This is a genomic window from Flavobacterium sp. (genome assembly GCF_027490375.1).
GTDB lineage: Bacteria > Bacteroidota > Bacteroidia > Flavobacteriales > Flavobacteriaceae > Flavobacterium.
The window spans coordinates 1-57,671 of record NZ_JAIXYH010000060.1 but is presented as its reverse complement, the minus strand read 5'-3'; the positions used below and the strand labels follow the sequence as shown (position 1 = coordinate 57,671).

48 protein-coding genes and 1 tRNA gene (1 of these 49 running past the window's edge) are annotated in these 57,671 nt (G+C 40.2%); 21 read left to right on the top strand and 28 right to left on the bottom strand.

The genetic code is table 11. The annotated features are described in order from the left end of the window. Window positions 1–652, bottom strand: partial view of a hypothetical protein gene (locus Q0064_RS08050; RefSeq protein WP_298146911.1) — the 5' portion only. Its footprint begins 236 nt before the window's first position; the window shows 652 of its 888 coding nt (coding positions 1–652); it begins with the start codon at window positions 650–652; its stop codon lies off the left edge, out of view. A gap of 72 nt (window positions 653–724) precedes the next feature. Between Q0064_RS08050 and Q0064_RS08045 the strand changes: the two genes are divergently transcribed. Next, window positions 725–1,063: a TM2 domain-containing protein gene (locus Q0064_RS08045; protein WP_298146908.1), complete on the top strand. Its 339-nt coding sequence runs from the start codon at window positions 725–727 to the stop codon at window positions 1,061–1,063. Between the two features lie 9 nt (window positions 1,064–1,072). After that, complete coding sequence (locus tag Q0064_RS08040; RefSeq protein WP_298146904.1) at window positions 1,073–1,411, top strand: DUF2752 domain-containing protein; 339 nt, start codon at window positions 1,073–1,075, stop codon at window positions 1,409–1,411. A 276-nt stretch (window positions 1,412–1,687) separates the two neighbouring features. Here the strand turns inward: Q0064_RS08040 and Q0064_RS08035 are convergent, their stop codons facing one another. From Q0064_RS08035 to Q0064_RS08010, 6 genes are all read right to left on the bottom strand, one after another. Then, window positions 1,688–2,635 (bottom strand): glycoside hydrolase family 5 protein, encoded by a 948-nt coding sequence (locus Q0064_RS08035; protein WP_298146884.1) that lies wholly within the window; start codon window positions 2,633–2,635, stop codon window positions 1,688–1,690. 3 nt (window positions 2,636–2,638) lie between these two features. Then, window positions 2,639–3,844, bottom strand: coding sequence for a glycoside hydrolase family 27 protein (locus Q0064_RS08030; protein WP_298146882.1), 1,206 nt, complete (start codon window positions 3,842–3,844; stop codon window positions 2,639–2,641). Window positions 3,845–3,930: 86 nt separating this feature from the next. Further along, the gene (locus Q0064_RS08025; RefSeq protein ID WP_298146880.1) at window positions 3,931–4,980 is read right to left on the bottom strand and encodes an IPT/TIG domain-containing protein; all 1,050 of its coding nucleotides are present in this window, start codon (window positions 4,978–4,980) and stop codon (window positions 3,931–3,933) included. Window positions 4,981–4,994: 14 nt separating this feature from the next. Further along, the gene (locus tag Q0064_RS08020) at window positions 4,995–6,584 is read right to left on the bottom strand and encodes a RagB/SusD family nutrient uptake outer membrane protein (protein WP_298146878.1); all 1,590 of its coding nucleotides are present in this window, start codon (window positions 6,582–6,584) and stop codon (window positions 4,995–4,997) included. 12 nt (window positions 6,585–6,596) lie between these two features. Next, entirely contained in the window at window positions 6,597–9,767 is a 3,171-nt protein-coding gene (locus tag Q0064_RS08015) for a TonB-dependent receptor (RefSeq protein ID WP_298146875.1), read from the bottom strand. 225 nt (window positions 9,768–9,992) lie between these two features. Continuing rightward, window positions 9,993–10,862, bottom strand: a complete 870-nt coding sequence (locus tag Q0064_RS08010) for an AraC family transcriptional regulator (RefSeq protein ID WP_094486887.1) — start codon at window positions 10,860–10,862, stop codon at window positions 9,993–9,995. 176 nt (window positions 10,863–11,038) lie between these two features. Between Q0064_RS08010 and Q0064_RS08005 the strand changes: the two genes are divergently transcribed. Genes Q0064_RS08005 through Q0064_RS07980 form a run of 6 tightly spaced genes read left to right on the top strand, consistent with a single transcriptional unit; the run spans window position 11,039 to window position 19,053 of the window. Further along, entirely contained in the window at window positions 11,039–12,199 is a 1,161-nt protein-coding gene (locus Q0064_RS08005; RefSeq protein ID WP_298146870.1) for a glycosyl hydrolase, read from the top strand. A gap of 10 nt (window positions 12,200–12,209) precedes the next feature. Then, on the top strand, window positions 12,210–14,132 hold the full coding sequence (locus tag Q0064_RS08000; protein WP_298146867.1) for a sodium:solute symporter family protein: 1,923 nt from the start codon (window positions 12,210–12,212) through the stop codon (window positions 14,130–14,132). Between the two features lie 11 nt (window positions 14,133–14,143). Next, window positions 14,144–15,331 carry a glycosidase gene (locus Q0064_RS07995; protein ID WP_298146864.1) on the top strand — a complete coding sequence of 396 codons (1,188 nt, stop codon included), beginning with the start codon at window positions 14,144–14,146 and terminating at the stop codon, window positions 15,329–15,331. Window positions 15,332–15,345: 14 nt separating this feature from the next. After that, a complete protein-coding gene (locus Q0064_RS07990; RefSeq protein ID WP_298146861.1) occupies window positions 15,346–16,545 on the top strand; it encodes an AGE family epimerase/isomerase in 1,200 nt (399 codons plus the stop codon). Further along, window positions 16,542–17,768, top strand: coding sequence for a glycosyl hydrolase (locus Q0064_RS07985; RefSeq protein ID WP_298146858.1), 1,227 nt, complete (start codon window positions 16,542–16,544; stop codon window positions 17,766–17,768). Before Q0064_RS07990 ends, Q0064_RS07985 begins: the two co-directional genes overlap by 4 nt. Window positions 17,769–17,772: 4 nt before the next feature. After that, window positions 17,773–19,053 (top strand): cellulase family glycosylhydrolase, encoded by a 1,281-nt coding sequence (locus tag Q0064_RS07980; protein ID WP_298146855.1) that lies wholly within the window; start codon window positions 17,773–17,775, stop codon window positions 19,051–19,053. Between the two features lie 261 nt (window positions 19,054–19,314). Here Q0064_RS07980 and Q0064_RS07975 read toward each other — a convergent pair whose 3' ends face one another. The 11 genes from Q0064_RS07975 to Q0064_RS07925 all read right to left on the bottom strand — a co-directional run bounded on the left by Q0064_RS07975 (window position 19,315) and on the right by Q0064_RS07925 (window position 30,482). Then, window positions 19,315–20,271 (bottom strand): aldo/keto reductase, encoded by a 957-nt coding sequence (locus tag Q0064_RS07975; RefSeq protein ID WP_298146852.1) that lies wholly within the window; start codon window positions 20,269–20,271, stop codon window positions 19,315–19,317. 6 nt (window positions 20,272–20,277) lie between these two features. Continuing rightward, complete coding sequence (gene bglX, locus Q0064_RS07970; protein ID WP_298146850.1) at window positions 20,278–22,557, bottom strand: beta-glucosidase BglX; 2,280 nt, start codon at window positions 22,555–22,557, stop codon at window positions 20,278–20,280. Then, a complete protein-coding gene (locus Q0064_RS07965) occupies window positions 22,554–23,918 on the bottom strand; it encodes a sialate O-acetylesterase (protein ID WP_298146847.1) in 1,365 nt (454 codons plus the stop codon). The genes bglX and Q0064_RS07965 overlap by 4 nt, the downstream gene beginning before the upstream one ends. Continuing rightward, window positions 23,908–24,969, bottom strand: a complete 1,062-nt coding sequence (locus Q0064_RS07960; protein ID WP_298146844.1) for an SGNH/GDSL hydrolase family protein — start codon at window positions 24,967–24,969, stop codon at window positions 23,908–23,910. The genes Q0064_RS07965 and Q0064_RS07960 overlap by 11 nt, the downstream gene beginning before the upstream one ends. Window positions 24,970–25,305: 336 nt before the next feature. Next, a complete protein-coding gene (locus Q0064_RS07955; protein WP_298146841.1) occupies window positions 25,306–25,800 on the bottom strand; it encodes a hypothetical protein in 495 nt (164 codons plus the stop codon). Window positions 25,801–25,937: 137 nt separating this feature from the next. Further along, the gene (locus Q0064_RS07950; protein WP_298146839.1) at window positions 25,938–26,435 is read right to left on the bottom strand and encodes a hypothetical protein; all 498 of its coding nucleotides are present in this window, start codon (window positions 26,433–26,435) and stop codon (window positions 25,938–25,940) included. Between the two features lie 278 nt (window positions 26,436–26,713). Next, entirely contained in the window at window positions 26,714–27,619 is a 906-nt protein-coding gene (locus Q0064_RS07945) for a hypothetical protein (RefSeq protein WP_298146836.1), read from the bottom strand. A 144-nt stretch (window positions 27,620–27,763) separates the two neighbouring features. Beyond that, window positions 27,764–28,000, bottom strand: coding sequence for a DUF559 domain-containing protein (locus tag Q0064_RS07940; protein ID WP_298146833.1), 237 nt, complete (start codon window positions 27,998–28,000; stop codon window positions 27,764–27,766). 3 nt (window positions 28,001–28,003) lie between these two features. Then, window positions 28,004–28,834, bottom strand: coding sequence for a hypothetical protein (locus Q0064_RS07935; protein WP_298146831.1), 831 nt, complete (start codon window positions 28,832–28,834; stop codon window positions 28,004–28,006). A gap of 966 nt (window positions 28,835–29,800) precedes the next feature. Further along, complete coding sequence (locus Q0064_RS07930; RefSeq protein ID WP_298146829.1) at window positions 29,801–30,238, bottom strand: PIN domain-containing protein; 438 nt, start codon at window positions 30,236–30,238, stop codon at window positions 29,801–29,803. Further along, on the bottom strand, window positions 30,228–30,482 hold the full coding sequence (locus Q0064_RS07925; protein WP_298146827.1) for a DUF6364 family protein: 255 nt from the start codon (window positions 30,480–30,482) through the stop codon (window positions 30,228–30,230). The genes Q0064_RS07930 and Q0064_RS07925 overlap by 11 nt, the downstream gene beginning before the upstream one ends. Window positions 30,483–31,082: 600 nt before the next feature. Here Q0064_RS07925 and Q0064_RS07920 point away from each other — a divergent pair. Continuing rightward, complete coding sequence (locus tag Q0064_RS07920) at window positions 31,083–31,556, top strand: hypothetical protein (protein WP_298146825.1); 474 nt, start codon at window positions 31,083–31,085, stop codon at window positions 31,554–31,556. 185 nt (window positions 31,557–31,741) lie between these two features. Here Q0064_RS07920 and Q0064_RS07915 read toward each other — a convergent pair whose 3' ends face one another. The 4 genes from Q0064_RS07915 to Q0064_RS07900 form a co-directional block, all read right to left on the bottom strand. Continuing rightward, entirely contained in the window at window positions 31,742–31,945 is a 204-nt protein-coding gene (locus Q0064_RS07915; RefSeq protein WP_298146823.1) for a type II toxin-antitoxin system death-on-curing family toxin, read from the bottom strand. Beyond that, window positions 31,946–32,128, bottom strand: coding sequence for a Fic family protein (locus tag Q0064_RS07910; RefSeq protein WP_298146821.1), 183 nt, complete (start codon window positions 32,126–32,128; stop codon window positions 31,946–31,948). It abuts the gene before it with no gap. Between the two features lie 374 nt (window positions 32,129–32,502). Continuing rightward, window positions 32,503–33,015: a hypothetical protein gene (locus Q0064_RS07905; protein ID WP_298146820.1), complete on the bottom strand. Its 513-nt coding sequence runs from the start codon at window positions 33,013–33,015 to the stop codon at window positions 32,503–32,505. 486 nt (window positions 33,016–33,501) lie between these two features. Beyond that, window positions 33,502–34,644 carry an acyl-CoA dehydrogenase family protein gene (locus Q0064_RS07900; RefSeq protein ID WP_298146818.1) on the bottom strand — a complete coding sequence of 381 codons (1,143 nt, stop codon included), beginning with the start codon at window positions 34,642–34,644 and terminating at the stop codon, window positions 33,502–33,504. A 96-nt stretch (window positions 34,645–34,740) separates the two neighbouring features. Between Q0064_RS07900 and Q0064_RS07895 the strand changes: the two genes are divergently transcribed. Next, entirely contained in the window at window positions 34,741–35,817 is a 1,077-nt protein-coding gene (locus Q0064_RS07895) for an anhydro-N-acetylmuramic acid kinase (RefSeq protein ID WP_298146816.1), read from the top strand. On the opposite strand, the gene Q0064_RS07890 is transcribed toward Q0064_RS07895, so the two are convergent. Genes Q0064_RS07890 through Q0064_RS07875 form a run of 4 tightly spaced genes read right to left on the bottom strand, consistent with a single transcriptional unit; the run spans window position 35,805 to window position 39,839 of the window. Then, entirely contained in the window at window positions 35,805–36,395 is a 591-nt protein-coding gene (locus Q0064_RS07890) for a YdeI/OmpD-associated family protein (protein ID WP_298146815.1), read from the bottom strand. The two genes, Q0064_RS07895 and Q0064_RS07890, sit on opposite strands and share 13 nt — an antisense overlap. Window positions 36,396–36,402: 7 nt before the next feature. Next, on the bottom strand, window positions 36,403–38,199 hold the full coding sequence (locus Q0064_RS07885) for a serine hydrolase domain-containing protein (protein WP_298146813.1): 1,797 nt from the start codon (window positions 38,197–38,199) through the stop codon (window positions 36,403–36,405). Window positions 38,200–38,251: 52 nt separating this feature from the next. Further along, the gene (locus Q0064_RS07880; RefSeq protein WP_298146810.1) at window positions 38,252–39,412 is read right to left on the bottom strand and encodes a helix-turn-helix domain-containing protein; all 1,161 of its coding nucleotides are present in this window, start codon (window positions 39,410–39,412) and stop codon (window positions 38,252–38,254) included. A gap of 10 nt (window positions 39,413–39,422) precedes the next feature. Further along, the gene (locus Q0064_RS07875; protein WP_298146807.1) at window positions 39,423–39,839 is read right to left on the bottom strand and encodes an OsmC family peroxiredoxin; all 417 of its coding nucleotides are present in this window, start codon (window positions 39,837–39,839) and stop codon (window positions 39,423–39,425) included. A gap of 176 nt (window positions 39,840–40,015) precedes the next feature. Here Q0064_RS07875 and Q0064_RS07870 point away from each other — a divergent pair, with 176 nt between their 5' ends. From Q0064_RS07870 to Q0064_RS07820, 11 genes are all read left to right on the top strand, one after another. Next, complete coding sequence (locus tag Q0064_RS07870) at window positions 40,016–40,228, top strand: winged helix-turn-helix domain-containing protein (RefSeq protein ID WP_298146804.1); 213 nt, start codon at window positions 40,016–40,018, stop codon at window positions 40,226–40,228. A gap of 262 nt (window positions 40,229–40,490) precedes the next feature. Beyond that, the gene (locus Q0064_RS07865; protein ID WP_298146801.1) at window positions 40,491–41,717 is read left to right on the top strand and encodes a Glu/Leu/Phe/Val dehydrogenase dimerization domain-containing protein; all 1,227 of its coding nucleotides are present in this window, start codon (window positions 40,491–40,493) and stop codon (window positions 41,715–41,717) included. 157 nt (window positions 41,718–41,874) lie between these two features. Then, on the top strand, window positions 41,875–42,759 hold the full coding sequence (locus Q0064_RS07860) for an energy transducer TonB (protein WP_298146798.1): 885 nt from the start codon (window positions 41,875–41,877) through the stop codon (window positions 42,757–42,759). Window positions 42,760–42,788: 29 nt separating this feature from the next. Next, window positions 42,789–43,121 carry a hypothetical protein gene (locus tag Q0064_RS07855; RefSeq protein ID WP_298146796.1) on the top strand — a complete coding sequence of 111 codons (333 nt, stop codon included), beginning with the start codon at window positions 42,789–42,791 and terminating at the stop codon, window positions 43,119–43,121. 320 nt (window positions 43,122–43,441) lie between these two features. Next, window positions 43,442–44,611, top strand: a complete 1,170-nt coding sequence (locus Q0064_RS07850) for an energy transducer TonB (protein ID WP_298146793.1) — start codon at window positions 43,442–43,444, stop codon at window positions 44,609–44,611. Beyond that, entirely contained in the window at window positions 44,612–45,832 is a 1,221-nt protein-coding gene (locus Q0064_RS07845; protein ID WP_298146790.1) for a folylpolyglutamate synthase/dihydrofolate synthase family protein, read from the top strand. Between the two features lie 83 nt (window positions 45,833–45,915). Next, window positions 45,916–45,993: transfer RNA gene (locus tag Q0064_RS07840), tRNA-Val, on the top strand. Window positions 45,994–46,116: 123 nt separating this feature from the next. After that, window positions 46,117–47,859, top strand: coding sequence for a helix-turn-helix domain-containing protein (locus Q0064_RS07835; RefSeq protein ID WP_298146787.1), 1,743 nt, complete (start codon window positions 46,117–46,119; stop codon window positions 47,857–47,859). Window positions 47,860–48,129: 270 nt separating this feature from the next. After that, window positions 48,130–51,849: a fibronectin type III domain-containing protein gene (locus tag Q0064_RS07830; RefSeq protein ID WP_298146784.1), complete on the top strand. Its 3,720-nt coding sequence runs from the start codon at window positions 48,130–48,132 to the stop codon at window positions 51,847–51,849. A gap of 193 nt (window positions 51,850–52,042) precedes the next feature. Continuing rightward, entirely contained in the window at window positions 52,043–53,953 is a 1,911-nt protein-coding gene (locus Q0064_RS07825; RefSeq protein ID WP_298146781.1) for a transglutaminase domain-containing protein, read from the top strand. Then, a complete protein-coding gene (locus Q0064_RS07820; protein ID WP_298146778.1) occupies window positions 53,950–56,100 on the top strand; it encodes a DUF3857 domain-containing protein in 2,151 nt (716 codons plus the stop codon). The genes Q0064_RS07825 and Q0064_RS07820 overlap by 4 nt, the downstream gene beginning before the upstream one ends. Before the next feature lie 142 nt (window positions 56,101–56,242). Here Q0064_RS07820 and Q0064_RS07815 read toward each other — a convergent pair whose 3' ends face one another. Continuing rightward, entirely contained in the window at window positions 56,243–57,436 is a 1,194-nt protein-coding gene (locus Q0064_RS07815; RefSeq protein ID WP_298146775.1) for a glycosyltransferase family 4 protein, read from the bottom strand. A 48-nt stretch (window positions 57,437–57,484) separates the two neighbouring features. Further along, a partial coding sequence (locus Q0064_RS07810) for a hypothetical protein (RefSeq protein ID WP_298146773.1) occupies window positions 57,485–57,671 on the bottom strand: 187 nt, incomplete at its 5' end.

Genomic DNA, 57,671 nt, shown 5'->3' with positions numbered 1-57,671 from the left:
ACAAATTAATGGCATCCCCATCTTCTTTTCCTGCGTCGTAAATTTGGATTTTAACGTTTTTTGATTCCCAAAATACGCTTAAGTTCTGATCTTTAGATAGTTTATTGATTTTCAAGCTATCTAAGATTGCGAGTGGATTACTTTTCTCCTTCGTAGCCTGATCGATTCGCTTCGACTTTTGAATCTTTTTATTTACTCTTCCTGCAAGGTTATAAATTTTGGTACTGCCAACGAGTGCAACAGTTCCATCAATACATTTAGTTTTGTTTTTATACAGACCTTTGAAGTTGCCTTCAACTTTACTGACTTTCTCAACGAGTTTTACCTTACCGGTGAAATTTACGAAGCAAAAGGAGCTTTGCGAAAACTTTGATTTGGTGTACAGAATGTCTTTTTCCTGAAACGAAAGCTGCTTGGTTTTTCGGTCGTAGGTGCCTGTAATGGTATTTTTAGTTTCGTGAACTCCGTCTAAGTCGGAGATCGAATAACCTTTAATTATTCCGTTATTTTCCTCAAAAACAATTCGATAGGTGATTATAGTTTTGTCGTTTCCATTTAATTTTATCGCGCCGAAAAATTCGTAGTTTGATTGTGCTTGCGTTAGATTAAAAACTAAAAAAAAAACGACAATCGAATTATTTAAAAATTTCATTTTCTTTAACAGAATTTTTTTATGTTTGTACAAATCTAAACATTTTTAATTATGAAATTTAAATTATTTTTGATGGCGTTGCTAGTAACGCTTGGAGCATTGACGGTATCTTACGCTTCGTTCCCAGTTCAAAGAGCTGCAGACAACAACGTTACTGTAGTTGAGAGCAATGATGACGATTTATCTTCACCAGCAGCAGTTGGAGGCGGAAAAAGTCAAATTATCGCTTTAATTCTTTGTGCTTTAGTAGGTGGTTTAGGAGTTCACCGTTTTTATCTTGGGTACACTTGGCAAGGTATTGTTCAGTTGCTTACTCTTGGTGGATGTGGAGTATGGTCTTTGATCGACCTTATCAGAATCATTACTGGAAGCCTAGAGCCTAAAAACGATTCGTATACAACAACATTCTAATTTAGTTCAATGGAAGTAATTCGTAAAATTATTTTCTACGCAACTCATGTAATAACTATAGCAGTACCCTTTGTACTGTGGGCACTACCGTCTGATTTTTTTGACAACGGTGAAAGTATTTGCTTGTCTGTGCGCCTGGCGGGAATCGAATGTTACGCTTGTGGTCTTACAAGGGCTACTATGCACTTTATTCATTTCGAATTTGCTGAAGCAGCACAGTACAACAAACTTGCTTTTATTGTAGTACCTATGTTGTTTATGATGTGGATTAAATCATTTTACGATATCCAAGGCAAACGAATGCCTGGACCCATTGGAAAATTAATGTATCCAAAAGGAGCTGCTTAAGCTCCTTTTTTTTTGGCTATAACTCAAGTACATCGGCGCTCATTTATAGAGAACGTACTAGCATGGTGCGAGTCCGATTCATCAGCTCGAAGGATTTCATAAACTGAAAATTCACTAGCGGAAACAAAAAAACCAAACTTAAAAGCCTGTGTTAGAATTTAAGCTTGGTAATTTAAATCATGTGAGACAGCTGAACAGTTATCATTCGCAGAGTTTTCCTTCTGTCGCTATTGCTTTCCAGAACGATTGCAAGAATAAATTACATCTATGGCTTAGCTATTTGTTTAAACTGCGTATGTACTGTCGCGCTATTTTACCCGAAGGCTTTAGTTCCGATTCTTTCCACGGTCCACCGTCGGAGACATCGCCTTTTAAGACCGAGCAGGTTTCTTCTTTGTTGGAAACCGACCAGACAATCCAGCTTATTTTTCGGGCTTCCATCCAATCGATGTATTCTTGCCAAGCTTGTTCGTTTAGCGGTCCGTCGCCGGTGGCTTCCATACCTGCCGATTCCGACACAAAAATCGGTAGATTCTTTTCCAACGCTTCGTCGGTTCGATCACGCAGCCATTTCTCGTGTGTGCCGGCATAAAAGTGCATGGTGTACATCAGGTTAGAACTGCTGGTAATCGGATCGGCTGCAGGTAAATGCACGTCTTGATCCCAGCGTGGAGATCCTACCAAAATAATGTTATCGGGATCATTCTTCCGAATTACGGCAATAACTTGCTCGGCGTAGGCTTTTACTTCCGGCCAAGTTTCTTCGTCGGGTTCGTTTACAATTTCGTAAATCAGGTTTGGCGTGTGTCCGTATTTCTTCGACAACCAATCGAAAAACACTAGTGCTTCTTTAAGATTGAGGTTATGGCTGTGCCAATCGGCAATGACGTAAATGTCGTTTTTAATTGCGGCTTTTACCACCGTTTCTAATTTCTCGGTAGCGTACTGCGGATTTTGCGTGTAGGTAAGCTCGTGTCCTTCAATACCCATAGCGGCGCGCACAACATTGCATTTCCAGTCGGTTACCAATGTTTTTACTGCTTTTTGGTTGTAAAAACGCGGCCAGTAATTGTGCCAGCCAAAGCTCATACCACGCAATTGTATGGGCTCGCCTGCCTGATTACACAATTGTGTACCGATAACTTGTAAGGATTTGTGCTTCTTCACGACTTGTGCCTGACACAAATTGCAGAGCATTAGAGCTAGGAAAAGATATTTTTTCATGATTTACTTTTTTTCGCGCAAGCGTATCACACAAAGATCGTGCGCTTCGATTTTAGTTTTGAAATTCCGTTTTGTATTTGCCATTTTATTTTCGAATAGGGATTTGAACTCGTAAACCTGTTGTTTTGCATTGAATTGGTGTCCGAAATCTGGATCGGTTATTTGCCATTTCGAGAAATCGAAGTTTAGTTCTGCGGCCGACTCGCTTCTGTTAAGAAACGCAAAAGCCCATTCGTTACTGGCGAGCGGTTTCGCCCAGTAATCGATTCCATTTTCAGAATGAAACTTAAATCCTTGCAATCCGAGTTCGTCTTGATTAATAGCAATCAGGTCGCGGTTAGTGAGTAAATCTCGTGTTTGTTGGTTCATTTTTGTAATGTCGTTTCCAGCGATAAGCGGAGACGCCATCATACACCAAAGTGCAAAGTGCGATCGGTCTTCGGCTGCTGTCATCCCGTTGCCCACTTCGAGCATATCGAAATCATTGAAATGATCCGGATCGGCGTATTTCCGTATGTCTTTGCGCATTTCCAGTATACGTAATACGCCCCAGGACGACCAAGTTCCGTGATTGTATTCGCAATCAAAACACGGGTAGATATCGCCGGAGATTCGCCACATTTGTCCGACATCTGTTGCCCAAAGCCACGGCTGATTATCGCCCCATTCGCACAAACTAAAAATGATTGGCTTTTTGGTTGCAGCGAGTGCATTTCGCATGGTGGTATAGGCTTCTTTAGCTTGAATGCCCTCGGTATTACACCAATCGTATTTAAGAAAATCGATTCCGAGTTTGGCGTAAAAGCGGGCATCTTGATATTCGTAGCCACGCGTTCCCGGATAACCGGCGCAGGTTTTTGTTCCGGCACAGTTGTATAAACCAAACTTCAGGCCTTTTTTATGCACGTAATCGATGAGCGCTGGCAGTCCGTTTGGAAATTTCACTGGGTCGGGAACTAGGTTTCCGTTTTCGTCGCGTTCTTTGGCCATCCAACCGTCGTCGAGAACCAGGTATTGGTAACCGGCGTCTTTCATTCCTGAAGCTACGAGGGCGTCGGCGGTTTTCTTAACTAGCTCTTCGTTGATGTTGGTTTCGAAGGTGTTCCAAGAATTCCATCCCATCGGAGGTGTTTTAGCTAAGCCAATGGGTTTCTGTGCGAAGATGGATATCGAACAGCAGCAAACAAGTATTTTAAATAGTTTATTCATAATTTCAAGAAAAAAACCCTGCAAAACAGGGTTTTAAAAAACTAACTCAATAAAAAATTTCAACCTAAAATGAAATGAATTTGTTCTTATTGGTAAAAACCAAGATCATCGATGTATAATTTATCGCCACCGCCGTTATTAAACTCTTGGAATACTATTTCGTTGATAGTACCTGGATTCCCTCCTATTTCAGACCATGGAATATTGAAGGTTGTCCAGCCTAAATTATTGAACGATATTTCTTTACCGGCACCGTAATTTCCGTTTACAACAACTTTGAATTTACCGGTTTCTTGAGTGCTTTTGAGCGAAACTCTTAGACCTGCAAAACCTGCGGTACTAGCTGGGGCCGCGAACATCGGGAATTTAAATCCTACGTAACCACCATAATTGGCTTCGATAGAAGATTCGCCTTGGCTTTTTTCAGCAGTACTTGCTGTAAATCCGCTACCATCCCAAGGTCCGAGCCAGTTTTCTACAAATGAAGCTGGAGCATCGTCGTAAATTCCTGTCCCGATAACTTGCGGTGCAGTACCGTCACCAGAAAGTGTTGTTACCGTAACTTGTTTTAATTGTGAATTTGGAGGAAGCGTGAACGTGATTTTATCGAACGCAACTGTTAAAATAGTTGCAGGTGTACCTCCAACGGTAACTTCTGGATTGATAAAGAAAGATCCATAAACGGTAACAGTATCGCCTGTTTGCGCATTTACAGGATTGATGCTTGTTACTTGTGGCGCAGGAGGTGCGATGGTAAAATCATACTCAGCAGACCCATTTACTGTCTCAATTCGGAGCTTATTGCTTTGATCTTGATACGGTGTGGTTAGCGGAACAGTAACAAAGATTGTTGTATCGGTTACTAAAGTTGGATTAAAAGCCGCTTCAAAATCGTTAAAAAACACTTTTTGCAAGCCTGTAAATCCTTTTCCTTGAATCACATAAACGTTGTTGGCGAAACCAACATTAGTAGGTTCAAGATTTGTTGGATTTCCGTCCTCATCTACTGCTGCACTAACTTTTTCGATCACTGGCGCCGCAGAGCTCGACGATTCGTCCGACGAGCAGGATGTATTTTGGAACAACATTCCAAAAACAAGCATCCAACTCAAAAATTTAAAAATTGATTTCTTCATGATAATTAGAAAATTTAATTAAAAGTGTAAGGCACTGGTGGCTCGGCTAGTTTTGGATTTTTAGCCAATTCATTCGTTGGGTAAGGCAAGATAAAATCGCTTTCTTCTGGTGTAAACGATTGTGCGGTAAGACGATCCCCACGGTTTTGTGCCGCCATGATTGCGATAGCTTGTGCACGAGGAATTCGCCCTAGATCGAACCAGTAATCACCTTCGAAAGCAAGTTCTTTTCTACGCTCTGTAAAAATATCGTTGAACGTAATTGAAGTAACAGGCGATAAACCTGCGCGGGTTCTAACGGCGTTGAACGAGCTAAGCGCAGAGGCATCAGAGGTACTTCCACCGCCGGCTAAGATTGCTTCAGCATGAATTAAAAGAAGTTCCGCATAACGCATGATGTACGTATTATTTTCCATCATTGCCCACTGATCAGCGCTTCCCGTCGCAGCACCATTTACGATACCAATACAATACTTTTTGATTGCTGCACCTGCGTTTTGCCCGCCAATTTGATCGGCTGGTGGCACAACAAGCGGACCGAAAGCAGAACCAATTTTTGCTAAAACATTTGGATATGTTGCTCCTGGAAACATGATGGTTTCTCTTCTGCGCAAGTCATCAGTTGTGTATAGTGTAAGGATATCTTGGGACGGTCCGAATACACCGCCGTACGAAGCATTTGATGTACTTACAGTTCCGTTGCTGATTCCGAATTGGGTGTTGCAGTTACTTGCGTTTCCATATACACCAACGTTTTTCCACTGTAAAGCAAAGATAGACTCTTCATTGTTGTTGTTTGGATACGTAAAAAGATCAGCGAAAGATTTGCTTGGCAATTGTGAACCGCCTAACAATTTAAATTCGCCAGAGCTGATTACATCTTCTGCCATGGCTCTCGCATCTGAATATTTTTGCTGATATAAATACACTTTAGCAAGCATCGATTTTGCAGAGCCTTGGGTAACTTTTGCATTATCAGTATAATTTCCGGTACGAACACGGTCATAAAGACGATCGATAGCTTGTTGGTAATCTTGCTCAATCAGCTGATAAATATCTTCAACTCTGTTGGTATTGATTAGCGGCGCACTTGCAAAATTTACGTTGTTTTCGATGATTGGCACCGCTCCCCATAGTCTAACTAAATAGAAATAGGCTGTTGCACGCATAAAATAGGCTTCTCCGATAGTGTTTTGAAGAACATCTTCGCTAACATTCGGCCCGACGCGTTGTTCCAAATAGTTGATAATAGAATTGGCTTGAGCAACATTTGCCCATAAAGATTGCCAACCAGCCAGCAATTCGGCATCACTTCCTGTGATCGAAAAGTTACGCATGGCATTCACATCCGAAGAATACGACATCATGTTACCCGAACCGATCTCGGCTATTGCGAAGAAAAACTTGTTGTGAAATTGAAACCAAGTTCGGTTATACATAGCATTTGTAGCCGTTGAAACCTGTTGATCCGTAGCGTAATACGAATCTAATAGAATCGTATCCTCCGAGGGTCTATTGGTAAAATCATCGCTACACGCTCCTAGAAATAAAGCTACTGCTAGAATCGGCAAGAACTGTTTTTTGATAGAATATAATGGATTCATACAAGTAATAAATTAAAATTCAAGATTAACACCAAGTGAATAAGTTCTTGGCGAAGGATAACGCCCGTTGTCGATATTGCTAAGCAAAACGTTTTGATTAAACGAACCTATTTCTGGATCGTAGCCACTGTATTTTGTGAACGTATAGAGGTTTTGTGCAGAAGCAAACACTCTAAGTCTGGTCAGTTTTACTTTAGAAAGAATACTAGTAGGCAGATTATAGCCTAAGGTAACGTTTTGAATTCTCAAATATGACCCGTCTTCGATGAAGCGATCCGATATTTCTTGGTTTGGATTAGCTAGTGAGTTTATCGGTCGCGGAACGTTTGTATTAGTATTATCTGCTGAATAAAAATTCAATGCATCGGTTAACACGTTCTGATACAATTGGTTGTTAGCAATACCATTTCTGTACGTTAAATTCATGATATCGTTTCCGACAGAACCTTGACAAAAAACCGATAAATCGAAACTTTTATAAGTGAAGTTATTGGTAAATCCGAACGTAAAATCTGGATGCGGATTACCTATAAAAGTCTTGTCGAGGTCGTTTATTTCGCCATCACCGTTAACATCTACATATTTAACATCACCTAGATACGTTTGTCCTGGAGCGCTTCCAAACGTTTGTCCGAATTGTGGCGGAGCACCAACAAATTGATCTTCCGATGTAAATAAACCATCCGTTTTATAACCCCAGAACATTCCGATCGGGTTTCCTACAACGGTGTTTGTTACATCTACTGGTAAGAAACCATTCGTATTTACGCCTTGTGTTAACGGCAAACCATCAGTAATCGCATTTACACGGTTTCTGTAGGTTGATAGGACTAAGTTGGATGTCCAATTGAAGTTGGAAGTCGATTTTAAATCAAAATTTACTGTAAGATCAAAACCTACGTTTTGCACTTCACCTAAATTTGAGAATGGAGCATCAATACCTCCATAAAATGAAGAACCTCCTGTTAAATAATCTGGCAAAGGAACTCGGAATAAGAAGCCATCGGATACCTTTCTATAATAGTCCATTCCAACAGAGAGTTTGCTTTTTAAAGTGGTAAAGTCTAAACCAACATTTGTTTGCTTCATTGATTCCCAAACCAAATTTGGATTTGGGAAATTTGAAGGTAAGAAGCTATCTGACTGGGGTGCCAACTGCGCAGAATAGGCGTTGTTAGGTATTTGCTGATTACCCGTTTCTCCATAACCTAAACGGAATTTAACATTATCTACATAAGGTCTAAGTGATTCCATGAACTTCTCATTCGAAACTTTCCAACCAAACGCGAAGGCAGGGAAATATCCTTTTTGATTATCAGTTGTTGGGTCGAACTTGGAACTTTGATCTTGTCTGATCGATACAGAAATACTGTAGCGGTCTTTAAAGTCGTACATGATCCGTCCAAAATATGAGAAAAGCGATTGGCTGCCTTTGTAACTGGTTACTTGACGTAGATCCGGATCCGATAAATTCAAACCATAAATATCGTTTGTTTGAAAACCTTCTGCATTAGCCAGAATACCTTCCCAGTGCGAATCGTTTGCTTCGTGACCTGCTAAAACAGTAAATCTGTGATCGCGAATTGAAAAGTCGTACGTTAGCGTGTTTGTGATATTCGTTGAATACCAATTCTGTCTGCGCTCGACTAAATCAGCCGTTAAATTAACTTGCGAACCACGATCGTATGAAGGAGTAAATTCTGTATTTTCAGAGAATTCGGTATTGGCATTACCTTCTAATCTGTATCGCAATCCTTTAAAAATGGTAGCTTCTGCGAAAGCGCTACCCAAGAAATTTTTACGAATTAGTTTATTGTCTTTTATAAGAGCTTCGGCAACTGGATTAAAATAGGCCACGTTTTGACCTGCTGGCGGCGCGGCGAAATCTCCTGAAAGAGTTCTAACAGGAATATCTGGAGCCTGAAGTAAGGTGTTTGATATCAAACCAACGTAACTTTGGTTCACCGTAATGCGCTCATTTGAAATACCTGCATTCACATTGGCACCAACTTTTAGCCAATCTTTAACTTTAGAGTCTACATTAACACGTGCTGTGTATCGCTTATACCCTGATCCTAGAATAATACCTTCCTGATTTAAGTAACCACCTGACAAATAGTACGATGTACCATCTTTACCACCGGAGAACGACAGGTTGTGACTGGTAACTTGTGCAGTTTGATACACTTCATCTTGCCAGTTAGTACCATTGCCTAACAGTTCTGGAAAAGCAAACTCTGCACGAGTCGGAACCTGAAATGCTTGTGCCAATGCATTTTGGTGCTGAGCATATTGTCTGAGATTCAAAACATCTAATTTATTTGCAACTGTAGTCACCCAAGAAGAACCTTCGTAAGACATCTTTCCAGTTCCCTTTTTTCCGGATTTAGTTGTTATAATGATGACACCGTTTGCGCCTCTAGACCCGTAGATTGCCGTCGCCGATGCATCTTTTAAAACATCAACTGACTCGATATCACTAGGATTGATAAGCGACAATGGGCTAGCAGCTACCGCTCCAGAACCGCCGCTTGAGCCAAAATCATTTCCAGCGATTGGTCGCCCACTGGAAGCTCTACCTGTTGCATCTCCAGAAATTTGAACTCCATCTATAATATAGAGTGGCTCATTAGTTCCTGAAATGGAAGTAACCCCACGAACACGAACGTTCGCTGCGGCACCAGGCTGACCGCTACCATTAGTAACTGAAACTCCCGCAAGCTTTCCTTGTAGCATTTGATCTACTGAAGTTTGGCGAAGATTTGCGATATCCTTTCCCTTTATGGAAGAAATTGAAGAATTGACATCGTTTCTTTTCACAGAGCCGTACCCGATTAGCACTACTTCTTCCAAGTTCTCAGTAGCCTCCTCCAATTGAACCTTTAGCTCCTTGTTGTTGCCCACCGTAATTTCTTTTGTCTTAAAACCGATGAAAGAAAAAACTAAAACATCTGATGAGTTGGCATTGATTTTAAAATTACCGTCAAGGTCGGTCATTACACCGTTGGTAGTACCTTTAACAGCAACAGATACCGCAGGCATGCCGAGGCCTTTGTTGTCTGTAACAGTTCCCGAAATCTGCGATTGCGAAAACGCTGTAGCAATACATCCGAAAAACATCAAAATCACATACAACTTAAGTTGTTTGTAACCCTGACGAAAAGCATGTCGTGATTCATTCATGATTTTTTGTCTAGATTTAGTTAATGGTTTGATTAATTAGCATTTTTTCAAGTTTTAAATTCTACTTTCTGTAAATAAGCAGAGTTAAAATTGACGATTATAAAATTATCTAGACATCAACCTCAGATGTTAATATTATTTTATCATTTAGTACTATTATTTTCTCTATCGATTTCGTAAAAAATTTGATAGTATTTGACAAAATAATACCACCGAAAAATGCAGCTACAAGAAGCGCTTCATCCCGTAAAACTCGTCGCGGTACTGACTTGGAGTAGTCTTCTTCAAACTTTTAAAAATACGATTGAAGTTCGCGATATTGTTGAATCCGCACTTAAATGCGATCTCTGAAATACTCCAATCGCGTTCGATTAACCAGCGCGCAGCATAGCCAACTCGAATGTCGTTTACGTAGTTCACAAAAGTTTTTCCAGTGCGCTTTTTTATGAATCGATTAAACGAAACTTTGCTCATCGAAACGAAGTCGGAAACCTCATCGAGTGTAATCTTATCTGAAAATTTGCGCTGCACGTAATCGTAAACCAACTTCATTTTATCGGAATCGTCAAAACGATCGGTCTCAACTGTGTATGTCGACAACAACTTCTGATTCCTTGAATTTGCCATGTCGTGCAAAAGCGAAATCGTCTCTAAAAAATAATCCATTCCATCTAATTTAGAGAGATTTAGGATGCGCTCTTTTAAATCGATTGCCGTTTTCTTCGAAAAAAGAATGCCGTGATTTGCCCGATTAAACATCTCTTTTATAGGCAGCATAATCCTTCTGGATAAAAGAGCTTCATCAAATAAATCGCCATGAAACTGAATGGTAATTTCATGAATATTCTTATTCTTGCAATGATACAGTTCCCAGCCGTGCGGCAAATTAGGACCAACCAGAACCAATTCAATTTCGTCGATTTCATCGATGTGATCACCAACAACCCGCTTGACCCCTTTTCCATTGAAAATAAAGTTAATTTCAAACTCCGGATGAAAGTGAATGGGAAAATCGAAGGTGTCTTTAACTCGATCGAAAACAAGAAAACTGTCGTCTTTAGACAAGGGTGTAATCTCTCTGTGAAACGTTTGCATAACTAATTAGTGTCAGAATGACTGCAATTATATGATATAAAAATGATAAAATAATATCATTTTGCCTGAACATCAAAAACTAAATTTGAAAATCTTAAATTTTGACACCCATATTTTAAGTAAAACACAAAGTTTTACCACATAAATTTCAGATATCCGAAAAAATTGAAAAATAAATGAAAAGATACTCCTTATATAATGTAGGAATTAGTTTGGCGCTTCTGCTTCTAGTGAGTAGTTGTCAGGCACAAAAACAAATAATTACGCCTGCAAACAAAAATGCTACTACCGAAACCCGTTTGCTGCTTCAGAACTTAAAAATTCTTGCAAAGAAAGGTGTCATGTTTGGCCACCAAGACGCGCTGGCCTACGGAGTAACTTGGCGTTACGAAGAAGGGCGATCAGATATTAAAGATGTTGTAGGCGATTATCCTGCTGTTTATGGCTGGGATTTGGGCGGTATGGAACACAACGAGGTAAACGACATCGACGGAGTTCCTTTCTCCAAAACAAAAAAATGGATCACCGAAATTTACGACCGGGGCGGAATATCAACATTTAGCTGGCACATGGATAATCCGTTGACTGCCGGCGACTCTTGGGATGTAAAACCTAATTCACTCAGCAGCATTTTACCCGGCGGCAACAAACACGAGCTATATAAAAAATGGCTCGACAACGCCGCTAATTTCTTAGCCGATCTAAAAGGAAGCGACGGAAAAATGGTTCCAATCTTATACCGCCCTTTTCACGAACTTACCGGTACTTGGTTTTGGTGGTGCCAAAATGTAGCAAGTCCCGCAGATTTCAAAGCAATCTGGAAATTCACCTTCGATTACCTTGTGAAAGAAAAGAAACTAAACCATTTACTGTTTGTTTATAATACGGCCGACTTTCAATCAATCGAAGCATTTGAGGAATATTATCCAGGAGATAACTACGTAGATTTAGTGAGCTACGACAAATACGCCAACCAAGGCGGCAAAACCTTAACAGAATGGGTGAACGACTGCCGTAAACAACTGGAAATCATGACACAATTTGCTGACAAACACAATAAAGTTATCGCAATTGCTGAGATTGGTTATGAACAAATTCCAAAACCGACGTTCTGGACACAATCTCTTCAAAAAATAACGAACGGATTTCCCGTATCTTTTGTTTTAGTTTGGCGAAACCACGGCTGGCAAGAACAAGAAAAAAAGATGCACTACTATGCACCATATGCTGGTCATCCTTCAAATCCAGATTTTCAAAAATACTACGACCATACCAATACATTTTTCCAGAAAGATCTAAGCAAGCTCAAGATTTATTCTGAACTTTTAAAGCAATAAATCGGCCGCTATGAACCTAACCACTTTTGATATTTCTATAATTGTCGTTTACTTCTTAATGATGGTTGTCATTGGCATCATCATGAAAAACCAAGCAAAGAAAAGTAAAGACAGCTACTTACTTGGCGGAAAAAAATTGCCTTGGTACATGCTTGGTCTTAGCGACGCAAGCGATATGTTTGATATTTCAGGCACAATGTTACTCGTAAGCATGGCCTTTCTGTACGGATTTAAAAGCGTTTGGATTCCTTGGATGTGGCCCGTTTTCAATCAGGTATTTCTGATGGTTTTTCTCAGCAAATGGCTTCGAAGAAGTAACGCAACTACCGGTGCTGAATGGCTTGGAACCCGATTCGGATTTTCAGACAAAGGCGTTCGCGGAAGTCATGCCATCGTAGTAATTTTTGCACTCATGCTTTGCATTGGCTATATGGCGTACGCTTTTGTTGGCGTTGGCGAATTCCTTGAAATTTTTATACCCTACGAAACCATTAAAGAAGTCGTGCCCTTTCTCGACTTTTCAATCGACACCAATCCAGAAACCAACCCGAACTTCGCTGCCGAATTAGACCATGCAAAAGATTTTACGGCACAATTTTACGGAGTGAGCATATGTTTAGTCGCTACTTTTTACAGCATTATCGGCGGTATGCACGGGATTGTATTGGCCGATTTCATCAAATACATGATAATGATCGTGTGTTCGTTATTCGTTGGCGTTATTGCGATGCAACATTTAGCCGAATCGCAAGTAGTGTTAACCGATCGTATGCCTTTGGGCTGGGATTCGCCCTTCTTTGGTAGTGAATTAGGTTTGAATTGGGAAGACAAACTTGCTGCCGCAGCTTCGAAACTCGAATCCGACGGCTATAAGTTCTTTTCAGCTATCGTAGGAATGATGTTCTTTTCCGGCGTATTGAAAAGCATGGCGGGACCAGCACCAAATTACGATTGCCAGAAAATTCTTAGCACCAAATCGCCCGAGGAAGCTAGTAAAATGAGTGGATTCATCTCCATCATTCTACTGCCCATACGTTATTTCATGGTCATGGGATTGTGCACACTCGGTATTTTATACTTCAACGAACTTCCGCTGTCGAAAACGGGTAGCGACATCAACTTCGAAAGCATCATGCCAGCTGTGATCAATACACACTTACCAACGGGCCTAGTAGGATTGGTATTGGCTGGATTCTTGGGAGCGTTTATGAGTAATTTCTCCGGAACACTCAATGCGGGACAAGCCTATATCGTTAACGATTTATACCTAAAATACATTAATCCAAGCGCAACTCGCTCAAAAACAATCAACGCCAGTTATTTAGCCGGAACGCTCATGGTAATTCTTGGTGTCGGATTAGGCCTACTGATTAAGGACGTAAACATGATTTTCAACATCATAACGGCCGGACTTTACGGAGGTTTTGTCTGCGCAAACGTACTAAAATGGTATTGGTGGCGCTTTAATGCCAGCGGCTACTTCTGGGGCATGCTGGTAGGTATTATTGCCAGCGCTATTCCTCCTGCCCTCTCGGTTTTAAACATCACCGACTACTTTGACGGAACGCGAATGCTGTATTTCTTCCCCATCTTTATCGTGATTCAGCTCATTGGGTGTATCGCCGGAACGTATGCGGCTCCTCCAACCGAGCGCGACGTACTCATAAAATTCTACAAAGACGTACGTCCGTGGGGATTTTGGAAACCTATTCGCGATGAAATTTCTAAAACCGAATCTATTGAACCTAATAAAAACATCAAGTGGAATGCCTTAAATGTTTTGCTTGGCATTACCGGACAGATTTTACTAACGTTACTTCCTATGTACGTTATTTTATCTAACTGGTCGGCAGTGAGCATCATTTTAGCTGGATTCTTAACAATCGCTGTCATTATGCGAAAAACTTGGTGGAACCGATTATCTGACTTTTAATATTACAAGGAATGATTACTGAACAAATCACACGAATTCCGAATTATGCTGAACTTATGAAACAGCATGAACTGTTCTTAGCTACAAAGAACCAAAAATTATTACACGGAAATGGCATCTACTCGCGATATAAAAATCCGGTTGTAACCGAAAATCATGTGCCTATTCATTGGCGCTATGATTTGAATGCCGAAACAAATCCGCACGGAATGGAACGTATCGGTTTCAACGCAACATTCAATGCCGGTGCAATGAAATGGAACGGCAAGTTTTTGGTTTGCGTGCGCGTAGAAGGAAATGATCGGAAATCGTTTTTTGCTATGGCAGAAAGTGAAAATGGTGTGGATAACTTCCGTTTTTGGGACAAACCCTGCGTTATTCCAGAAATCCCAGGAAACCCCGACACCAATGTATACGATATGCGCTTGGTGGCACATGAAGACGGTTGGATTTACGGAATCTTTTGCACCGAGCGCAAAGATCCAAATGCTCCTGCAAACGACACGAGTTCAGCTGTGGCTAACGCCGGAATCGTACGAACCAAAGATTTAATCCACTTCGAACGACTTCCCGACCTCATCTCAAACAGCGGTCAGCAGCGAAATGTTGTCATTCACCCGGAATTCGTCGACGGAAAATACGCCATTTATACGCGTCCGCAAGATGGCTTTATCGACGTGGGAAGCGGCGGTGGCATCGGATTGGGTTTCATTACCGATATGAAAAATCCGGTTGTTGAAAACGAACAAATCATCTTCGGAAAAAGCTATCATACCGTTTACGAACTTAAAAACGGTTTAGGACCTGCGCCTATTAAAACCAGCGAAGGCTGGCTACATTTAGCCCACGGCGTTCGAAATACCGCTGCTGGTTTGCGATATACACTTTACTTGTTTATGACTGATTTGAACGATATCGGTCGGGTGATTTATAAACCAGCCGGACATTTTATGGCACCTCAAAACGACGAACGCATCGGCGATGTTTCTAACGTTTTGTTCTCCAACGGTTGGATTGCTGAGGAAAACGGCGACGTTTACATTTACTATGCATCGTCTGATACGCGTTTGCATGTAGCTACCTCAACAGTAGAAAAACTAGTAGACTATTGCAAAAACTCACCTGTAGATACTTATACCTCGGGCGGATCTGTGCGAACGATACTCGACTTAATCGAACGCAACAAGAACTTCAAATAATAGCAACAGTTTTCATGAATACACCCACGCATCAAAACACAATAGATATAAATCGTTTGCAAAAAATGCTCGATGATATACTCGCGTATTGGATGCGAGAAACCATCGATGAAAAAAACGGCGGTTTTATCGGACAAATTGATGCGCAAGACAATAAAAATTGGCAAGCAGACAAAGGTTCCGTATTGCATGCGCGGATTTTATACACCTTTTCCGAAGCATATCAGCTAACGGGAAACACCAAATATTTGTACGTTGCCGAATGGGCTTATCGCTACATTGAAACCAATTTCTACCATAAAAATGGCATTTATTGGAGCGTTACCGCAACTGGAGTTCCGAGCGAACGTAAAAATCAAATTTATGCACTTGCTTTTACCATTTACGGCTGCGCTTCGTACTACGCTGTAAGTAAAAACGCACAAGCTTTAGCTATGGCAAACGACCTGTTGACGAAAATCGAAAAATACAGCTTCGATAGCGAATACAACGGTTATTTTGAAGCTTTTACAGAAAACTGGAAACCGCTATCCGATTTTCGATTAAGCGATAAAGACGTCAACGAAAAAAAGACTATGAATACGCATTTGCATATCGTTGAAGCCTATGCAAATTTGTATAAAGTTGCACCATCAGCCTATTTAAAAGAACGCATTCAAAATTTGCTCGATGTTATCGAAGAACATTTCATCAACAAAAAGCATTGGCATTTAAATTTGTTCTTTTCCGAAACGTGGACAGAAACCAAAAGCGTTATTTCATTTGGTCACGATATTGAAGCTGCTTGGTTGCTGCTGTGGTGTACCGAACAAGTTAAAGACGAAAATTACATCAACCGATACCGCGAAATTGCCGTTAACTTAGCTCAAGCCTGTTTTAAAGGTGTCGATTCGGACGGTGGACTCTGGTATGAATTTGATCTAAACGAAAACAAGCTGATTCGCGAAAAGCACTGGTGGCCTCAAGCCGAATTTTGGTTGGGCATGCACTGCGCCTACAAACTTACGAACGGCGAAAAGTACTTAAATGCCGTAATCGAAAACCTGGCTTTCACTGAAAAATACATTCTCGATCATGAAAACGGCGAATGGCTTTGGGGAATTTTAGAAGACAAGTCGAAAATGAATCAAGATAAAGTAGGTATCTGGAAATGTCCTTATCACAACGGACGAGCTTGCATTGAATTGCTAAAACTAAATAAAGAAAACAAATGAAAAAGTTGATTTACGTACTGTGGGGAAGTTTACTATGCATCGCTTGTTCTAGCGGCGGCGATGGTTCGGATACGCAAAATGAAGTGCCTGAACCAGACCCAACGCCCAGCGATGCCCTTACCGTGGCTAACGCTAGAACCTACATGGCCGACCCAAACGCTACCGTAGAAACCGTGGCACTATTCTACAACCTAAAAAAACTGTCTAAAACAAAAACGATCATTGGTCATCAAGATGCTTTCAATTTCTTTTACCAAGACAATCGAAACATGTCGGATATCAAAAAAACAACTGGTAGCGACCCCGGATTGTTAGGTTCTGATTTCATGTTCATTACCGACAAAAACAATCCATCAAACAATTGGTTTGTACAACAAGAAAATAAGATTATTGCCGACACCAAAGAAGCGTTCAACAAAGGCATGATAAACATTTTTTGCTGGCATTTACGCGAACCTTATAACGAAGAAAGCTTCTACGCCAGTGACATGACCGATCAACAAAAAGCAACAGCATTTCGTGGCTTACTTCCAAACGGAGCCTTTCACGACTGGTACAAAACAAAACTCGATAAAGTAGCGCAAGTGCTCAACAGCCTAACAGCGCCCGACGGAACTAAAATTCCAGTAATCTTCAGACCGTTTCACGAATTCGACGGAAATTGGTTTTGGTGGGGTCAAAATTACTGCACCGCCGAAGAATACAAAGCTGTGTTCCAATTTACAGTTACCTACTTGCGAGACGTTAAAAATGTACATAATGTACTCTACTCTTTCGCTCCCGACAATACATACAGTAATAGCGCATCGTACTTAAGTCGTTATCCCGGCGACGAATACGTAGATGTTTTGGGAATAGACAACTACGGAGATTTAGGAAACGGACAAGGAACTGCGGGTGCCGACCGAGCAAACGCTAAGCTAAAAATGATCTCCGATTTAGCTGTTAATAAAGTAAAAATTGCTGCATTTACCGAAACAGGGTATTTGGTGAACAACAGCAACGCACCCATCGACGGCTGGTTTTCGAATTACGCCTACACGACAATCAGTAAAAACAACCCAGAAATTGCGTTCATCATGTTTTGGTATAACTATCAAAACAGTTACTACGTACCAACGCCAGCAAATCCGAATGCAGCCGATTTCTTAGTATTCTCAAACAAAGCGAAATGTTTGCTGCAAAACGATTTACCCGATTTATATACCTTACCACAAAATTAAGCTCATGAAAAAGTTTCCTTTCGCAATTCTAGCCACACTATTTCTGTGCATCAACAGTTTTGCGCAGCATAGCTTCATCAAAATCGAAGACGGAAAGTTTATTCGCAACGGAAAACCATACCACTATGTGGGCACAAACTACTGGTACGGAGCGCTTTTGGGAATTGGAACTGCCAATCAAAAACGCTTAATAAACGAGCTCGACCAACTTAAATCGCTCGGCATCGAAAACCTCCGCGTTTTAGTAGGTGCCGAAGGTGGAACCGACGACTTTACCGTTCGCGAAGCCTTACAAGCCAAACAAGGAGAGTACGACGAAAAATACTTAAAAGGACTCGATTTCTTGATGTCGGAACTCGGTAAACGCAACATGACTGCCGTTTTGTACCTCACTAATAATTGGGAATGGAGCGGTGGACTGGCGCAGTATTTAGAATGGAACGGCAAAGGAGAAATTCCAAATCCGAACATTCCGCCAAACACCTGGCCGCAGTTTATGGAATACACTTCCAAATTCCATACGTGCGAACCTTGCAAAACCGCATTTGCCAAGTATGTAACGTTTATTGTAAATCGAACAAACAGCATCACAAAGCAAAAATATGTTAACGACCCGAGTATTTTCGCCTGGGAAGTAGCCAATGAGCCGCGTGTTTTCACCAAAGAAAACGAAAAAGCTTTCACGTCTTGGATTAATGATGTCGTTTCATTGATTGATAAAATCGATCCAAACCACCTGATAACCACGGGCTCAGAAGGAAAAGCAGGAAGTAACGACGATCTAGAAACATTCAAACGCACGCACAACAATCCAAAAATCGATTACTTAACCATGCATATTTGGCCCAAAAACTGGGGCTGGTACTCGAGTAGCGATGAAGAAAAAACAACGCCTATCGCAATCGAAAAAACGATGAATTACATCGATGAACACATCAAGGTAGCGCAAAGATTAAACAAACCACTGGTCTTAGAAGAATTCGGATTTCCAAGAAGTAGGGAAAGCCTCGACCGAAACAGCAGTACCAAATACCGCGAAGCATTTTACGAAGCGGTACTGCAACGCATGCTCACGGCAATCGAAAAAAATGAGCCGTTCGTTGCCTTAAACTTTTGGGGCTACGGGGGTTATGGAAAAAACGATCCGGATAACGGAAAGTGGAATATCGGCAACGATTACACCACCGATCCGCCGCAAGAACCGCAAGGATTAAATTCAGTTTTCGCCGAAGAAACAACTACACTTAATCTCTTAAAAAACTACATCGAAAAGCTCAATCAGTAACCTACTTAAAACCTATCCATACTACCCAACTAATGTGTTTAAAAGCGATGATTTCCCCGAATCGTCGCTTTTTTTATGGCGGCATTTCGCGCTTTTCGTTGCAATAAAGCCTAGTTGCAGCGGTTTGGGCAGGTTTTCAGCCCAGCTTCCGTTGGTCGCTGCGCCAAAAACGCCCGCACACGCCACAACTACGGCTTTATTTCCACTGTAATCGCGGCCGCGAAAGCCGTTACCGAAAAATCGTAACCGAAAACGTGTATTTTATCTTAAAATGTGTTCTATTTCCGCTAATTCATCGGCGGCAAACAAGGTATTATCTAAAGCCTGTAAATTAGCTAACAACTGTGCCTCCGAACTCGCACCAACCAAAACCGAAGTTACCCGCGTATCTTTCAACAACCACGCAATTGCCAATTGCGCCAACGACTGACTGCGCCCTTTCGCCACAGCACCCAAGGCCCTAATCTTTGCGAGCTTATCCATCGTTATTTCTTCAGGTTGTAAATGACCACTTTCTTTGGCCGCACGCGAATGTTCCGGAATTCCGTTCAAATATTTTTCCGTAAGTAAACCTTGCGCCAGCGGCGAAAACGCAATACAGCCAACGCCTGCCTCATCCAAAACATCGAGCAAGCCCTTTTCAGCTTCTCGAACAAATAGCGAATACTTAACCTGATGAATCAAACAAGGCGTTCCCAAATCGTTTAAAATAGAAACCGCACGACGCGTTTGCTCCGGATCGTAATTCGAAATACCCGCATACAGTGCTTTCCCGCTGCGAACCGCAAAATCGAGCGCCTGCATTGTTTCTTCCAAAGGCGTATTCGGATCAAACCGGTGCGAATAAAAAATATCCACATAATCCAATCCCATTCGCTGTAAACTCTGGTTTAAACTTGCTATCAAATATTTACGCGAACCCCAATCGCCGTAAGGTCCCTCCCACATCTTGTACCCGGCTTTTGTAGAAATCACCAGCTCGTCGCGCCGATTTCCAGAGAAATTTCGTTGAAGTATCTTGCCAAAATTCGTCTCGGCCGAACCGGGAATCGGCCCGTAATTATTCGCTAAATCAAAATGGGTAATGCCTTTGTCGAAAGCCGTTTTCACAATTCCTTCTGCCGTAGCAAAATCATCAACCGAACCGAAATTGTGCCACAAACCCAGCGAAATTTGCGGCAACAATAATCCGCTTCGTCCTGTTCTGTTGTATCGCATCGCTAATTACTTTAGCTCGAAACGCGCTTCTAAAACCGTTTGCGAACTGCCGCCAACAAACACCTGAAACACACCCGACTCTACTTGAAAAAAGCCTTCGTTATCAAAGAAACCTAACTCTTCTTTGCCCAATTTAAAACGTATGGTTTTTGTCTCGCCTTTCTTCAGCGAAACGCGTTCAAATCCTTTTAGTTCTTTTACCGGTCGCACCACACTTGCAGCTACATCGCGCAAATACAATTGCACAACTTCAATGCCATCTGATGTTCCTGTATTAGTAACATCTACGCTAACTTCGATGCGATCGTTTCGTTGATACGTCGATTTATCCAACTTCAAATTCTGATAGGAAAATGTTGTATAGCTCAACCCAAAACCAAACGGCCATTGCGGTGTTTTGTCGATATCAATAAAATGTGACCAGAACACGTTGTTGTCGACATTAGTTGGCCGACCCGTGTTGTGATGGTTGTAGTAAATCGGGCACTGCCCCACGTTTCGCGGAAAGCTAACCGGAAGTTTTCCCGACGGATTGTAATCGCCAAAAAGAACCTCAGCAACAGCATTTCCGGCTTGTGTTCCCAAATGCCAAGCTTCCACGATGCTCGGAATGTGCTCGGCAGCCCAAGGCAAGGCTAACGGACGGCCGTTATTCAAAACCAAAACCACATTTTTATTTACGCGATATACCGCTTCCAAAAATTCTTGTTGAAATCCGGGTAAACCAATTTCGGTACGTGTACGTGCTTCGCCACTCATAAAACCGTGCTCGCCCATAACAAGCACCACCACATCGGCTTTTGCCGCAACTTCTAAGGCACGATCCATACCCGTTTTATCGCTGTAATTTATCTGAACTTCCTCTGTAAAAGCAGGTTTTCCTAGAAAGTAATCAGGTCCTTTTTCGTATATCAAATTCGAACCTACATACTTCTGCATACCTTCCAAAACCGAAACGGCTGTGTTGTCATCGGCAGCAATGCGCCAACTTCCCAACGGACTCGTTTTATCGGCAGCTAAAGCTCCAATGAGTGCAATTTTCTGATTGTTTTTCTTCAACGGTAAAAGTTGATTCTCGTTCTTTAGCAACACAATCGATTTGCGAGCCATATCCAAAACCGCAGCATGGTTTTCGGCGCTTCCTATAACAGCCTGCTCGCGTTTCTTATCGCAATAAAGATACGGATCGTCAAATAAACCCAATTCGAATTTTACGGTTAGTATGCGCGAAACCGCATCGTCGATTAACGCTTCAGAGACTTTCCCCGAACGAACCAATTTCGCTAATTCAGCAACGTATAAATACGATTCCATGTCCATATCGGCACCTGCTTTCACGGCTTTTTCCGCAGCATCGGCACCATTCTCAGCGTACCCATGAACAACCATTTCTCGAATCGAAGCCCAATCGGTAATTACATAACCATCGAAAGCCCACGAACCTTTTAGAATATCGCGTTGCAGCATTTCGTTACCTGTCGCCGGAATACCATTCAACAAGTTAAAGGCATTCATAAAAGTGCGAACACCAGCATCTTTGGCTGCTTTAAATGGCGGTAAAACCATATTATACAGCGTGTTATTTCCCATTTCCACCGAATTGTATTCTTTGCCCGACTCTACAAATCCGTAGGCGGCAAAGTGTTTGGCACAGGCAGCAATCGTATTGGGTTTGCTTAAATCGGCTGCCGTATCGCCTTGAAATCCAATAACACGCGCCTTGGCAATCAAACTACCGAGATATGGATCCTCACCGGCGCCTTCCATAATTCTGCCCCAGCGTGCATCCCGTGTAATATCAACGTTCGGACCAAACGTCCAGTTGATTCCCGACGCCGAAGCTTCTGCTGCAGCTACTTGCGCCGATTTCTTAATAGCCTCTAAATCCCAACTCGCAGCTTCAGCAAGCGGAATCGGACTCAGCGTTTTATATCCGTGAATGACGTCAAAACCAATAATGAGCGGAATTCCCAATCGGGTTTCCTCCACAGCAATTTTTTGCACGGCTCGAACTTGGTCGACGCCTCGAACTGTAAGCATCGATCCTACCCAACCTTTCTTTAAATGCTCGTATTTGGTCGCCGCATTTCCGTCTTTGGGTGCCGGGCCAGTAACTTCCCAAAATCCGTTGTATTGGTTCATCTGACCAATTTTTTCCTCCAAAGTCATCTTTGCCAACAATTCGGCAACGCGCTTTTTAATGTTTTCAGGCTGTTTTGCAGTCATTTTTTGTGCTAGTGATAAAACCGAGAATAATAATGCGAGAGCTACAGTGATTTTTTTCATGATTTTTTAAGTGAAAATCCGGATAAGGGCATTCCTTGCGAAGTAAAAATAGTGGCAGAAGCCTCGTCTTGCCAGCCGTAACGAAGAGCTGTAGGTGCAAACTTGCAGGAAATAACCAAGGTGTTTTTTGAAACTTTGACAGGTACTTTCACAAAATTTCCCGCCGCATCGGCCACTTCAAAAAAAGCAGTTCCGGTTTTTTGTACGAAATTGAAAATCGGGTCGAACTCCAAAACAATTCCTTTCTTTTCCCAACGTACGTTTCTAATAATTGGATTGTTGAACGACTTATCTAAACGTTTATAGTGATTAACTAAAGCTAAGGTTGCCAAACGCTCTCCCACGGTTTTTTTATCGCGCGGATGAATATCGGCAGCATCGCCTGCATCCGAAATTACGGCCAAATGTGCGCCCGAATATTGTTCGCAAAATAAGCGTTGTTGTTCGCGTAAAGCTGTTCCGTATTGCACGTCGCCATCGTAATTATAAGGCGCAAGTTGTACGATATACACCTGAAAATCGGCTTTCCATGCTTGGCGCCACGAATCGAAAAATGCTTTGAGCATGCTTGCATACGTATCGTTACCCACGTTGCTTTCGCCCTGATACCAAAGTACACCGGCAACCGGAAAACCAACCATTGGGTGTATCATGGTATTGTAAACGACCGAAGCCTGGTGCGGACAATAATCCGACGGTTTTAGATTGGCGGCCGAATTACGCAAAACCTCACTTTGATCGACTGCCGATTTCGGAGCCCAAACTTCCAAAGGTGTTCCGCCCCAAGCACTAACAATAACGCCAATTGGTACGTTACCCAGTTGCGCTTGCAAGCGTTTTGTAAAGAAGTAAGCTGTAGCGCTTTTGCTGCGAATGGTTTCAGGAGCAATCGCTTCCCATTTCCCCGGAATTTGCTGTTGCGGAACGTCAGCGGCAGCTTTTTCCACAGTAAAAAACCTAATGTTGTTGTTTTGGTCGTTTGCCACTTCGTTTGCATGCATTTCGCCCCAATCAAAGGTCATTTCCATATTCGACTGGCCGCTGCAAAGCCACACTTCGCCGATCAACACGTCTTTCAAAATACGTTCCGAGTAGCCTTTAATGTTTATGGTTTGCGAACCGCGTTTATCGGGAACAGGAATACGCACTTCCCAATAAGCAAAAGAGTTTACGACCGTTTCGGCAGTTGTATCCGACCACGAAACCGACACTTTTATCGGTTCTTTTGGCGTTCCCCAACCCCAAATTTTAAGATTGCTGTTGCGTTGTACAACCATACCGTCGGAGAAAATTTCGGGCAATCGCGGATTGGCATACATGTTTTGGACAAGCAACAATAAAATTCCTAGACTAATTCTCATTTAATAAGGCGTTTAAGGTTGGAGCAAGCTCGTCGGATAATATCTGATGATCCATCATTTCGGGATGATAATCGCAGCCGCGTGGTTTCATTTCTTTGAACGAAAACAGTTGAACGTTAATATTCTTGGCTTTTAAATCCGCTTGAATACTTTTCAAACACGATTGCAAACGCGTTTTCTTATCGCCGTTAAGCATCGGACTATCAAGCAATAAAATCTTTGCTTTTGGATATTTTCCGTGTAATTTTTCCACAAATTGCGTGTAGTTTGAAATGAATTTCGCATCGTTAAAAGGCATACGTTTCTTCTTGCCATCGCCGTCGGAAAAGTCGTTTGTGCCTAAGCAAATGCTGATAACATCGGGAATTTGCGAGGCTTGATACGGCAGTTCTTTAGCGTTGTTGAGATACAGGTTGTCGTACACTTGCGGCAGCGTAGGTTCGGCTTCGTTTTCGTCGTTCCAATTGCGGTAAATTCCGAATCCGGAGACAGAGCTCAGCAAAAAATCGGTTTTCAGTGCACGTGCTGTTATGGGTCCGTAGGCGTAGTAGGCATTGTGTTGGTCGAACCATTGGTCGGTATGACACGGAATGGCCAAATCGTTGCCCATGCCGCAGGTTATCGAATCGCCGATAAACTCGATCCGTTTCCGTGTACTGGCGGGCATTTGTTGCAGTTGTGTGAGCGGCGATCCGTCGAAAATGAGTTGTCCGATCGAAGCTTCGGTAGCTTTATACACTTCCACGACATGCGTTGCGCCGGGCGTTAGGTCGAGCGTAATCGGATTCGGTTTTCCGGGTTCAACGGGATAGCGACCTAGGTAGGCGCCGTCGACAACGAGCACGGCATAATCGCGGTGTGCCCACGAGTCGACCGCTTGTAAATGAAATGTTATTTCGGTGGCAGTGGTTGCAAAAGCCACGCTTGCTGCGGCACCAACGAGTTCGAATTTGGTGTCGGATAGTGGTTTACAGCGTCCGAAATGTTGAATATTTTGAGCTTGAAATACAGAAGTTACCAAGAGAAAAGCGAGTAGCCATTTAGGTTTCATAGATTTTTTTGGTGAAAAGCTAATAAAAGTCTAAGATACTGCCGATTGTTCAAAAGCTGCGGTACTAAAATGTCAATTGTATAACATTTATTTTCATTTGGGCGTGCCGGCGCCTCAGTGCTGGAAATGAGGTTCAAAAGTTGGGGAACGATTGTGGAACAGAACATGGATTACGCCCGAGGCTCCTGCCGAAGAGATGAAGTAAATCTGTGGTATCGGGATTTGTTTCAAGATGATTATTATTGAAAAAGATCCGTAAGAAAGGAAAGAAGCAAAAGTTACAGATTTTGCTGGTAGCATTTGCCTGGCAACATTAATCTTCTCATTTCCAATGTTCTATGTTTTTCTTTTAAATGGATACTCATTTTCTACAATTTCAAAATCAATAAATATTTCTAAATTCCTTCGTAAATAATCAATATGATTTGACAATTTTGAAACTTCATCAATAAGCTCTAGATTGAATTTCTTGCGGAAATTCCACATAAGACTTAAAGTATCATTTTTAGTTTTGCAATTTTTTTTAAGTACTTCAGCGACTTTTTTAGAATATCCTCCGAATATACTTTTTTGCTCTGATCTAATTAAATTGAATAAATTATCAAGCGTTTCATCATTAATTGTTGTTGTTTGATCTTCTGAATCAACCTTGTTATCTGAAATCAAATCTATTGGTTTCGATTCAGTTGCAATTTGTTTTTCAAATGTTATATTTGAGTTTAGTTGTATTTTTTCAGAAATTATCTTCAGGAGTTTAGTTTGTTCTTTTTGTATTTTAATTATTTCATTAATTCTGAAAACCCAACGGGTAAAGTAAACGTTGATAATCAATATTGCAAAACCAATTAAAAATATTTTAAATTCCGTTTTTTAAGCTATTATGGTTTAATCTCTCTGCCTTTTGATTGAGAAGCATTTATAAATTAACTACTATGAGTTATGAATTATATTGGTTTGTATTTACTACTTTACATGGACTTTTCTTTTGGATTGGTTATTTTTTGGGATACAGTGTTAGATAAAAAAGAAGTAGAATTTTCAGTTTTATTCTTTGAAGAAAAAAGTTCAACGCTTTTTACCCAATAACCAATCCAAAATACAAATATTGAAATTGTAATAACTATTCCTATTAATTCAAAGTTACTTTTATCAGAAACTAAATTTTTCTTAGGATGTTTATAAAGACCTTTATTAGAAATTGTTTCAATACAATTTTCTAAATATTTTTTAGCTTTTGGAGTTTTAGCATTTAACCTTCCAATCGCATCTTGCTTACTATCGGGCTTAGAATAATAAGCTGTAAACTCAAATTTTGAAATGAAAAAATATTCAGTTGAACTTTCACCAAAAAAATCTTTAATATATGATGCAGTTTGAAAAACCCAGTTTTCATCTTTTAAGAAATTTGGATTATCAAGTTTTTGCTTTTGTTTTTGTAAAATTTCTATTGCTTTTTTTCTATTCATTGTATTTTTTTAAAGTTCTCACAAGCTGTCCACCAAATTAACAATTGACGAAACTTCTGCCTCTTTTTCATTTTTCAAAAACAGCGATAAACAATTCATTTACAAGGATTCGTGTTCAAAAAGTTATGCGTATTTTGAATATGTTAATTTGTATACTCGTTTAGTTTATTATTTTTCATGAATATACACTTTTTCAACTAAACGTTAGTAACGTAATTCCCAGCGGCGTCTGCAGCGGATAGTCTTGTGCAACAGCTATCGTTATTATGCTTAGTGCTTCATTCTTCTAAAATGTCATATAAGTATAGTAATAGCCAAATCGTAATTCCCGTTTTTACTTTTAAACTTCTTACTTGATTTTCTGTCAAACCAATATTCGGTTGATGAACATTACATAAAATTGAATAACAATTACATACATACTGAATTTCTTTTTTTGTAAAATCTTCTAAAGTTCCAAATTTGAATTTGGATGTAAAATATTCAATTTTTTGTTCTCTTTTTATTTTTATAAACTCTATTTTCTTTTTTCCTAAATGATAATTTCTGAAATCACTTTCAAACATTTTTGAGTTCTTAATTTTATCGATAGGTGCTAATTTCTCGTCAATTAAATATTCTAAAATAGTTCTTAATGAAATTAAACATTGCCTTAACTTATCAGGATTATTTACAGATTCAAGAACTTGAGTTGCCCCAATCCATAAATTTTCAAGATTATGATTTTCTAAATATGGAATTAAGTTGTTATTCAGTATTCGTTCTTTTTCTTCAATATCATTATCAGTTAAATCAGAAATCAAGGATTCTTTTAATTCCTCTGCTGATTTCAAATTTAAAGTTTCTAAATCACTTATAAATGCAAATTGTAATTCTGGATTGTTCTTTAATTTTTCCCCAATATTCCCAATTTCTTTTAGTTTTTCTAATAATTTATTATTGAACAAATTGTCAAAAATTGGTATTTCTATTTTAGGGAAAATAAAACTAGGTATTTTTGGAATATCTAAAGGAATTTTCGGAATATCAAATGTAGGAATTACAAGTTTTAACTTATCTTGCATTTCAATCATTTGTTTAACACTCTCAGGAATTGGATTCATATTAAATGCAAGTTTAGATAATTGATTCAGTTTTGTGTTAATTCCTGCAATTCTCTGCATTTTTTCAAAGTTGTTTTCCATTTTTCCGTTTTTCGGGCGCATTACACATAACGTTCCGCAGCGTGTCGACAGTTGTGATACAAGCGAACGGATTATTTTCTGTTAAAGATAAACGTTATTCTTGAACACATAAAAACTAAAATTAGCAAGTGCTCGAAACTGCTGTTATAGCGCGTTTTCTATTTCTGTTAGTACGTTTTCTAATTCTTCAGTTATTTGCTTTCCAGTAAATCTCAAGGATTTTACACCAATAGCTTCTAAACTTTCATCTATTTTTTTATCCTTTTCCGTATCATGAAACTCTGCGCCATCACAAAAGATAGCTAGCCTTTGATTTGGAAAATAAAAATCGGCTGATGTAATTAATTTGTTTTCAGGTATGAAAATTTCTTTTTCAGCCATTTTTTAATAGTTTGGAAATATATCACCATTACGGTAAAAACCCATTTGTATTTCGGGAAACAGTTTTTTTATATATAAGCCTTGCAATAAAAATAATTCAATTGGCGATTCACAACCCCAAATTTGTCTTGGTTTAGTATCTGTAAAAGGCTTAAAATAACGACTGATTTTATAGTTTCTATATTTTGCATTAATTGCTTTTGAATAAGTGCTGTTTTCAGAAATTAAAATTTCTTTCTTGTCAAAAACCGGACAAATAAAATACATTCCCCATTCAAAGCCAATACTATCGGTGTGCTGATTTTTTGTAATATTTGAAAACAAAGAATAATCCATTCCTAATCCTTTGCTCCAATTTTTAAATGGAACAAATTCTGTAAAAACAGTTCCGCCTTCTTGACATAATTCCTCTAGATCAAAAGTCTTAAGTAATCCAATATTCCAAGTGTCAATTTTTCCGCTTCTGCTCATAGGAACCAATGATACACCATAGGGAAGTCCTCTTACAATTTTGGGTTCTGTCTCTTCCAAAGCGTAGAAGTTAACAACTATTGAGACAGCTTGAAATTCAGTAACCCCAATACCTTCAAAATACTCATACTCTTCGGGTAATGGATTTACCAGTACAACTGAACTTTTCTTACCATTAACTTCTCCGTTTTCGCCTATAAATTTAAATCTTGAACTTGTTAATGGTAAAATTCCATTCAAAGTATGAAAATCAAAATTTAATAAACTTGGAAGATGAGAATAGTCAATGTCCATATTATATCCTTGAGGAAATTCCGAATAGAATTTAATATTCTGGGCTAAATATTTAGGTCTGTTTTCCAATTGCAATGGTTTCAAAATGGTCTACAACTTGCCAATTGAGGAAATCCCTGCATCGTTTTTCATTTTCCAAAAACAATGATAAACCACTTATTTACATCACTTTGCACTGAAAAAGTTTTGCTTATCCTCGCGATATTAAATTGGGCCGTCGCTTTTTCTATTATCTCCCACGAATATACACTTTTTCCACACAACATTACTAACGTACTTCCCAGCCCCGGTTGCCATAAAAAGCGCAAAATTTGTTACCGAATCTTAAGCCACTTTTCTCCTGTTTACGTAATGCCCTCGATAACAAACACAGCAAGTAAATTTCGAAGTAATCTAAAAGACGCTAATTGTTAAAATTTTAGACATTGAACGTATTTTAGTAGTACTAAATACTACTTTTATTTATACCCTCTACTAACGTACTTGGTTCTTTGTACTAATTTACTTGGCTTTTTGTACTAACTTACTTGGTTTTTTGTACTAACATACTTAGTTCTTTGCACCAACTTACTTGGTTCTTTACATCAACTTATTTGGTTCTTTGTGCCAACTTACTTGGTTCTTTGTGCCAACTTACTTGGTTCTTTGTACCAACTTACTTGGTTCTTTGTACCAACTTACTTGGTTTTTTGTACCAACTTACTTGGTTCTTTGTACAACACTAGTTGGTTCTTTGGGATAACTTAATTGGTTCTTTGTACTACACTAGTTGGTTCTTTGTACTAACTCAGTTAGTGTTTTGTGCCTAATCGATCAAATCTTAGCTGTTTAAGTATTATTTTTCATTCGGAAAAAGCGCTCAGCAGAAACCCCTCACGCAAAGAATGTGCGCAAAAACATACGTGATTATTTAGGAATGAATTTGGAGGAAAAGTGGGCATGAAGGTGGAAAACAATTATGGAGCAGAACACGGATTGCAACCGACGCTCAAGCCAAACAGACGAAGGAAATCAGAGCTAGCATTTTTACAAAAACTACTCTTGGCTGTCGTTCTTTTCCTTCATTTGTAGAAAATTCAACGGAGTCATTACTGCGATGGAAGATTTACTGTAATCTTTTGTATTACGGGTGATTATCGCATCGATATCTTTTATTTTTAGTGCACAACAGTATTGAATGGAATCTTCGTAATCCGAAAAACCGTTTCGTAATGCTTGAACAATTTCTGCTTTTGTTGTGTCGATAATTTCGGTCATTTCGCATAAAGTTTCGATTACTTCCATGCTTTTCTTATGACCTAAAAATTTTCGCACTATGTAGTAAATATTGTTGATGCTTACTGCAGACAGAAAAAGCTTTACATCGCCATTATTATTCATTTCAAAAAGCTCACTTGCCGGATTGGCATGCGGTTCTCTGTCGGTAAAAAAATCAATAACCACGTCAGAGTCAAGAAATAACTTATACTCCATATTTTTTAGAAAGTTCCTCGGTTAAAATTTGCTTGTAGTCGAAATTGTCGTCAACTTTTAAGATCCCCCTCAACTTTCTAATCTTGGGCGAAAGTTGTTTTTCGCTTATTTTCGGCCGATCTACAACAACAAATTTGAAATAGCTTTCAACTAGTTCCGAAAGACTTTGTCCTTTCTCTTTGGCGTATTCTTTCGCGAGTTTAATAACCTCTTCCTCGATTGTTAGTGTTAACTTAGTGTTCATCTCAATTCTATACCAACAAAAATACGTATTACCATCTTAAAACACAACACGTGTTTAATGGACAAAAAACAGAATCAGTAAAGGTAATCTGTCTCGTTCCGCGCCGAGTTTTCGACGCCAATTTTACAATCAAACCTGAACTCGATTTAAAAATTGCAGTCAGAAACCAGACAATAAATTGAATATCAGATAGCTTTTTTATTGAAATGCTGCATTATCGAAATAAAATCTAACGAAGTAGGCTCCGCTGCCCCAATAGCTGTAGTAGCTTATTTGCCCGACGCGGATCAAAAAACAAGATTTCCGCTGCAACCCCTCCCGCGGGGAAAGTGCATAGGAAACAATTGGTGGTTATCAAAACGCTTTTAAAACATCTTTGACTTGGATTTATGAATAGTTGGATTAAAAGGAAAACGAGATCTCCTTTTCTGTAGCAGATACGCTGATAAAAATCCTGGTGCCTGAAAAAACTCAATGAATGCGAATTTGTAGAATATACTTTACTTTTTTTAAATTTTTACAACAAACTTTCACACAAATAATAAAGATTTTTATTTAAAACTCTACATTTACGAACTCTTAACTAAAAATCAAAATTTGATGAAAAAACTATTGTGTTCGATCTTTATTGCAACTTCGTTGCTTTTGTCTTGCAGTTCATCTGAGGAAGACACTAACAATAATCAAGGCGGATTTGCTACAACCCCGGTTTCTGGTGTCGTATACAGCAATCCGTTTACTATGGTAGGCGGAAAAGCGAGAAGCCTTACCAGCAATGGCGTAGAGGTTTTTTACATCTACCTCACGGAAACTGCGATCAATTGTAATGAAACTGAAAATTTAGGTCCGTTGTGGATTATTGTTCCAGCCGCAGTTGGCACATACGATTTTGCCGGTGGAGCGCGCATTCAGTTTCAGGATCCTAATTCTACGGATTTTGAAGGAGCGAGTGATGCAGAAATAGAAATTACAGCGATTTCGACAACGACAATCACTGGGAAGCTAAAAGGTAGCGGCTTTAATGCAGGAGAAAACGAGATTAATGGAACCTTCAGCGTTCAGGTTTGTCCATAACCGAGTTTTAAAAAAAATACAGGCCCGACGTTAATTGCGTTGGGCTTTTTTGTTACTAAAATATAGGTTATGTCAAAATGAAAGATTTCAGCTGCAATGCCTGACGCAGGGAATGTGCACGGGGAGACGATTTGGAACTTACATTTATTTTTACTGTTGCGCTTCTATAAGAGGTGTAGCCTGTGTTACTCGTCGTATTTGTTTTTGAGTCGCGCTTGAATCCAGTTTTTAATAGCTTCAAACTTCATTTCACCGGTACTTGCAGATATAACCATTTTGTACTTATCATCCTGATTGGCAAGAATATCTTGTCCATAGTCGAGAAGTATCAGACGCATACGTACATACGCTGTTCCTTTATTTCCGTCAAGAAATGGATGATTAATCAATTAACTTTCTAAAATTGCTGCCGCTTTATCTTCGGGATTTGGATAAAGATTCTGTTTATCGAAAGTAGCATAAGGTCGATTAATAGCCGACTCGAGCAAGCCTTTGTCTCGCTGCCCCTTACTTCCACCAAATTTGTCGATCAAAATATTATGAATGTTGTGAACATCTTGTAGATCAATCATTGAACCAACTTTTCAAGTAAATCTTTGTCGTCTGCAAGAATTTGACGTAAGTTCATTGCCAGCCGAGTTTTATCTGCTGGTTGTTCTTTCAGCTCTTTTAAAAAGTCTAAAACGTCTTTTAAGACAGTTTCTAGTACGTTGTGTAGGAATTTTTGGATTTCAGATTATATCTCTGTCTTGGTCATATTCAAGTATACAAAAAATAGAAAAATGTTTCTTGGCGTGTCCAATTAAGTACGTTTATTGTTTTTTTGGCGCGCTGAGTCGGCCCCGTAACTCGAACCGTTCTTAATCAAATCTATCTTATTAACGTCTAGCTTGTTTTTTAGTTTTGAAAGAATACTCCGAAGTCGGGAGACTTCGGAGAGCGAGGGTTATGGGAAGCTGCTGCTATCAGCAACTAATTTCAGTGATTTAATGTAATCATTCTCAAACTCGACAACTCTAATTTTGTCTAGTTTGAAACTTCTTTCTTCAGTCCAATTTCCCTTTAAATCGATCCAATCAATTGTAATTTTTTTTGAATTTATTTCTTTCAATCTTCCTGGGTAAATTGCTTTTTCGGATTTTCTGTAAAACTGAAAAATTCCGAACTTTTCGTTTATGTGTTTGAAGATTTCTACAATGTTCTCTAACGGAATTTTTTCGGTTTGATTTGGTCCTAATTTCTTTAACCGCAAAACCTTTTCAGTAAATTTTTCTTTCTCTTCGTGATAAATGGCTTCAATGTTCTTATTTCTAACAATTGTATAACCATCAATAATAAAGTCTACAGGATTACTTTTTAGTAAAATCCAATCTGCAGAAAAATCAATTAGAAAACCGCTTTCTCTATTTTTTCTGTCTGAGAATTTAATTGTAATAAGTTTGTTTAAATAATCTTTCATACTTTTTATGTTTCAAAATGGTTTTCTTTGACTTAACAAATTGCGAAGTCTCCTACTAAAATTAAATTTTAAAAAATTATAACTTATTTATAAACAACATGTTGAAACAATAATTCACTCGCATTTTGAAACTATTAAATAGGACTTTTGTTTCGCCTTTTATTTTTCACGAATTTACAATTTTTTCCACTAAACGTTAGTAACGTATTTCTCAGCCCCGGTTGCAGCGGCAGCCCGGAGAAAAAGACGCTTGTTTGAACCGCAACTGTGGTGGCGACGCCAGAAGCCCGCCGCAGTGCGCGTGAAAACAGCGTTTTTTTTGAGGACTATAGCGGAAAACGGGATTAGCTGCATAAAAAAACTTCAAAAAAAGCCGTCGCAAGTGCGCGAAGAAGCTTCTTTTGAAGTTGGTGTATGTAGTTTGCGAGACTTTTAAACCTCTTGATTTTTTATATCGCAGGTTCTAATCATCTTGCTATTTGGCTACTACTGATTTAAAATAGCGCGTGAAATCACAATTTTTTGGATTTCGGAAGTGCCTTCGTAAATCTGCGTAATCTTGGCATCGCGCATGAGTCGCTCTACGTGGTACTCTTTTACGTAACCGTTTCCGCCGTGTACTTGAACGGCCTCAATCGTAGTATCCATGGCTACTTGCGATGCAAAAAGCTTGGCCATTGCGCCGCTAATGTCGTAATTTTCGTGCATATCTTTATCGTAAGCCGCTTTTAAACACAAGTGTCTGGCTGCCTCGATATTTACATACATGTCGGCCAATTTAAATGCAATGGCTTGATGCTGCGAAATTTCTTTTCCAAAAGCCTTGCGCTGCTTGCTGTACGCCAATGCTAATTCGTAGGCGCCCGAAGCAATTCCCAACGCCTGAGCTGCAATACCAATACGTCCGCCGGCCAAGGTTTTCATAGCGAATTTAAAGCCGAAACCTTCTTCGCCAATGCGATTAGCTTTAGGTACTTTCACGTCGGTAAACATTAACGAATGCGTATCAGATCCGCGAATACCCAACTTTTGCTCTTTTAAACCAACCTCGAAACCGGGCATGTCTTTGGTCATAATCAGCGCATTAATTCCTTTGTGCTTTTTTTCTACATCGGTTTGTGCAATCACGATATAAAAAGAAGCGGTATTTCCGTTGGTGATCCAGTTTTTAGTTCCGTTAACCAAATAGTGATCGCCCATATCGATGGCTGTGGTTTTTTGGGAAGTGGCATCGCTACCTGCTTCTGGTTCCGACAAGCAAAATGCACCGTGAATCTCGCCTGAGGCCAATCGCGGCAACCATTCTTGCTTTTGCTCTTCCGTTCCAAACTCCTGTAAGCCCCAGCAAACGAGTGAGTTGTTAACCGACATAACCACCGAAGCCGAAGCGTCGATCTTGGAAATTTCTTCCATCGCCAAAACATATGAAATGGTATCTAAGCCGCTGCCTCCGTATTTCGGATCGACCATCATACCCATAAAACCGAGTTCGCCCATTTTTTTTATTTGCTCGTAGGGAAACTCTTGCTTTTCGTCGCGTTCGATAACTCCTGGTAAAAGTTCGGTCTGCGCAAAGTCGCGCGCAGCTTTTTGAATCATTAAATGTTCTTCAGATAATTGAAAATTCATAAGTTTATACTTTTGGTCTTAAGAAAACGTTTTCGTGCGCCCAAATGTAGGTAATTAACACAAAATTTTTTATTGAACAGTCGCTAATTTTGCAGCATGCATAAATCAATGTATTCGATTTTGGGTTTGATGTCGGGAACTTCGCTCGACGGACTCGATTTAGCCTTTGTTCAGTTCACTCAAGATGACTCAGTTTGGCGCTATCGCATTCAAGTTGCCGAAACTATTTCGTACAGCCCAGATTGGGTAAAAGAACTGTCGGAAGGCATTAACTTAACTGAATCTGCACTAGCTTCACTAAACGAGCGTTATACTATTTTATTAGCCAATTTAGCTTTGGCATTTATCGACAAATACCAACTAAAACCCGACGCCATTTGCAGCCACGGCCATACCATAAAGCACCAGCCGCATTTAGGTTACACGCTGCAAATTGGAAATTTACCAAAACTGGCCGCGTTGTTGCAGTTTCCGATCGTGTGTGATTTCCGTGTGGGCGACGTAGCTTTGGGCGGACAAGGCGCACCTTTGGTTCCGATTGGCGACGAGCTGTTGTTTTCAAACTACGATTTTTGCTTGAATCTCGGCGGATTTGCCAATGTATCAACAAATACCCACGCGCAACGAATTGCCTTCGATATTTGCCCGGTAAATACCGTTCTGAACTATTTCGCTCAAAAGCTTGGCTTGGAATACGACGCGGGTGGTGCAGTTGCCGCAACGGGTATTGTGAACGAGCAGTTGCTTGCCGATCTAAACGCACTGTCGTTTTACGAAACGGCGCACCCAAAATCGCTCGGAGTAGAGTTTGTTAATCGGGAAATCATGCCGATTTTAAATGCGTATTCGCTGGCAATTCCCGATGTTTTGCGCACTTTCGTGGAACACATTAGCGAGCAAATTTCGTCTCACATTAAACGTTTTGAGGGAAAAAGCGTTTTGATTACGGGCGGTGGTGCTTACCATGAATTTCTAATTAGTCGGATGCAAGAAGCGCTTCCCGAGCACGAACTTACGGTTCCCGACGATTTAACGATAGCCTTTAAAGAAGCCCTTATTTTTGGCTTTTTGGGCGTATTGCGATTGCGAAACGAGGTAAATGTACTCGCATCGGTTACGGGCGCGCGACACGATCATTCGAGTGGTATGATTTACAACGATTATTTATCGTAGAGAATACGTTTGTTAATACTTGCTGCGGCAACGGTTTGTTGAATTCGCTTTTCGCGCGTCGGTGCTGTTTTGGCAGCTGCAATCCACTCTAAAATGCCTCGCTTTACCGATTTTGGAAAGGCATCCCAATTTTTGAAAGCAACGTCATTTGAGGCAAAAGAATCTGCTAAATCAGCTGGAAGCTGCAAATTCTCAACATCGTTTAGCGCATCCCAAGTGCCGGATTTTTTGGCAAGTGCAATCATTTTGAGTCCGCTTTCGTGAAGAAGATTTTGAGCTTGTAATCGAGCAATTTTTTCTTTGTTTACGCGACTCCAATTACTTTTTGGATTTCGTTTAGCGAAAAACTGATAGTAAGAATTTTCGTCTCGTTTGTTTGGTTTGCTATCGATCCAGCCAAAACATAAGGCTTGATCGACAGCTTCGGGATAATAAACCGACGGAAAACCACTTTCTTTTTTAAAAATAACCAACCAAGCCGATTTTTTTTCATCGTGATTTGCTTGCAACCAATTACGCCATTGGGTTTCGCTTTCGGCAAAAACCACGGGGACGCCGGCTCTTTCAACTTCTTCCATACAAAACTCAATTCTTATTTTTCCGAATCAATGTCTGCGCTTCTTCGTAAAGATAATCGCTTTTTGGAATGGTTTGGAGTTCGTTTATTGCACTTTCGTTCAGATTTAGTTTAAAAAGCGATTCTGCTTTTCGGATGCGTAAAACAGCAGAGTTAGGTAAGCGACGCAATCCGATTTCAGCTAGTGCTACACACGTTTTGTAACTTTTAGGATGTGCAGATAAATAATTGTAAATGAAATAATTGAAATCGTTTTCCGAGAAGTTTCTCTTTAGAAATTCGACTTCTGCTGCTTCAAACTGCTGTTGTTCAATTAATTCGTTTAGTGTAAATTCATTTTCAAGCATTCGTGGCATGTACGTTTGCTCCCAATCGTATTTCAAACCAGTTGCCACTCCTTTTTCAGAAATTTTGAATTGTCCTTTCACGTTGTAATCTGAAAATACGATTTCATTCTCAGAAGTAAAAACCAATGGAATTTCTTTTCCTGTATTAATTCGTTCTATCAAATAGCCGTTGGCTGCAGTAAGGTAAATGACTTCGTTATCGCCTTTCCGATACCGACCCACATATCTTTGTAGTTCTGATTTAGATTTAGGAATCATTTTTATGGGTTCCGGCAGAAACTCCGGCCATTGGTAGGATTTTGCCACCGCGCGACGTACTTCTGCTGCAAAGCCATTAAAATCGTCGCCGCTATTCAACATAATAACAACACCTTTTCCCAACTTTAAACTTCCAAAAGCATAGGTAACATAACCAGCGTTTACGCCTTGATGTTCAAAGTACTGTTGCCAACTGTCGGTGCGGCGCAGTAAAAATAAACCCGTGCCCGTTTGCTCGAGATAGGTTCCCGAACTCACCTCGGCAACAGGCTGCGTCATTGTTTCGAACGACTGGCGGCTCAAAATCTGAGATTCGTCCTTCTCCGCTTTCATCATTTCGGCCAAAATAGTAGCTAAATCGGTTGCTGTGGTATTTAATCCAGCGGCTGCTAATTGCGGATAAACGTATTGCTTGCTAACAAACCACGGTGCCGCGGAGTATCCCAAAGCCACATTATTAGAAAGCTGGGTATTTAAAGGTTGTTGAAAATTAGTTCGCTGCAATTTCAATTTGTTAAACACGAATTGAATTGCTAATTCATCGAACGATTTTCCCGTTACTTCCGATGCAACTAATTGTGCAATCAGCGAACCGCCTCCGCTGTAGCGAAACTTTCCCTGTTCTGAATTTTGCACTACCGGATTTGAGCCGGTTCCGGGTGCACCCGACAGAATTTCGACGATTGTAGGATACGTGCTTCTGGCATCGGTAAAACCAAAATACGATGATTGCGAAGTTCCTGCCGTGTGGCTCAAAAGCATTCGTAAAGTTGCATGTGGATTTGTTACATCGCCGCCGCTTTTCAATTGCCAAGATTTGAGATAAGCATTTACGGGTGTGTCTAAATCTAGTTTACCTTCTTCAACCAAATTCATAATTACTATTCCTAAAATCATCTTCGAAACAGAACCTGCAGAAAACAGCGTTCGATTATTCACTTTACGGTTAGTAAGTGTGTCGGCATATCCGTACGATTTGCTCCAAACCACTTTATAGTTATCGATCACAGCTATCGATGCACCCGGAATTTTGTGGAATTTCATGCGCTCTTGCAAATTCCACTTTGGGAAATTTTCTATTGGAACGTAGGGAATTAAACTCGATTCAACTTCTTTGATTTTCTTGGTTTGTGCCGTACTTTGATCAAAACAAATAACTGCCAACGACAAAAGGATGATTTTTAAAACGAAACGTGACATAAAGATATTTTTGAGCAAAAGTGACGGTTTATAAAGTGTCGAGCGCTTCAATTTATGATTTGGCACTACTTTTTGTGATTGTCTGCGCTACAAATTGACTTGGCGTAAGACCTGTATGCTTTTTAAAAACGCGATTGAAAGTAGATTTGGAACTAAACCCACATTCTAATGCTAAACCTAGAAAAGTGAACTCGGTTGTTTTACCTTGCATCACCTGATTTTTAAAATGGGTAATTCGCTTTGCATTGATGTAATCATTAAAGTTGAAGCCACTATGCTGGTTAATTGCCGCCGATAAATAGGTGCTATTGGTTTGCAGTTTTTGCGCCAAAATGGGCAAAGTGGCTCGTTCGTCTAAAAACAACAAATGTTGATTCACCAAGTTGTCGAATGCTTCAAACTGTTGCCGATTTACAAGCGTAGTATTTTCAATCGTTTCTGTGCGAACAATTTCGTCTCTTAATGCTTGTATACCAAGTAATAAAACTTGATTTCGAAACAAATATGCTTTCACGGCAATGAGCAACAGTAAAACTGCAAATACAAGATAGTAGTATCCGTGAATGAAGTAAAACGTGTAGTCAGGAAAAAAAATGAGATAGAACAGTTTACCAACTTGAATGACCGTTAAAATCAATAAGAACTGAGTAATCCACTTAATGCGTAATTCTTCAACAAACGAAACGACATTCTCGACTGAATTCTTGAATTTGAAAACATGTCTTATGCTGCATATTAAATAAATACAGATGGAAACAAAACCACTGATCTGATACCACGAATCGAGTTCCCGATCCCAACCATCGCCATAAAACTGTGGTTCGTTTCTTAATACGAGGTCTGATGTAAACATCCACAATGCAAAAAGCGCGTACAAAACGGCAGGCAAAAAGTGTAGCTTCGAAAACGTGGGCAAATGAGGCGTTGGAAACTGTTTCTGCACATATAATAAAACTAAAGGTCCTAATGCATACAGATTTTGAAATGGTACGTAAAACATGAATGTTCGATACGGCTCAAAGATGTACCAACCCGCGTATCCCAACATCCACGGAGCAAAGTACAAACATCCTAAAACGAGAAAAGCCGAAAGTAGTCGACCAGAATCGTCGGGTCGATTTTTCGACTTTACAAACAAAAGCGTAGCTAAAACGGTAATCAGAAAAAAGATTACAAGCAGTGCTACGCTATAAAAAGTGATACTGTATTGCAAAAGTTATTACCTACAAAAACGTAGCCTCCGAACTAATAGGCACCTGAAGTGCTTTTGAAATAATGCAATTCTTCTCGGCATCTTTAACCACGGCTTCAAATTCTTCGGCAGTGATGCCCGGAACTTTTCCAGAAATTACCAAATGAATGGAAGTAACTTCAAGTTTTTGCATATCGAGATCCAAAATCGCTTCCGTATCTAAACTTTCAGCAACAATACCTTTTGCCGTTAAGATTGCTCCAACGGCCATCGTAAAACAACCCGCATGCGCTGCTGCGAGTAATTCTTCAGGATTTGTACCGGCACCCGATTCAAATCGCGTCTTAAAAGAATATTGCGTGTTATTTAAAATGGTGCTTGGAGTTGAGAGCGTTCCTGCTCCTGTTTTTAAATCGCCCGACCAGTGGGCTTTTGCGGTACGTTTCATAATCAAAAATATTTACTGGTAAAGATACGTGATTTGGTGATAAAAAATAACAACGTTAGTTGAAATTAAGGTTATGGGATGATATTTTTATCGGCGCAAAAAATAGGTAATAATTTTTGTATCAGATTTTTATTTTTGATAATATTGCAATATTACAAAGCCAAAATCACAAGTCTATGGGAGCCACTAAAAAACACCTTTTTTCCGTCAATCAAAACCTCATATCCAACATCGCCAAAGCTTACGCGCATCACGCACGTATCGCAATTATCGAATACTTACTCGCCGTAAAGTCAGCACACGCAGATCAAATGCTCGAATACATTCCTCTCGCACAAGCAACCGTTTCTCAACATCTAGAACAATTGCAGCGATCAGGGATCATTTAAGGCAAAACACGTCGAAATAAAATAGTTTACTCACTTAATTCCACCCCTTTAAAAACGCTAGATGCACATATCAACGCATCGCTTAAAGTAGTTTTTGAATCCGAATCAAGCTTCGACAAATAAAAAATCAGAGGTACTGATTAGGTAAAAACAATCGACTTCAAAGTTTTCACTTTCACCCCTATCTTCATTTCACTAGAAAATGTACTTTTACACGCCCAAAAAAACGATTTCGTAACGGGCTTGTCTTACAAAAAATCGCATGAAAGAGCTACTCAAAAAATTCGAAAACAAAGAACCTGAAATTGTATTCCATTGGAAAGATCCTGAAACCGAAGCCGAAGGTTGGACCGTAATCAACTCCCTTCGTGGTGGTGCTGCCGGCGGTGGAACCAGAATGCGAAAAGGGCTCGATATGAACGAAGTACTCTCACTTGCGAAAACCATGGAAGTTAAATTCTCGGTCTCAGGCCCAGCTATCGGTGGTGCCAAATCGGGTATCAACTTCGATCCTGCCGATCCGCGCAAACAAGGTGTGCTGCAGCGCTGGTACAAAGCCGTGGCGCCGCTACTCAAAAGCTATTACGGAACAGGCGGCGACCTCAACGTCGACGAAATTCACGAAGTGATACCCATGACCGAAGATTGCGGTGTCTGGCATCCACAAGAAGGCGTTTTCAACGGACATTTCAAGCCCTCCGAAGCCGATAAAATTAACCGCATCGGGCAATTGCGTCAAGGTGTCGTTAAAGTTATCGAAGACGCACAATTTACTCCCGACATCTTCCGAAAATATACTGTGGCCGATATGATTACAGGCTACGGAGTGGCGCAAGCGGTGAAACATTTTTACGAACTTTCAGGCGAATCGGTTGCCAACAAACGCGCCATCGTACAAGGCTTTGGTAACGTGGGTTCGGCAGCGGCCTTCTATCTTGCGCAAATGGGCGCTTCAGTAGTTGGAATTATCGATCGCAACGGAGGCGTAATCAACGAAAACGGCTTCTCTTTCGAAGAAATTACCCAATTTTTTCTCAATAAAAACGGTAATCAGCTGGTGGCCGACAACATGCTAAGCTTCGAAGAAATCAATGAAAAAATCTGGACAGTTGGCGCCGAAATTTTCGCTCCTTGTGCCGCATCACGCCTGATAACTCAAGAACAAATCGACCAACTTATCACCAGCGGCCTAGAGGTTGTTTCTTGTGGTGCCAATGTGCCGTTTGCCGATAAAGAAATTTTCTTCGGACCCATCATGGAAAACGTCGACAGCCGCATTTCACTCATCCCAGATTTCATCAGCAACTGCGGTATGGCGCGCGTTTTCGCCTATTTCATGGAGCGTCGCGTTGCCATGAGCGACACCGCTATTTTTAACGATACGTCGAGCATCATCAAAACGGCAATAGCGAACATCAAAGCAGAAAATTCGGGAAAAACAGGCATTAGCGCCACCGCTTTCGAAATTGCTTTGCGACAATTGGTTTAAATTTTTTGGGCAGCATTTCCGGCTTTCGGCTTTATCTTTTTGCTCTGCTGCGCGCCTCAAAAAGGATATCGCCTCTATCCGGGCTGCGGCAATCGTTACCAAAATGAATTTTACAATTTATTTTTGGTATTTTCGTTATCTATAAAACGCTTCGGGCATGACCACCAACGAATACAATCACAATAAAGAATCCTTTATAGCAACGACAGTGCTTTTTGCATTGCTTTTGCTCGGTTTGTATTTCTTTAAATTCAGCAATACTACCAACCTGCTCGAATTCGAAGGCGGTGGCGGTGGCGGCGACGTGGCTGTTAACTTCGGCGATAGTGAATTCGGACGCGGCGACAATTACGATGCCGTTGATCTTTCTGCGGCAGCGCCTCAACCCAAAGTCACTGAAGTACAAGAAGAAGAGATTATTGCCACTGAAGACGATGCTGCCGATGTTCCGGCAGTAACTTCAACTGCAAAACCGAAAGAGAAAGAAAAGGAAAAACCCAAAGAAAAAGTTGTTGAGCCTGTAAAACCAAAACCCAACCAAGCTGCCAACGACGCTATGGCGAGTTTACTCGGCGGTAAAGTGAAAAGCGGCGACGGCAACGACAAACAAGGCGGAAACAAAGGAAAACAAAACGGCGATCCGAATGCCTCAGGCTACTACGGTGGCGGCGGTTCGGGAACCGGATCTGGCGGCGGAAACGGCAGCGGACAAGGCGTTGGCAGCGGCTCAGGCTACGGAGCAGGTTCTGGAAATGGTCGTGGAAGCGGCGTAGGAAATTATACACTCGCCGGTCGGAAAGCACTTTCCATTCCAAACCCCAATTATACATGCAACGAAGAAGGAACGGTAGTTTGTGAAATAACGGTCGACAATTCAGGTAAAGTAATTGGAGTGGTTGCGGGAATTCGCGGCAGTACCAATGTGGCAAAATGCTTACTCGACCAAGCAAAAGCCGCTGCGCAAAACGCACGCTTCGACGCCAAAGACGACGCGCCAGGAAAGCAAGTCGGAAAAATCGTTTACAACTTCAAACTCAATTAATAAATCAGTTAGATTTTAAACGCTAGCGAATGCACTACGGGGTAATAAAGGGGGAATTTTATTTTAACTTAACAATTAATGGAAATCTAATTGGTGAGTTTACCCACGACAAAATGCCTGATAATTGCTGGGATGTCGAATGCGCCAATAAATTCGGTGAAAGAAACGACGGGTTTATCGGAAAATTCATTTCTACTTGGTTAGAAGATAAAAAGTCTCATACAACAATTTTATCTATTCAAAAATTGTCTGACATAGAGGTAAGTCTAGTTTGGAACAATTTAGAAAATAAGACAATTTTTAAAGGTATGGGGAAAATCGACGGGGCAACACTAAGTGGAGAATATACTAGTGCTGAATAATAGCCCGATAATAAAGTAACACAAGACTCAACTTCTCAATATTGTTATCAAAGCTATCCGCGCATAAAAAAGCGTAATTTAAAACTTTTCTGAACACATTTAAAACAAATTCGTTTGTCCTCTTTATTAATCGCAAACACATCACTTTGCTTTTAAAGAGATTAAAGTAAAATTGTTTATTGTTTGTAACTATTTAATTGCTAGCAAATTAATAGTTATACAATATTCGAAAGAAGAAGCTGTAAATAGGATGCAATAACCACAAAAAAAGAGTGTAGAATAACTAATTTTGACATGAACTAATGGTGCAATAATTGCGTATGAAAATTTTCAGAAAGTTTGAAATGCTGATTGTTATGGTAATTTGTAATGTTTCTTATTCTCAAACTAAGATGTTATACAATGGAGCGTTTGACCGCGGTAAGGCAAAGTACTTCTATTATGAAAATAATTATGAAAGGATTTTCGATGGAACATTTAATTATTCAGATGGCTATTGTTCATTGAGTGGGGCATTAAAAAATAATTTGATGACAGGCACTTGGACACAGACTGAGGGAGATGCTCCAAGTTTCACTTTTGGAAAAAAAGTTATTGGCTCATACATAAACGGTAAACGAAATGGAAAGTGGGCGTGCACTATTTTTGAAAATAAATTGCGCAAAAACTATGTTTTGACTTTTAAAAATGACACTATAAACAGCGAAGTGAGTCTACCAAAGTTGCAAGGATTAATAAAAGACGGGAAATTTGATGGAAATTGGATCCTCAATGATGGAGGTTCAGAGACGATAGCTTCCTTTAAGAATGGCGTAATCACGAAATATGTGGAGCGCTACACATCTGACGGAGCGGTGATTATCAAATATTTGCCCAATATAAAATCCCCTTTAAACGTCGATTTCGTTAATCTTTCGGGAAATTTATACGGTTTTGAAATTTTTGAATTTGATAAGAAATATTACGATAGTGATCTCCAGCTAAAAATTAGTGCTTTCGTGGCAAAAGTCAAGTTTGAAATTAATAACTTTTTTTCTTTAGCTTGTTTAAATCGATTTAACAAAGAAATAAATATTTGTGAACCTATATTAATGGTAACAGTCCGTGAAAATGCAAGATATTGGAAAGAAAAAGAAACACGCTATACCGATGAGAATAATACGACTGCTGGTTTACTCGGCGGTAAAGGAAACAGCAGCGAAGAAAATGGTCAAAGAAGCAGAAATTACACACTAGCCGGTCGGAAAGCTCTTTCCATTCCAAACCCCAATTATACATGCAACGAAGAAGGAACGGTAGTTTGTGAAATAACGGTCGACAATTCAGGTAAAGTAATTGGCGTGGTCGCAGGTATTCGCGGTAGTACAAACGTTGCTAAATGCTTACTCGATCAAGCAAAAGCCGCTGCGCAAAACGCACGCTTCGACGCCAAAGACGACGCGCCAGGAAAGCAAGTCGGAAAAATTGTTTACAACTTCAAACTCAACTAAGTGACCTATCCAGAAGCAGTACAATGGCTGTTTTCCCAACTGCCCATGTTTCAACGCATAGGCGCAGCTGCTTACAAAGCCAATCTCGACAATATTCTGGCTTTTGCCAAACACCTCAATCATCCCGAGAAAAAGCTCAAGTGTATTCATGTCGCCGGAACCAACGGCAAAGGCAGTACCTCGAACATGACTGCTGCCATCTTGCAACAACACGGATTTAAAGTAGGGCTTTATACTTCGCCACACTTAAAAGATTACCGCGAACGTATTCGCATCAATGGCGCAATGATACCGGAAGAAGAAGTGGTTGCATTCGTCGTGCAAAACAAAGCATTTATGGAACAGCAGCAACTAAGCTTTTTCGAAATGACCGTGGGTTTAGCATTCGATTACTTCGCCAAACAAAATGTAGGTTATGCCGTAATCGAAGTGGGTATGGGCGGCCGATTAGATGCAACCAATATTATTTCGCCACTGGTTACTGCCATTACAAACATTAGTTTCGATCATACCCAATTTCTAGGTGATACACTCGAAAAAATTGCCATCGAAAAAGCGGGAATCATCAAAAAAAATACGCCTTTATTCGTTGGAAGAAAGCAAATAGAGACTGCTGGAGCATTTGAGAAAATTGCCGCAGACCGTCAAGCAAAAGTTCATTACGTGCAAAGCGATACGGTTTCGAAATACAAATTACAGCTACAAGGAAATTACCAACCTGAAAATGCGGCATTGGCATTAGCAATCTGTAAAGAAGTGGCTGGTATCGAACATTTCGAATTGAAGGAGCAAGAAATCGGAACTGCATTTGCAAACGTTCAAGAAATCACGGGATTTCAAGGACGTTGGCAAATTCTCGCGCAAAATCCGCTAACCATAGCCGATACCGCTCACAACTCCGACGGATTACAACGCACGTTAGAGCAAGTTCTGCAACAAAACTACGACCAACTACATATTGTCCTTGGCGTAGTAGCTGATAAAGATTTACCTTCGATTTTACCTTTTTTCCCAAAATCGGCTACCTACTATTTCGCCAAACCAGACATACCACGCGGATTAGATGCGGCAGATTTACAAAAAACAGCAGCAAGCTTCGATTTAATTGGAAAAATCTACAATTCGGTTCCCGAAGCTTATGCAGCTGCAAAACAACAATGTAGCGCTACCGATTTGATTTTTATTGGTGGCAGCACCTTCGTGGTTGCCGAAATTTTATAGAAATACGCGATTTTTATTTGCAGGATTAAAATCTTAGCCTATATTTGCACTCGCAAAAGCGTTACGGCGCAGCTGCAAAACAAGGGCGATTAGCTCAGCTGGTTCAGAGCACCTCGTTTACACCGAGGGGGTCGGGGGTTCGAACCCCTCATCGCCCACCACAAAGGACAAAGAAGTTTTAACTCTTTGTCCTTTTTTTATGCTTGTGTGTTTCGCTGCAACTGTTGAAATTTACCCTCGAAACAAGCAGCCTTCAATTCTTATCATCACAATTGTTCTCTTTAATGAATTTTCTTCCTTCAACAAGCTTTGTCTGCAGCCTGCACAGAGCATTCTTAATCTTATTTATTTGCAGCAGCACTTTACTCGGCAACGCGCAAGAACTAACCGAAGAAGAAAATAAACAAACGCGTCGCATTCAGGAACTGCTCGTTACAGCGCCTGAGAAAGCTAAAGAAGAAGCCTCGAAGCTGTCGCAGTCTGCAAGTCCGTTTGCGCGCTATTGCGGCCAATACTACACCGCGAATTACTACTACGTAAAATCGAACTACGACGAATCGAAAAAAATACTAACTGCGCTTTTAAAAGAAATCGACAGTAACCCAGCGTTAAGTAAGCAGAAAAATTACCAAGACTTGATGGGAATGTGCGTCAACAAATTGTTTTATCTCTATAAAAATGTCGGCGCGTACAACCAAGCTTTGATTTTAATGACGACTTACAAGGATAAAATCCCGAACGATCGCTACGATCAGCAACTCGGAATTTTAAAGATTGCTATGGGCGAATATGAAGAAGGAATTGTTTTATTGAAAAGCGATTTACGCACATTTAAGCACATCGACTTAGGCGTAGCCGAACGAAAGGAAATGAATAACAAGCTTTTCGCAGATCGTTACAACGAAATTGGAGAAGCGTACCAGAAGTATTTTGTCGGCAGCCGGCAAACAAAGCATCTAGATTCGGCTAATGTGTATTTCCAAAAAGCGGCCAACATCATGCTTGACGAACCTTCGCAAGCCGATTTTACACGCGCTTTACTAAATATGCACCAAGCGAAGAGCGCCGCATTAAAAGGCGACTACCAAACTGCGCTGCGATTTTACCAACGCAGAAACGCCTATCCAGAAATCAACAAGAATTTACGCACTGTTCAAATTTTTGATTTGGGCATGGCCGATTGCTATTTCCATCTAAAACAACCCGACTCGGCCATTTATTATGCCAAAGCATTCGTCAGAAATTATCAGCAAACGAAAGTATCCAAAGAGAATCTGCTTTTAGCCTATTCCCTACTTTCTAAAAACTATAGCGAAAAGAAAAATACTGAACAAGCGTACAACTATGCGCAGAAAAGTCTGGCACTTATTGAAGAATTAGATCGAATCAAAAGTAAGTCGGTCGACTTTCTACACAACTATACGATTTCCACAATTAGAAAAGAAGCCGATTCGATTTTAAACCGGCAATTTACATTTGTGGGAATAATGATCGGACTGGTTCTGGCTTTAGGGATCGTATTTTGGATGTTTTATCGCTACTCAAAAAAACAAAAAGACAAGCACAAGCGATTTCTCTCTATCATACAAAGATTAAAGGAGCCAAAACCAATTGAACCGATAAATACAATTTCCATTCCCGAAGATTCGTCAACGAAAATGATGGATGATGAATTGATTCACAAAATTAAGACGGGACTGGAAAAATTAGAGCGTAGTGAAACTTTTCTCAAATCGGAATTCAAATTAGCCTTTGTGGCAAAAAAGTTAAATACGAACACGGCGTATTTATCACAGTACTTGAATCAGGTTTTAGGAAAATCATTTTCGGATTACACACAAGAACTTCGAATAAACTTTGTGTTGCGAAAGCTGAGTAATTCTCCTCAGTTTCGGAACTTCACTTTACAGGCTATCGCCGAAGAAGTAGGCTATAAAGACGCTACCACATTCGTAAAAGTGTTTAAAAAGCACACCGGACTTTCGCCGAACTACTATATCGAACATCTACAAGAAAAAGACTTGTAAACCAACAAATTAAGCCTTTATAACCGTAAGGGTTTTTATAAAATCTCCAATACTTTAATTGTGCGATTAAAGTCACAATGGTAGTTTTACTTCCAGAAATCCATCAGTATTAAAACGACCAGACTTCCATTTACATCTTATCCCAACAAAACGAACACGTATTTTGACTTCATTTTTTCTTAAAACAAAAACCACTACAGTAAATTCTTAAGGTCATTTCAAAACTTACAGAATACAAAATCTAAAAACTTAATCAACTAAATGCAATTCATGAAGAAACTCTATTCCGCGCTTTTACTTTTAATTTCGGTGACCTTATGTGCACAAACGTACACGTTTACCACATTCAACACCAACAATTCGGGCATCGCATCCAACAATATAAACGATTTTGAGAGATCTGCCTCTGGAACCCTCTGGATTACTACCAATAACGGCCTTTCAAGAATGATCGGCAACTCGTTTACAAACTACAATACATCGAATTCTAGCATCGGAACCGACATGTTGAAAGACGTAGCGGTAGCTGGCAGCACTATCTGGATTTCTACCTACGGAAACGGCATTATTCGCTATAACGGCACTACCTTTACAAATTACAATACCAATAACCCGAACATGCCTAACAATTCGGCTACGAGTATTGCAACCGACGGCTCGGGGAACTTTTGGATGGGATCAGCTTCGGGACTAAGTAGATTCAATGGTACTTCGTGGACAACCTACAACACGTCGAATTCGCAATTGATTTCAAACAACGTAACTTCGATTGCAGTTGATGCCAACAACAATGTTTGGATTGCTGCCGACGGTATGTTGCAACGATTTAATGGCACTACCTTTACGAGTATCACTGACGGCGTTTCTAAAATTCTTAAAATTACAACTTCGGGTCTTTATGTAAGTACTGGCGATGGTCTAGGAATTATTGTAAACAACGACTACACTAATATTTATTGGACAAATAACTCCTGTTTAGCGAGTTGTAATGTAAATGCACTGGGCATTGATGAAACCAATAAAGTATGGCTTGGGCTCGACAATTGTGGAAACTCAACCGGTGGCGTTCAAAACTTCACGAACTGCGTTACGTATTCTACATCAAATTCAGCCTTACCTGACAACAGCATCACTTCGATTAACGTAATTGATTCGAATGTAATTTGGGTAGGAACCTTAGAAGGTGGTTTGGTACGCATGAACCAAACAGATGGACCGATATGCGCTGCGCCAACTGGTTTAAACGTGGCACAGTTTGGACAATCTTCAGCTTATTTGGCATGGACATCGGCAAACCCGGCTCCTGCCAATGGGTACATTTATCGCTACAGCACAACAAACAATGTAACTGGCGCTACAGAAAGCAGTACCTCGCAAACTGGCGCAGGAATCGACCAATTGCAACCAAACACAACGTATTATTGGTGGGTAGCTTCTGCCTGCGAGCCCATAACTTGGGTATCAGGAGGTAGTTTTACCACCGCACCGCTTCCTGGATGTACAACTGCAAACTATGGTTTGTTTCCCGCGGCAACATATACGCCAGGCTGCAGCGGTAATGCCGAGTTAATTGCTTCAAATGCGTGGGCAGGCGAGTATACCAATGTCAATATCTTAGCCGACAAGCAATATATCTTCTCTAGTTCTGTAGCTACAGACTACATAACAATTACCAATGCTAATGCAACAGTTATTTATACGAGTGGTCCATCGCCCTTAACTTGGACGCCAAGCAACATTTCAGGTGTAATTCGTTACTTCTTACATACAAACTCTAACTGCGAAAGCCAAAACACGAATCGAATACGATACATTACTTGTTCTAATATTGTGGCAAACTGCGGCGCACCGACAGGATTAGCAGCTACAAACATCACATCCAATTCAAGTAGAATAAATTGGAGTGCACCCACCACCGCACCCGCTTCTTACGATCTTTACATTGCAACGAGCAATACTGCACCGGGAGCAAATACGGCAGCTAATGTAACTAGCGCTATTGTGGGCATCGATGTTTTGAGCGGTTTAGCTGCATCAACTATTTACTACTTCTGGATTCGATCAAATTGCGGGGCTTCAAAAAGTGCTTGGGTTTCGGGTGGAAGTTTTACTACAAATGCCGCACTGAACTGCAACGGCGCTAGCAACGGTTTATTTCCCGAATCAATTTTTACACCTGCCTGTAACGGCAATTTTGAAACTATTGTTACAAATGCTTACGGAGGAGAGTATACGCACGTAAGTGTGGTTGCCAATAAACAATACACCTTCAGCAGTTCCGTTGCAACCGACTATATTACCATAACCAATCTTGCCGGAACCGTTGCTCTTGCAAGCGGAACTACACCAGTTGTTTGGAACTCAGGAAGCACTTCAGGCGTTATCAGATACTTTTTGCACTCTCAAAATTGCGGCAGCGAAACTGTACCAAGAGTTCGTTCTATCAAGTGTGTTGACGCTCAAACGACAGCCTGTCAACCACCGTTAGCTGTACTTGGCCAGAATATAACATCAAATTCATTCCTAATCAAATGGACTGCACCTGTGAATGAACCAACTATTTACGAAGTTTATGTATCAGCTTCAAGCACAGCACCAACGGCTACAACAACCGCTACAGTTTCAACGAATAATATACTAACAACTTTCGAAAACGCACAGCCCGCTACAACTTACTACTTTTGGGTACGCTCAAACTGCAATATCAATAAAAGTAATTGGATAGCTGGTGGAAGTGTAACCACACTAAATGCTTTAAGTTGTAATGGAGCTATATACGGCTTATTTCCAAACGAAACGTATACGCCTGCTTGTACGGGAGTTAATGAGCAAATTGTTACTAACGCTTGGGCTGGTGAGTACACTAATGTAAATGTTACAGCCAACAAGCAATACACCTTTTCAAGTTCTGTTACAACCGACTTCATAACTATAACAAACACTTCGGGAACTATCGTTTATGCCAGCGGACAGACACCAGTAAGTTGGAGTTCGGGTAACCTTACTGGAATAATTCGTTATTACATTCATACCAATGCAAATTGTGGCAATCAACCTACGTCAAGAACACGTTTTATTTCCTGTACAAATCCAGTAGTTGTAAATTGTGGGATGCCAGGAACACCTGTTGTTTCTAACATTACCTCGAATTCGTGTCGCATAGCTTGGACTGCTCCAGATGTTGCGCCTTCCAATTACGAAGTATACATCAGTACCAGCAGCGCATGGCCAGAATTCAACGCTAATCCCGTAGCTTCGCCAATGAGCGCAATCTTGAATTACTACAGTTTCCTAGACGCCTCGACAACCTATTATTATTGGGTTAGGTCGGTTTGCGGAACTACCCAAAGTGATTGGTCTACAGGCGGAAGCTTTACTACACTTGCTTCGTTAATCTGTAATGGTGCGTATTTCGGATTGTATCCAGAAGATACAGTAGTGCTTCAAAATTCAGGAGCTATCGAAGCCGTTGCTTACCAATCGTATGCGGGGCAGTACTCAAACGTAACTTTAGGAGCCAACAAACAATATCAGTTTACAAGTTCTGTGGCAACGGATTTCATCACCATTACCAACCAAGCAGGAACAATAGTTCTAGCAAGCGGACAAACTCCTCTAAATTATACTACAGGCAATACAGCTGTTAACGTTCGATACTATTTGCACGCCAATGCAAACTGCGACCCTGACGACATGCCTCGCGATAAATTTGCAAAAGCGAGTACACTAGGTTTGGATGACACTGCGGCTATCAATCGTTTTAAAGTGTATCCGAATCCAACTGCTGGCCAATTTAATGTCGACACCGGAACTATTATTGCTGATAAAATTGAAATTTTCGACCATGTTGGCAGAATAATCCTTACACAGCTTACTTCCTCAACCAAAACAACTTTAACGTTGAACGGACTTTCAGATGGTGTTTATCTTATCAAGGTATATTCGCAAGACAAAACAACAACAGAGAAATTAGTCCTTAAAAAGAACTAGCTTCTAATGTAAGAGCAACTATAAAAGCCGCTTCAGTATTTGAGGCGGCTTTTTTGTATACTCGCAACGGGTTGATCTTGAAATTAATTGTGTGATCCTTGGTTGAAATCTTCGCATAAAAAATCTTTAAGATTTTATTAACTTTTTTTAAAAATTCCTTTTGACGTTATATATTAGCAATAAAATTCCAACTTTGAGAAATCTCTTCACCACGATTTTAATCGCAACTTGCAGCCTCATATTGGCGCAGAAGAACATTGATCCGACCCCAGAAGAAATTGCGCTTGCCGTTGAATGGCGCGGAAAACATCCAACTGTTGATTTGTTGGAGCGCAATTACCGAGAAAAGGTCACATTTTTTGATAACGCTAACTCGGATGGTGTAGGCGTGTTGAACGAGATAAAAGCAAACCTGATGTCGCTTAGCAAGCGTTTAGATATGCCGTACTCGGAAGGTTACGATCAAGAATCTGTGGTTGAAGTTTTTAAAATCTTGCACCGCAATGGAAAAAACACTCGATTCGAAATACGGGACGAATATTATAAATCAGACGGTCTTTTTTATAACGATTTTCGTGTAAAATGGGCTCAAATCGATTTCCCCATTCAGGGTTATAACTACCTTGTCGAAACTGCCACGCGCTACAAAGACGCCAGATACTTTAGTAAAGTATATCTCAGCGGATTAGGCTTGCGAGCTAACTTTGAATTAGAATTTATAATTCCTAAAAACATAGAAATCAGTTTACTCGAATACAATTTTCCTGAAAATCAAATTCAAAAGAAAGAGACAGTTGACGAACAAGGCAATAGACATATACTGTATACGGCCGCGGAAATTCTACCTAGAATAGACGAAGATGATGCTCCTGGCGACAGTTACTTGTTTCCGCACATAATTCCTGTAGTAAAAGCAATTACAAAGAATGGAGTTCGCAAAACACTATTTGAAAATGGCGATGCTGTATATGCTTGGAATAAATCGATGATAGAACTCACTGAAAATAAACCGAAAGAACTAAAACCCTTTGTTGATGATTTGGTGAAAGGCTTGACAAAAGATGAAGACAAGATAAAAAAAATGTACTACTGGGTTCAAGACAACATCCGATACATTGCTTTTGAAGATGGCATTGCCGGATTTAAACCCGATGAAGCACAAAACGTCTTTAACAAACGTTATGGCGACTGCAAGGGAATGGCAAACCTACTCTCGGAAATGCTAAAACTACAAGGATACGACGCCAGACTTGCATGGATTGGAACGGATCACATCGCTTATAAAGCCGATTTACCTGCACTAGCAGCATTTAACCACATGATCTGCTATCTTAAAATAAACAACAAAGAGTATTTCCTAGATGGAACTGAAAGCTATACTGGGCTCGGACTTAATGCAAGTCGTATTCAAGGAAAAGAAGTACTCGTAGATGGTGGCGAAAAGCCGCTGCGAACTAAAGTACCCGTTTCAAATCACACCAACAATACCTCGATCTCGAAAGGTTTTTTTAAAGTAGAAGGCGAAAAACTAGTTGGAAAAATGTCACGTTCTTTTGACGGTGAAAGCCGCACTAATTTCTTTCAACAGTTTCATGCATTTGCGAGCGACTTTAAATCAGAAAATTTGACCAACTACCTAAAACGCTATGATAAAAATATAGAGATTAAGGATTTGGGTTTTTCTGACCTAAACAATCGCGATCAAACACTTAAATTAGATTTCGAAGTAATCGCTTCAAACAAAGTAAATTCGTACGAGGGTGAGCTCTATGTTGAGTTTCCTTACGAGACCGAATTAAATTTAGAGCTCTTGAAAGATCGCAAATTACCTTTCGTCTTTGAAATTCTCGGAACTAGTAAAACCGAAGTAATCATTGAAAATCCTCCAGGCTATCAGTTGGAGAAATTACCCGAAAGCTTCTCTGTAGCAAATGATATATTCGAAATTTCGGTAAAATTCACTCCGGTAACTTCAGGTGTAAAACTAGAATCTCAGTATATTATCAAACAAAAAACACTACCCACCAACCAGTTTAAGACTTACGAAGAAACTGCAAAAAAATACAACCAAAAAATCCGTCAAACACTTACCTATAAAAAATGAGTCTAAAACTTAGATTACTTATTGTTGCTTTTCTATTAGTTGCAATAACACCCGCAAATGCTCAGAAAAAAGAAGAAATCCGAGAATTTTTCTGGGGAAGCAAGAACAAAACAGATTACAATACAAGTATTCCCGAGAAATACAAAGATGAATCGGCTGTAATCATTAACAAGTACGACTTTTACGACTACAGCGAAGGATTTGGAAAGGTACAATACACTTCGGCATCGATGAGAACCGTGAAGATTCAAGATGCAGCCGCTTTAAAATTGTTCTCTGAGTTCGAAATCTATGAGAGCTTTCGTAAAACTGTTGGCTATTTTAACATGAGAGACAATACGTTTTTCGGTGTACGAATCATCAAACCAAACAAAAAAATTATTGAAATAGATACAGAAAAAGACAAAAAAAAGATCGACGACAAGACAGTTATTGCCATCCCAAATCTGGAAATCGGTGATGTAATCGACTACTACTACCATACTACATCCTACTTTACGGCCACTTTCTATTACTATTTTGACCCTGAAGAAGAAACCTTATCCGAACGCTATCCCATCTTAAATTACAAATTAGCTTTCAATACGGAAAATGACTTTTTTGTGAATTTTCAATCGATAAATGGCGCGCCCAAGTTAAAACAAATTGATACCGGTAAAAAAAGCGAACGCCTATACGAACTAACAACTACCGACATACCAAAAGCTGAATATCCACGCTGGTTTTATCCACTGCTCGAACTTCCTGGATACAAATTTCAAGTATGTCTTGCGCAAAACGGTACCGCCGAAACTCTTGTTTACTTTCTTCTTTCAGAGAGAGAACGCGACATCAGGAGTTCGGTAACTAAAGATGAGATTTTTAATTTCTTCAATAAACGTATCATTCCACACACAAACGTTCCGAATAAGAAAAGTCTGAAAGGATTTTTGACGGACGAAACAAACATGGATTACATACATGCGATTTTTAAAAAATATCGCTTAGCAGTCGCCAAAAACTATGAGACGAGAATTTCACGAGATGCTAAAATCAACATACCCTACGTGCTCTCAGAATCGACTGTAGATGATATTGACCCGCTCTTATCGACCATGCGTTATTGTTTAGCTCGAGATATTTCATTTAACTTAATTATTGCGTTACCTCGCTACGACGGCAAAATTGAAGACAACATCTTGGCAGGTAACTTTAGAATACTCATGCGCATAAACTTCCCAGAGCCTATTTACCTGAGCGGCGTAACTCCCTTTGCTATTTACGATGGGCTAGACCCAATTCTCGAAGGAAGTAAAGCATACGTTATCGACATGAAAGGTTCCGGTAGACTTACAAACATGACCGAAGAAATTTTGCCAATTTCAACAGCAGCTAAAAACAGAGAAACTATTCAACTAAATATAACTCCAAGCGCCGACCTCCAAAGTTTTACCATCGAGTCGCGAAACGTATCAACCGGTCACTTAAAGCGGGAAAATCAATCAAATACGTTCACCTTTTACGATTTTATACAAGCCGAATATGCCTCAGCACCTCGACACCCCTATGAAGAATATGGTCATGAAAAACGAAAAATGGAACAATTTGTTAAGGAAATGACTTCGCTGGTTGAAAATAGAAAAGAACAAGATAAAAAAGAGCTACCCAAAAAAGTTAGTGAAGAAATTGGTGCAACAGTATTAGAAGCCGAACGTACTATCGTTGATGGTGCCAGAAACGACTCCGAGAAACCCTTTGTTTTTGACACCAAATTTAAAATTGGTGCCGACTTTGTTAAAAGTGCTGGTGAAAATACCGTGATAGAAATAGGAAAATTCATAGGCCCACCAGTTGAAATAGAAGAAAAAGAACGCAAACGAACTGCAAATATTTATATGGGGTTCCCTAGAAGTTTCGAAAATGAAATAACTTTCAATATCCCAGATGGTTACGAAATAAAAGGGCTTGACAAATTAAATAAAAAAGTAGAAAATGAAACTGGAGGATTTACTAGTACTGCATCCATTCAAGGCTCCACTTTAATTGTTAAAACAAAACGTTATTATCTTAACAATTACGAACCCGCTGCAAATTGGCCGAAAATGCTGGCGTTCTTAGATGCTGCTTTTCAGTTTAGCCAAGAGAAAATTCTGCTTAAAAAGAAGTAGATGTAAACCAAATATAAACTGAATTTCCTTAAAAGTTGCTCTTAGTAGCAACTTTTTTTTGCTCCTATTGAATTATCGAATCGCCTAAAAGAAACAAAATCCGTACGAACTAATTGTGTGACTAATAAAAACAACTCTGAAACTATCTATTCTTCTGCTCGATGTATTTCGACAAATACTTAGCGGCTGAAAATGCTTGCTGCCGTAAAATGTCACCAACCGGATTTCTTCGTCTGTGCAGCTCCAAATCAGCCATCACTATATTTAACTGCTTAAAAAAGGTGTCGATGTACTGCGACGTGCCAAATTGCATCTCAAAATCCGACTGCAAATTCCTAGAAATGCGATGCCACAAGCCAACATCACTGTACAAGGCAACGGCTTTCAATACAAAATCAGCATCGTCAGCGGCAGTAACTTCGTTTGGTTCCGTCAGTTCAAATCCTTCTACTCCAATAACTGTGCTAACAAATGGAATTCCGTACAACATAGCTTCGTAAATTTTCCCTTTCAAACCGGCTCCAAACGATAGCGGTGCAAGTAAAACTCGGTGCGCTCTAAGCATGTCCAAAGGCTTGTCGAATGCACCTGCCAAATGAAAACCTTGCTCTGGGGAATGATACTTTAGTAAGGCCTGCGGAACGTAATTGCCGTAAACAAACAGCTCGGCTTGCGGTAAACGCAGCTTAATTTCGTGCCAAATCCGTGCTAATGTATGAACCGCAGTCGTGTTAGGCTTGTGACTGAGGTTGCCAATAAAGTAAAAATCGGCAGTGTTATCAAACTGATTCGACTCTGCCTGATAATTTTCCTGCCAAAAAGGAAGGTAAGCCAATAAATCACCCGAGATCTGTAGAAATTCCATTAAATAACGCTGCTCAAACGAGGAGATAATTAGGGACAAATCCGACCGATAAATCGACGCTAACTCCCGATTTCTAACCTCTGCCTCCTTCTCAGGACTTGACGTTTCATCGCGATCCGCACGCAAAAAATGCAAATCCTCCGTATCCAATACATGAATTATCGAAGCGCTGACTTCTCTAACGCGCCAAGAAAACTGTTCCTCCGTGTAATAGCGATCGTATACTACAACACTCGGATCAATCACTTTCACAAATTCTTGAAAAGTGCTCGAATTAAGCGCGATCCTATGTGTAACAACTCCTTCTTGATGCATATCGGCGCTTCTTTGCGTTGGTTCTGCAGCAGTAGCAAAATGTACCTCGTAGTTATGTATTGCGAAGGCACGCATCAACTGCAAAATCCTGTATCCTGCCGCCGATGAAGCTGGCTCCGGCCAAACTTGACCAATAAACAAAACCCTATTTGTCATACCGCGAATTTACTCGGAATAGGTGTAAAAAGTAATGATCTACTTAAATTATAAAATAAGAAAACCTCCTGCTGTGCGAATTGAATCGCTGTTGTATTGCAAACCGATTGTTTTAATTTGGGCAATCCGGTGCAGCGTTTTATAGTTGAAATTTGGTCGCTGCCCCGTCACGCTTTCCACGTCAATACCGTTTAGCCGGCGCTTGGTTTGCACGGCCGCCACGGGCTTCTTGGGT

Bases quoted from the DNA above. Each gene is read 5' to 3' on its own strand.
- Q0064_RS08045 (WP_298146908.1), top strand. From the start codon at position 725: ATGGCGTTGCTAGTAACGCTTGGAGCATTGACGGTATCTTACGCTTCG.
- Q0064_RS08040 (WP_298146904.1), top strand. From the start codon at position 1,073: ATGGAAGTAATTCGTAAAATTATTTTCTACGCAACTCATGTAATAACT.
- Q0064_RS08035 (WP_298146884.1), bottom strand. From the start codon at position 2,635: ATGAAAAAATATCTTTTCCTAGCTCTAATGCTCTGCAATTTGTGTCAG.
- Q0064_RS08030 (WP_298146882.1), bottom strand. From the start codon at position 3,844: ATGAATAAACTATTTAAAATACTTGTTTGCTGCTGTTCGATATCCATC.
- Q0064_RS08025 (WP_298146880.1), bottom strand. From the start codon at position 4,980: ATGAAGAAATCAATTTTTAAATTTTTGAGTTGGATGCTTGTTTTTGGA.
- Q0064_RS08020 (WP_298146878.1), bottom strand. From the start codon at position 6,584: ATGAATCCATTATATTCTATCAAAAAACAGTTCTTGCCGATTCTAGCA.
- Q0064_RS08015 (WP_298146875.1), bottom strand. From the start codon at position 9,767: ATGAATGAATCACGACATGCTTTTCGTCAGGGTTACAAACAACTTAAG.
- Q0064_RS08010 (WP_094486887.1), bottom strand. From the start codon at position 10,862: ATGCAAACGTTTCACAGAGAGATTACACCCTTGTCTAAAGACGACAGT.
- Q0064_RS08005 (WP_298146870.1), top strand. From the start codon at position 11,039: ATGAAAAGATACTCCTTATATAATGTAGGAATTAGTTTGGCGCTTCTG.
- Q0064_RS08000 (WP_298146867.1), top strand. From the start codon at position 12,210: ATGAACCTAACCACTTTTGATATTTCTATAATTGTCGTTTACTTCTTA.
- Q0064_RS07995 (WP_298146864.1), top strand. From the start codon at position 14,144: ATGATTACTGAACAAATCACACGAATTCCGAATTATGCTGAACTTATG.
- Q0064_RS07990 (WP_298146861.1), top strand. From the start codon at position 15,346: ATGAATACACCCACGCATCAAAACACAATAGATATAAATCGTTTGCAA.
- Q0064_RS07985 (WP_298146858.1), top strand. From the start codon at position 16,542: ATGAAAAAGTTGATTTACGTACTGTGGGGAAGTTTACTATGCATCGCT.
- Q0064_RS07980 (WP_298146855.1), top strand. From the start codon at position 17,773: ATGAAAAAGTTTCCTTTCGCAATTCTAGCCACACTATTTCTGTGCATC.
- Q0064_RS07975 (WP_298146852.1), bottom strand. From the start codon at position 20,271: ATGCGATACAACAGAACAGGACGAAGCGGATTATTGTTGCCGCAAATT.
- bglX (WP_298146850.1), bottom strand. From the start codon at position 22,557: ATGAAAAAAATCACTGTAGCTCTCGCATTATTATTCTCGGTTTTATCA.
- Q0064_RS07965 (WP_298146847.1), bottom strand. From the start codon at position 23,918: ATGAGAATTAGTCTAGGAATTTTATTGTTGCTTGTCCAAAACATGTAT.
- Q0064_RS07960 (WP_298146844.1), bottom strand. From the start codon at position 24,969: ATGAAACCTAAATGGCTACTCGCTTTTCTCTTGGTAACTTCTGTATTT.
- Q0064_RS07950 (WP_298146839.1), bottom strand. From the start codon at position 26,435: ATGAATAGAAAAAAAGCAATAGAAATTTTACAAAAACAAAAGCAAAAA.
- Q0064_RS07945 (WP_298146836.1), bottom strand. From the start codon at position 27,619: ATGGAAAACAACTTTGAAAAAATGCAGAGAATTGCAGGAATTAACACA.
- Q0064_RS07940 (WP_298146833.1), bottom strand. From the start codon at position 28,000: ATGGCTGAAAAAGAAATTTTCATACCTGAAAACAAATTAATTACATCA.
- Q0064_RS07930 (WP_298146829.1), bottom strand. From the start codon at position 30,238: ATGGAGTATAAGTTATTTCTTGACTCTGACGTGGTTATTGATTTTTTT.
- Q0064_RS07925 (WP_298146827.1), bottom strand. From the start codon at position 30,482: ATGAACACTAAGTTAACACTAACAATCGAGGAAGAGGTTATTAAACTC.
- Q0064_RS07920 (WP_298146825.1), top strand. From the start codon at position 31,083: ATGAAAAAACTATTGTGTTCGATCTTTATTGCAACTTCGTTGCTTTTG.
- Q0064_RS07910 (WP_298146821.1), bottom strand. From the start codon at position 32,128: ATGATTGATCTACAAGATGTTCACAACATTCATAATATTTTGATCGAC.
- Q0064_RS07905 (WP_298146820.1), bottom strand. From the start codon at position 33,015: ATGAAAGATTATTTAAACAAACTTATTACAATTAAATTCTCAGACAGA.
- Q0064_RS07900 (WP_298146818.1), bottom strand. From the start codon at position 34,644: ATGAATTTTCAATTATCTGAAGAACATTTAATGATTCAAAAAGCTGCG.
- Q0064_RS07895 (WP_298146816.1), top strand. From the start codon at position 34,741: ATGCATAAATCAATGTATTCGATTTTGGGTTTGATGTCGGGAACTTCG.
- Q0064_RS07890 (WP_298146815.1), bottom strand. From the start codon at position 36,395: ATGGAAGAAGTTGAAAGAGCCGGCGTCCCCGTGGTTTTTGCCGAAAGC.
- Q0064_RS07885 (WP_298146813.1), bottom strand. From the start codon at position 38,199: ATGTCACGTTTCGTTTTAAAAATCATCCTTTTGTCGTTGGCAGTTATT.
- Q0064_RS07875 (WP_298146807.1), bottom strand. From the start codon at position 39,839: ATGAAACGTACCGCAAAAGCCCACTGGTCGGGCGATTTAAAAACAGGA.
- Q0064_RS07870 (WP_298146804.1), top strand. From the start codon at position 40,016: ATGGGAGCCACTAAAAAACACCTTTTTTCCGTCAATCAAAACCTCATA.
- Q0064_RS07865 (WP_298146801.1), top strand. From the start codon at position 40,491: ATGAAAGAGCTACTCAAAAAATTCGAAAACAAAGAACCTGAAATTGTA.
- Q0064_RS07860 (WP_298146798.1), top strand. From the start codon at position 41,875: ATGACCACCAACGAATACAATCACAATAAAGAATCCTTTATAGCAACG.
- Q0064_RS07855 (WP_298146796.1), top strand. From the start codon at position 42,789: ATGCACTACGGGGTAATAAAGGGGGAATTTTATTTTAACTTAACAATT.
- Q0064_RS07850 (WP_298146793.1), top strand. From the start codon at position 43,442: ATGAAAATTTTCAGAAAGTTTGAAATGCTGATTGTTATGGTAATTTGT.
- Q0064_RS07835 (WP_298146787.1), top strand. From the start codon at position 46,117: ATGAATTTTCTTCCTTCAACAAGCTTTGTCTGCAGCCTGCACAGAGCA.
- Q0064_RS07830 (WP_298146784.1), top strand. From the start codon at position 48,130: ATGAAGAAACTCTATTCCGCGCTTTTACTTTTAATTTCGGTGACCTTA.
- Q0064_RS07820 (WP_298146778.1), top strand. From the start codon at position 53,950: ATGAGTCTAAAACTTAGATTACTTATTGTTGCTTTTCTATTAGTTGCA.
- Q0064_RS07815 (WP_298146775.1), bottom strand. From the start codon at position 57,436: ATGACAAATAGGGTTTTGTTTATTGGTCAAGTTTGGCCGGAGCCAGCT.